This is a genomic window from Streptomyces sp. NPDC111744, from assembly GCF_055634995.1.
Map to the genome: position 1 here is coordinate 94,174 of NZ_JBVKCG010000021.1, position 55,550 is coordinate 149,723.

A 55,550-nucleotide genomic window follows, 5' to 3' on the forward strand; every position below is an offset into this window, starting at 1 on the left:
GTTGTATGGGGGGGGTGTCTTTCTGTGTTGGGGGGGGTTTGTGGTAGTCGGGGGAAAAGGGGGGGGGGGATGCACCACCTCCCCTCCCCACCCTCCCCGCCCCTCTCTGCTCTGCCGACCGGCTCAGCTGACGTCGGAGGCGTCCAGGCGGTACAGGCCGCTGTAGGCGCTCACCGCAGTGCCGTGCTTCTTCACCCAGGTCGCGATCTCCGAGTCGGTGCCCTGGCCGCCGCTGCTGCTGACCACGATGTAGTGGAGCTTTCCGGCCTTCACCAGGCTCTTGAGCTTGGCGAGGGTCATCGCGTCGTCGCTGCCGGACCAGCCGCCCATGGAGATGACGGGCTGACCGGACTCCAGGATGACCGAGGAGGCCGTCTGGTCGGTGGCCACCGCGACCAGCCAAGTGGCCCCGTCCTGGTGCTTCTTGAGGTACGTGATCATCGCGGAGCTGACCTGGGTTTCACCGCCCATGCCGCCGCCCGTCTGACCGGCGCCGGTCTTCGACGAGGACGAAGTGCCCTCGCTCGAAGAGGAGTTGCCGTCGGACGGGGGCTGCCCCATCGACTGCCCGCTGGAGCTGCCGGAACCGCTCGGGGCGCTCCTGCTGGGCGCGCCGCCGCTCGGGCGCTGGCCGCCGCCCATCCCCCCGCCGCCCATGCCGCCCCCGGTGCTGGGTCCGGCCGTCGGGTTGGTGCCGTTGTTGCTCGCGGTAGTGGCCGCCGACGCCGAGTACGCCGCCGGTCCGGCAAGCAGCGCGACGATCGCCGCGAGGGCCGCGAATCCCATCAGTCGCCGCCGCTTCATGAACCGCCCGGCCGGCAGTCCGAGCACCGCCGCCGCACCCGCGGCACCGACCACGACCTCGGCGACCGTGTACACCGTGCCGGAGCCGGACACCCGCTGGAGCAGGACGACCGCCCAGGCCGAGCTGACCCCGACCGCCGCCGGAAGCACCCAGCCCCACCTGACCGCCGAACCGTCACGGAAGGCCTGGTACAGCATGACCCCGCCCGCGCCGGACACGGCCGCGATCCCCGGGGCCATGGCGGTGACGTAGTACGGGTGGAAGGTGCCCTCGGCGAGGGAGAAGGTCAGGAAGTGCAGGACGAACCAGCCGCCCCACAGCATCAGTGCGGCCCGCCTGGCGTCGGTGCGCGGCGCCCGGCCGCGCAGTACCAGGCCGCCGACCAGGGCGATCGCGGCGAACGGGATCAGCCAGGAGATCTGGCCGCCCATGATGTCGTTGAACATCCGGTACAGACCCGAACTGCCGCCGAAGCTGGCGCCGTTGCCCTGCGAGCCCACCGGCGAACCGGCTCCGAAGATCCGCCCGAAGCCGTTGTAGCCGATGACCAGGTCCCACACGGTGTTGTCGGTGGAGCCGCCGATGTACGGCCGGTCGGACGCCGGAATGATATCGACGATCACCATCCACCAGGCACTGCTCACGATCAACGCGACCGTGGCGACGGCGAGGTTGCGGATGCGCCGGCCCAGCGCCACGTTCGCGGCCCACAGGTAGACCAGGAAGAACGCGGGCAGCACGACGTACGCCTGCATCATCTTGGTGTTGAACGCGAAGCCGATCGCGACCGCCGACCACACCAGCGGCAGCAGCTTGCCGGTGCGCACGGCCTTCAGCAGCGCGGCCGCGCCGAGCAGCATCAGGAAGACCAGGACCGGGTCGGGGTTGGTGTCGCGGTTGATGGCGACGGTGATGGGGGTGAGGGCCAGCACCAGCGCGGCGATCGTGCCCGCCACTGCCCCGAAGTCCCGCTTCACCAGCCGGTGGAGCAGGGCGACCGAGCCGACGCCGGTGGCGACCATCGGCAGCAGCAACTGCCAGGTGCCGTAACCGAGGACACGGGCGGACAGGCCCATCACCCAGAGGGCGAAGGGGGGTTTGTCGACGGTGATGAAGCTGCCGGAGTCCAGAGCGCCGAAGAAGAACGCCTTCCAGCTCCTGGTGCCGGAGTAGACGGCCGCGTTGTAGAAGGTGTTGCCGGTGACGGAGGAGAGGTTCCAGGCGTACAGGGCGGTGGCGAGGAGCAGGATCGCCCACAGGGCCGGGCGGGCCCAGCGGGGATCCTCGGGGGCGCCGGTGAACAGCCTTCTGAGGCGCGACACGGGCGGGGTCGCGGCGGCCCGGTGCCGGCCGTCCTGGACCGGGGCGGGAGGCGGGGCGAGGGTCGTCATGACGCGTACTCCATGGGCTCGGTGACGGTGGCCGCCCGGGTGGGCAGGACCGCGACGTTCTGCGGGACGGTGGTACGGCGGGGTACGGCGTGGATGCGGGTGCGGCCGGTGACGGTGGCCCGGAACATCCGGCCCATGCCCTTGAGGTCGTCGACGGCGGTGCGGACGATGTCGACCCGGCTGTCGGGGTCGTCGACCCAGTCGACCGGGACCTCGTGGACGCGGAGCCGGTTGCGCTGAGCGAGCACCAGCAGTTCGGTGTCGAAGAACCATGCGGTGTCCTCGATGTGCGGGGCGAGCGCCCGGAACACCTCGGTGCGGACGGCCTTGAAGCCGCACTGCGCGTCGGAGGTGGGGGTCCCCCCGCTCGAGCGAAGCCGAGAGTGGGGGAGGAGCCCCGCCTTGAGGAGCAGGTTGTAGGAGCGGGAGACGAACTCGCGCTTCGGACCGCGCACCACCGCCGACTGCCGGTGCAGCCGGCTGCCGATGGCGAGGTCGCTGTGCCCGGAGAGCAGCGGGGCGACCAGCGGCAGGAAGCCTTCGAGCCCGGTCGACAGGTCGACGTCCATGTAGGCGACGACATCGGCCGTGGACCTGCTCCACACGTGCTTCAGGGCGCGGCCCCGGCCCTTCTGCTCCAGCCGCCGTGCGTGGACGTGCGGCAGGCGCAGGGTCAGGTCGGTCGCCACCGCCCAGGTGGCGTCCGTGCTCGCGTTGTCCGCGATCGTGATGCGGAACGGGAACGGGAAGGAGTCTTCGAGGTTTGCGTGGAGACGGCCGATGCTGCCGGCGAGGACACGGGCCTCGTTGTGGACCGGCACCACGGTCTCGACCGACCGGCGCCGGACGCCTCCCGCGTTCGTTTCGTTCATGACCATGACGATCGGGGCGCTCTCTGGGGCGGCCGTGAGGCTTCACTGAGCGAAGAATGAGAATCAGGGAACTCACAGCGTCCGCACAGAGGACACCGGTGGAACACCCAGGGGCGGGCCCGGCGGCGGCCTGTAGGTCACAGACCGAGGACGACCGGTCAGCCGCCAAAGTGCTGAAACACTCGCGGTCTAGACTCTCCCCGCAACGGCCTGCGCCACGGCGACCGTGGTCGATAACCGGGCAGCCTCAGCCAAACCCGAAGGGCATTCGGCGTTTTGATACGGATAGATTCAGTCACCAAGCGATACCCGGACGGTACGGTCGCCGTCGACCGGCTCTCCCTGGAGATACCGGATCGCTCGATCACCGTCTTCGTCGGCCCCTCGGGCTGCGGCAAGACGACGACCCTGCGGATGATCAACCGGATGATCGAGCCCAGTGAGGGCCGTATCCTCCTGGACGGTGCGGACATCCAGGCGCAGCCGGTCAACACCCTGCGCCGGTCGATGGGTTACGTCATCCAGAACGCCGGTCTCTTCCAGCACCGCACGATCATCGACAACATCGCCACCGTGCCCCGGCTGCTCGGCTGGAGCAAGCAGAAGGCGCGCGCCCGGGCGGCCGAGCTGATGGAGCGGGTGGGCCTGGACTCGGCTTTCGCCAAGCGCTACCCGTACCAGCTCTCCGGCGGTCAGCAGCAGCGCGTCGGCGTGGCCCGGGCGCTCGCCGCCGACCCTCCCGTGCTGCTGATGGACGAGCCGTTCTCCGCCGTGGACCCCGTGGTCCGCAAGGGTCTCCAGGACGAACTCCTCCGCATCCAGGGCGAGTTGGGCAAGACCATCGTCTTCGTCACGCACGACATCGACGAGGCGATCAAGCTCGGCACGATGGTCGCCGTGATGCGCACCGGTGGCCACCTCGCCCAGTTCGCCCCGCCCGCCGAACTGCTCACCGACCCCGCCGACGCCTTCGTCGAGGACTTCCTCGGCGCCGACCGGGGCATCCGCCGGCTGTCCTTCTTTCCGTCCGCGGACCTCGCGCTGCAGACCGCCCCGATCGTCCCGGTCGACGCCGACGCCACCAAGCTCGGCGCCCGCACCTCGACGGACGCCCCCTATCTCCTCGTAACGGACCTCGACGGCAGGCCTCTTGGCTGGGGCGAGCCGCGCGATCTCACCGCCGGCTCGATCGACCCGGAGCGGCTGCTGGCGTACGGGCGGCCGTTCATGCCCGGCAGGGACTCGCTGCGCGCCGCCCTCGACGGGTCCGTGCTCTCGCCGACCGGCTGGGCGGTGGCCGTGGACGGCGAGGGACGCGCGGTCGGCGTCGTCTCCCAGCAGGTCATCGGCGCCGCGATCCGCACCGCCCACGCCGAGGGCCGCGACGACACGAAGGCCGGGGGATGAGCGGCTTCTTCGACATCCCCAGCGACCTCCAGAACACCTACTTCGGGCTGATCGGCCTCCATCTGCGCGAGGCCCTCATCCCGGTGCTGGCCGGACTGCTGGTGTCGCTCCCGATCGCCCAGTTCTGTGTGCGCTTCCGCTGGCTGTACCCGCCGGTCCTGGGCGTGACCACGATCCTCTACGCCATCCCGTCCCTGGCCTTCTTCGTCGTCCTTATTGACTACACCGGCCAGACCGAGACGACCGTGATGATCCCGCTCGCGGTGTACAGCCTGGTGGTCCTGGTCCCGGCCATCGTGGACGGCGTCCGCTCGGTCCCGGCCGAGACCCTCGCCGCCGCCACCGCCATGGGCCTCGGCCCCGTACGCCGTTACTTCCAGGTGCAGTTGCCGATCGCCGTCCCCGCCATCATCGCGGGCCTGCGCGTGGCCACCGTCTCCAGCATCTCCCTGGTCAGCGTTGGCATGCTGATCGGCAACCAGGGCGCCCTCGGCAACCTGCTCAACGACGCCAACCTCTACCACCGCCCCGAACTGGCGGTGAACTCCGTGGTCACGACAGCGGTGCTGGCGATCCTGGCCGACGCCCTGCTCGTCCTCGTACGCCGTGTGCTGACGCCCTGGATGCCGAAGGAGAGCACTCGGTGAACGTCCTCAACTTCATCCACGCCTTCTTCAGCGACAGCTCCCACTGGCACGGCTACGACGGCATCCCCACCCGGGTGTGGGAGCACATCCAGTACTCGCTGGAGGCGCTCGCCTACGCGGCCGTCATCGGTCTGCCCATCGGCCTGATCACCGGGCACTACGGCCGTGGCGGCAACACCCTCGCGCTGATCGCCACGGCCGGCCGGGCCCTGCCCAGCTTCGGCCTGCTGGTCCTGATGTTCATCTGGCTCGGCTTCGGCATGCTGCCGGTGATGATCCCGCTGGTGATCCTCGCCGTACCGCCGATCCTGGTCACTACGTACGAGGCGATGCGCTCGGTCGACCCCTCCCCGGTGGACGCGGCGCGGGGCATGGGCATGCCGGAGTCACGCGTCCTCTTCCAGGTCGAACTCCCGGTGGCCCTCCCGCTGATCCTCAGCGGCCTGCGTTCGGCGGCCATCCAGATCGTCTCGACGGCGACCATCGCGGCGTACGTCAGCCTGGGCGGCCTGGGCCGCTACATCATCGACGGCCTCTACCAGAAGAACTACGAGAAGGTGGTGGGCGGCGCGACCCTGGTGGCGGCGATGGCCCTGGCCACGCTGGGCATCTTCTGGGCGATAGCCCGACTGACGGTCTCCCCCGGAGTACGGCGGGGATAGCGCCCCGTCAGGGGCGCGGGGCTGTATCGAATATGCGGCTACCGCCGCGTGGGCGCGACCAGCCCCACGCGGCGGGCCGCAGTTCCCACACAGCCGAACTACCCCTCGGCGCGATTCAGCGCCAGTTCCAAGACAACGAGCAGCGCATCCCGAACAGAACCCCGTTCACGCGCATCGAAGACGACCAGTGGAGTCCCGTCGGCGACATCCAGCGCCCACCGCACCTCGTCCAGCGTGTGCTCGACATGTCCGTCGAACGCGTTGATGGCGATGGCGAACGGAATCCCCCGGTGCTCGAAGTAGTCGACCGCCGCGTAGCAGTCGTCGAGCCGCCGCGTGTCCACGATCACGAGCCCGCCGAGCGCACCCTCGACGATGTCGTCCCACATGAAGCCGAACCGTTCCTGCCCGGGTGTGCCGAACAGATACAGCTTCAGGGTCGGGTCGATGGTGATGCAGCCGAAGTCCATCGCCACCGTGGTGGTGGTCTTGCGCGGGGTGTGCGTGAGGTCGTCCACACCCGCCGCGACCTCGGTGATCGACGCCTCGGTGGTCAGTGGCTCGATCTCCGAGATCGAGCCGACGGCGGTGGTCTTGCCCACGCCGAAACCGCCCGCGATGACCATCTTCACCGGCAGCGGCGGCCGCACGGCCGTACGCCCGGTCCCCCGGGTCAGCGAGTCAGTCGGTGTCACGGAGTACCCCTCGGGAGTCTGGGATGGCCCGCAGGCCATCGATAACCCTGCGCAGGACGGACGAGTCGTGGGTGGCCTCGAAGTCGGGCACATGCACGGACAGCTGCCCGGCCTCGCGCAGGTCCTCGGCCAGCACCCGGACCACGTTCAGGTGCAGCCGCAGCCGGGCAGCCAGTTCCGCGAGCGACTGCGGAATCCGGCACGCGGCGACGATGTCGTGCCGCTCGAAGGAGAGCCGGGCGAGCGCGGCGAGCCCGGCCGTGGTGGCCACCACCTGGGTCTCGACGGGCATCGCCGGTCCGGAGGCGCTGTCCGCCACCCGGCCGGCGGTGACCAGGAACGGCCGTACGGCGGGCGCGGGGCCGACCGGGTCCGGGCCCGGGGGCGGAAAGCCGTCCGCCATGGCTGTGTCTTCCTCTCTCGACCGGCGCCGCCGGTCAGCGCGTCTGTGGGACGCCGACGCTGTTCTTCAGTTCCAGAACCAGCTGCGGGCTGAGCGCCGCACCGGCCCGGTTGGCGAACAGGGTCATCTCGTAGGCGATGTTGCCGAGCTTGGCCTCCTTGTCGGCGACCACGCCGAGCACGGCGCCGCTGCCGATCGCGGAGACGATGACATGGCCGCCCTCCAGGTCGATGATGACCTTGTTGAGGCCGCCCAGGCCGTAGTTGCCGGACGCGCCGGCGGCCAGGCTGGTGATGCCGGAGACGATCGCGGCGAGTCGCTCGGAGTGCGCGCGCTCACGCAGCTCCGACACCGCGATCAGCAGACCGTCGGAGGACACGGCGATCGCGTCCATCACACCGGCGGTCTCGGTCGCGAAGCGGTTCAGCAGCCAGGTGAAGTCGGCTGCGGCCGCCTGCAGGTCGGTCGGCGTGGCGGCGCCGCCCGTCGGGGTGTCACCTGTCGACGTGCTCACTGCTCGGCTCCTTCCGGAAGGTGGATCTCGTGGTGCGGCGGGTTGGTCTCGGGGGGCGGCGCGGGCCGCTCATGGCTTCCGGTGTCGCTCTCGCGCCGGGCGCGCTCCACCGCCGCCTCGAACTCCTCCAGCGCGTCCCGCTCGGCGTCGGCGTCACGGCTGCGCGGTGCCTGGGCGAGGGTCTGGGCGGCGCCGACGGTGGTACGGAGGGTCGCGCCGCGTACCCGGCGGCGCAGCGGGCGCGGCCCGTCGGCCGAGTCGGCGGGGGGTTCGCCGGAGCGGGCGGCCGGGATCAGCGGGGCCGGGGCGGTCTCCGCCTCGGCGGCCGACTCGCGGCGCGGCACCCGGCGGGGGAGCGGACTGTCGGGCTCGGCGGCGGCCGGGATCGAGGCGGCGGGGGTCGGCCCGGTCGGCTCGGCCGGTGCCGTCGGTTCAACGGCGTGTGGGGTGTCGGCCAGCGCGCTCATCGTCAGCAACAGCCGTGAGGGCAGCGTCACTTCGGCGGTGACACCGCCGCCCGGGGTCCGGGTCAGCTCGACGCCGATCTCCCAGCGCCGGGCCAGCGCACCCACCACGAAGAGGCCGAGCACCTTGGTCGGCATCAGGTCGAGGCGCTCACGGCGGATCAGCCGGGCGTTCTCCTCGGCCAGCCGCTCGGCGCTCATACCCAGGCCGTGGTCGGTGACAACGATGTGCGCCCCGTCGTCGCCGGAGCGGACGGTCACCTCGACGGGGCTGCCCTCCGGCGAGAACGACACCGCGTTCTCCAGGAGTTCGGCCACCATCAGGGTGAGGTCGCCGATGATGTCCGGCTCGATCATGGCGTCCGTGCCGGCGTACAGCCGTACCCGCTGATAGCCCTCGATCTGGCCGAGCGCGGCCCGGACCACGTTGGATATCGGGGTGGGCCCGGAGGCCAGCACGGTCTCACGTATGCCGGCCAGCAGCATCAGGCTGTCGGCGTTGCGGCGCAGGCGGACGGCGATGTGGTCGATCGAGTAGAGGCGTTCGAGGAGGGCCGGATCGGTCTCGGCGCGCTCCACCGCGTCGATGAAGGCCAACTGACGGGTGGTCAGGTTGCTGACGCGGCGGCCGACGTTGCCGAACATCTCGGCGGTGTTGCGGCGGCTGAGCACCTGGCGTTCGAGCAGGGCCGCGGCCGTGTTCTGCACCTGGTTGAACGCCTCGGCCAGGTCACCGATCTCGTCGCGGGCGGTGACCGGCATGTCCCGCAGCCGGGGCGGGCTGTCGTCCTCGGCGTCGTCGTCGGCGACCCGGGCGAGTTCGCGGCCCGCCACCTCGGCGACCTCGTGCGCGACCCCGGTCAGCGCCTGCACCGGGCGGATCACCGAGCGGCGGACCAGCGCGGCGAGAGCGATCCACAGGACGAAGCCGAGCAGGGCGCCGCTCAGCAGGTAGATGGCACGCCACTTGGCCGAGTCGGCGGTCGCGTCGGCCCGGTCGGCGATCTGGCCGATCAGCGAGGCGGTGATGTTCAGCCGGGCGGTGGCCTGGTTGAGATAGTCCGGGTAGTCGATCAGCGCGTCCTTGACCGCCCCGCGGATGTCGTCCTGTCTGCCGGCTTCCAGCCTGCTCGGGTCGATCTGCAGCTCGGCGTAGGACTTTGCGATCCTGCCCTGCACCTTGGTGTGTTCGACGGAGGCCAGCTGGGCGGCCTGCCCCTCGGTGGCGAACCGGGTGAAGCGGTCGGCCTGGTGCTGATAGAGGTCGTAGGCGCCGACCGCGTTGGTGAACTCGATCAGCGCGTTGGTGTCCCCGGTGGTGGCCGCGAGCACGTTGGTCTCGAAGGCGCCGTGGGCGGCGTCCGCGCGCAGCAGCGAGTCCAGCAGGTTACCGGTGAAGGTGGCGGCGAGGTCGGTGTCGCGGTCCAGACCGAGGCCGTCGATCAGGTCGTTGGCCGCGTTGCTGTACGCCGGGTCGATGTTGTCCGCCGGAAGGTACGACTGTTCGACGGACTCGCGCAGGCTGGACAGGCCCTCGACCTGCCGCAGGGCGGCCGTCTCGGTGTCCGGCAGCCGGTCGCCGAAGGTGTCACGGACCGTCCGGACCTGGGCGGTCACCGCTGCCTGGGCCGCGCGGTAGGCGGCCGGCGAGGGAGTGGAGTACCCGGACTCGTACCGCGCGGAGAGCAGGATCGCCTGCTGGTGCTCCGCCTCGACCTTGTCCACCAGCCGCGCGACCTGGGTGCTGTCCCGGACCAGCTGCGCCGCGTCGCCCGCGCTGTTGGACTGCTGCGCCAGGTCGGTGAAGACATAGGCCAGCAGTACGGCGATGACGGCGAGCGGCCCACCGACCAGCAGGTTGAGCTTGCGCCGGAAGGGCCAACGGTCGGCGAAACCCCGAATCCCGCCCCGCGCCGGGGCGGGCCGGACGGGCGCGTCCACCTGGTTCGTGGACACCGGGCCTCCTTCATGAGGGTGTCTCGTCTGTGGGGGGCGTCTTCACCCCGAGCTGTGCGGAACGACACCGAGTAGCGGGCCCCGTGCACCGCTGTGACCGATATCAACTGCCGTGAGACTACAGCGTTCTTGAAGCTCGATTCCGCTTGCTCTTTATCAAGAATCCGTTACAAAGAGACCGCTCTCCGTCCACAACTGACCACGGATCGAAGCCAATCGGTGACCCGGAGGTACTTGACTGACCGAGAACCGGCTGGATTGGATCGTGCGGAGTGGTTCGCACAACCCCACGTGGTTCGTAACACCCCACCCTTCCGCCCACAGCTCCCGGAACGGCAACCGTGACTTCCAACACCCTTCCCAGCAGGTCAATCCGGACATACCGAGGCGCGGCGGCGGTCGCGCTCGCCGCGACGACGGCCCTGCTGGCGGGCTGTTCCTCCTCCGGCGACAGCAAGTCCGACCCGCTGTCCGACAGCAAGGCGAGCGGCGACACCGTCGTCGTCGGCTCGAACAACTTCGCCGAGAGCACCCTGATCGCCGACATCTACGGCGAAGCGCTCAAGGCCAAGGGCGTCAAGGTCACTTACAAGCCGAACATCGGCAGCCGTGAGACGACCTATGGTCTGCTCAAGAACGGTTCGATCTCGGTCCTGCCCGAGTACAACGGCGCTCTGCTCGCCTACCTCGACCCCAAGGCGGCCCCGAAGACCGTCGAGGAGACCACGTCGGCCATCGAGGCCAAGCTGGACTCCAAGCTGACGCTGCTCGACCCGGCGGACGCGCAGGACAAGGACACGGTGACGCTCAACGCGGCCACGGCCGCCAAGTACAACCTCACCGAGAAGTCCTCCATAGCCGACCTCAAGAACGTCGCCAAGGACCTGGTCATGGGCGCCTCGCCGGAGTTCCAGACCCGCCAGCAGGGCCTGGTCGGCCTGAAGTCCGTGTACGGCCTGGAGTTCAAGTCCTTCAAGGCGCTCGACGCGGGCGGCGCGCTCACCGAGGCCGCCCTGAAGAAGAATTCGGTGCAGGCCGGCGACATCTTCAGCACGGACCCGACCATCACCAAGGAGAAGTTCGTCGTCCTCCAGGACCCCAAGAACCTCTTCGGCTTCGAGAACGTCCAGCCCCTGGTCTACAAGAGCGCCCTGAACCAGACGGCCACCGACGCCCTCAACGCGGTCTCCGCCAAGCTCGACACGGCGACCCTGCTGGACCTCGACACCCAGGTGCAGTCGGACAACAAGGACCCGCTGGACGTGGCCAAGGCCTGGCTGAAGAAGGCCGGCCTCAGCTGACCCGCCTCTGACGGGTCGTGCTCGACGGCGACGGCGTCGGCCTGCCCGGACTCGTCCGGCTCGCCGACGCCGACGTCGGCCCGGCTGATTCCGTCGTCATCACCTGGGCCGACGGAAGAAACCCATCACTTCCGGCCCGATACCGTCGAGCCCCTCCCCGCCCCCCGCACGCTGCCGCCATGAAGACGGCACCCACGCACGCTCCCACGCCCCCCTGCCGATGGCGCCGGCCCTGGAGCTGTTGCGCCCCAGGAGGTCGGCTGGGCGGCGGGCGCGCTGAACGCCGTACAGCAACTGGGGGCGACACCGGGAGTGGCGGCCTGGGCAGTACTACCTGGACGGCTCGGCGGAGGCGACTTGTGCCGTGGCCATGGCCCTCACCACACTCTGCTGGGCCACCAGCCGACGGATGTGAGCCGCTCCCGCCCCGACGAGGACGGTCAGAGGTCGAACTCGTGCGGCGGCAGGTCGAGCGTGAAGCACGCCTCGCGGACCACGGCCTGCTCGGTCTTGTCGAAGTCGCCGTCCGCGCCGCCGATCACGATGCCGATCTGGATGACGGCACGCGCCTCGGCCGGCTTCTTCTTCGCCTTGGCGATCTCCTGGAGCACGCTCACCTTGCCGAAGGCGAAGTCGGTGGTCAGCTTGTTCAGGTTCTCCTCGAAACGGCGGCGCAGGTCGTCCGCCGGGAAGTTCTGCAGTACCTCGTTGGTGGCGATGAGCTGGGCGACCCGCTGCCGCTCCGACGGATCGATGCTGCCGTCGGCGGCCGCCACGAGCGCGCACATCGCCATGCTCGCATCGCGGAACGCACCGCTCTTCAAGTCGTTCTTCTTCGCCACGAGTTGGGTCTGCATCTGCGTCGCGGAGTCCTTGATGCGGTCCCACAGAGCCATGCGCACTCACTCCTCGGTCGGTATGTGCTTGCCAAGAGCCTTGCTTGCCAAGAATTTACTTCTACAACAACGTAGAAACTGACGCGATGGCCGAGAAGTTCCCGCGACCTAGACTGGTCCCTTCGATCCGGAACTGGTCCTCTCGACCCGGAACGGGTCCCCTCGACGCGGTGGACAGGAGGAGCACGACGGTGGCGACAGCGCCCGGCAGCGGCTACGACGACCCCTCCGCGGACGTGCTCACGGAGGCGGCCGCAGCCTTCGGGCTGCTCGCCTCGCCCGCCCGGCTGCACATCGTCTGGGCGCTTGCGCAGGGCGAGAGCGATGTCACGGGCCTCGCCGAGCGGGTGGGCGGCGCGCTGCCCGCCGTCAGCCAGCACCTCACCAAGCTGAAGCTCGCCGGTCTCGTCCGCTCCCGCCGGGAGGGCCGCCGCCAGGTGTACCTGGTGGACGACCCCGACGTCGTCGACGTCGTACGCCTTCTCGTCGGCCGCCTCACCGCCCGCACCACCGGCGCCGAACTCCCGGCCCCGCGCCGCCTCCATGGTCTCTGACGGCGAGCCCGCCACCGCGCTGCAGGTGCTGCGCCGGCTGGAGACGGGACCGCGCGGGCTGACCGAGGCCGAGGCCGCGGCCCGGCTCGCCGACACCGGCGAGAACACCCCGCCCCTCCCGCACACCGCCTCCTGGCCGCTGCGCTGCGCCCGTGCCCTGCGCGACCCCTTCACCGCCGTCCTGCTCACCCTCGGCCTGGTCTCCGCCGTCGTCGCCTCCTGGGGGACGGCCGTCGTCATCCTCGCCCTGGTCGCGGTCAGCTGCGGGCTGCGCGCCGCCGGCGAACACCGCGCCGACCGCTCCCTGGCCGCCCTGCGCGAACTCGTCGCCGGCACGGCCACCGTGCTGCGCCGCAACGGGGAGGAGGCGGAACCGCGGGCCCGGGAGGTCCCGGTCGCCGAGCTGGTCCCGGGCGATGTCGTACGGCTCGGCCCCGGCGACCTGGTCCCGGCCGACGTACGACTGCTGCGCGCCCGTGGGCTGACCGTGCACCAGGCCGTGCTCACCGGCGAGTCGGCGCCCGTCGCCAAGGCCGCCGCCGAGGTCCCTGACGCGGCCGACGCGGGCCCCTTCCAGGAGCCGTACCTCTGTTTCCAGGGCAGCGGGGTCGCCTCGGGGAGTGCCACGGCGGTCGTCGTGGAGACGGGGGAGCGGACCCGGTTCGCCCTCGCGCAGAGCAGTGCGGGCGGGCGGCGGGAGGCGAGCGCCTTCGACCGGTCCGTGCACGGCATCTCCTGGGTGCTGATCCGGTTCATGCTGCTCACTCCGCCGCTGGTCCTCATGGCCAACGCCGCACTGCGCGGGCGGAGCCTGGAGACGCTGCCCTTCGCGGTCGCGGTCGCCGTCGGGCTCACCCCCGAAATGCTTCCGGTGATCGTCACCACCTGTCTGGCCCGCGCCGCCGCCCTCCTCGCCCGTACCCACCAGGTCGTCGTACGACGGCTGCCCGCGCTGCACGACCTCGGCGCGGTCGACGTCCTCTGCCTCGACAAGACCGGCACCCTCACCCGGGACCGGCCCGTCGTCGAACGCGCCGTCGGACCCGACGGACAGGACGACCCGGACGTGCTGCGCTGGGCGGCCGTCGGCGCCTGGTGGACCCTCCAGCTCGCCGAACTGCCCGCCGCCGACGCCCTGGACGAGGCTCTGCTCACGGCGGCCGGACCGGTGGGGGAGGAGTACGACGGCATCGCGGCCGTCCCCTTCGACCCCGGGCGGCGCACCGCCACCGCCGTCGTCGCCGGCCGCCTCGGCACCCATGCCCTCGTCACCAAGGGCGCCGCCGAGGACGTACTGGACCGCTGTGACCTCGACCCCGCCGAACGCGAACGCCTCCTCGCCCTCGTCGCCCGCGAGGCCGGCGCCGGGCTGCGCGTCCTCGCCGTCGCCACCGCCGAAGGCCCCGCCCGCACCCGCCCCTACACGGCCGCCGACGAACACGGCCTCACCTTCCGGGGGCTGGTCACCTTCCGGGACGCCCTCGCCCCCGGCGCCGCCGAGGCCCTGCGCAGCCTCACCGGCCTCGGTATCACCGTCCGCGTCCTCACCGGCGACCACCTCGCCACGGCCGCACGAGCCTGCCGGGACCTGGGCCTGGACGAGGAGCGGGCCGCGGTGGCGGGTGACTCCCACGACCTCGACGCCTTCGTGGTCGCCCGCTGCACCCCCGAGGACAAGGCCCGTATCGTCAGCGGGCTGCGCGCCGCCGGGCACACCGTCGGCTTCCTCGGCGACGGGGTCAACGACATACCCGCCCTGCGCGCGGCCGACGTCGGGATCGCGCCCCGTACCGCCGTGGACCTCGCCCGCGAGACCGCCGACGTCGTGCTCGCCGAGAAGGACCTCGGCGCGATCGGACACGCCGTCACCGCCGGCCGGCGCAGCAGCGCCAACATCGCCTCCTATCTACGGGTCACCCTCTCCTCCAACCTCGGCAACGTCATCGCGATGCTCGCCGCCGGACTGCTCCTCCCCTTCCTGCCGATGCTCCCGGTCCAGGTGCTCGCCCAGAACCTCTGTTTCGACGCCGCCCAGCTCGCCTTCGCCTACGACCGCCCCGGCCCCGCGGCACTGCGCCGCCCGACCGGGCTGCGGCCGCGTGCCTTCCTGCGGTTCATCACCGGCTTCGGCGTGCTCAACGCCATCGCCGACCTCGCCACCTTCGCCGTGCTCGCGCTGGCCCTGCGCGGCCCCGACGCCCTGGACGACCAGGCCGTCTTCCACTCCGCCTGGTTCACCGAGAACCTGCTCACCCAGGCCCTGGTCATGTTCCTGCTGCGCGGCGGCACCCGGCCCGGACCCATCGGCCGGGCCGCCGCCGCGCTCGCGGCCGTCGGACTGCTGCTCCCGCCCAGCCCCCTGGGCGGGGCCCTCGGCATGACCGGGCTGCCGCCCGCCTACCCGCTGCTGCTCGCCGCCGTCCTGGGGCTGTACGCGCCGGCGCTGAGGGCGGTGCGGGCACGCCACGACCGGCGTCGGCCGTAGCGATCGCGGGGCCGGGTCGGAGGATCTCCGGCCAGCCCGGGTTGTACAGTTGCGCAATGTAGCAATCGTCGCTGCCCGGCCGGGCGCATGAAGCACCCTCCGCCGGTAGGGAACAACGTGAGAAAGGGAGGGGGCGGTCATGCTCCGCAACGGACTCGAACCCTGGCATCTGCTGGTCGTCGCGATCGTGTTCATCGTGCTCTTCGGCTCCCGGAAGCTGCCCGACACCGCCCGGGCCCTGGGCAAGTCGATGCGCATCCTCAAGAGCGAGGCGAAGGCGATGAAGACGGACGACGCGACGGCGCCGGTGGAGCCGACGTCGGTACAGATGGCGGCGGAGCCGGCCGCGGCCCCTGCGCCGCAGCCGGGCCCCGGGGCGACCGCCGAGCCGACCGTCACCACGAGCTGACGGACACCCCCTGGTCCTCGTCTCCTCTAGTCCTCGTCCCCCTCGAAGAAGTCCCCGATCTCGTCGACCACCTCGGCCGCCACCATTCCGCCGACCACGCCCAGCGCGAGACCCGCCGCACCGGCGGCGACCGCCGTGCCCAGGCCCGGTCCGGAGTGGTGGTGGCCGTCGTGGTGCTCGCCGTGGCCGTACGCCGCGTGGGCGCCGTAGGCCTCGCGGTGGGTGATCAACTGGCGGATCCAGCCATCGACCTCGCTGTTCCAGTCCAGCGCGTGGGCGTCCTCGTGGCGCACCGTGAAGCGGGTCAGTGCGTCATGCCCGGAGGAGAACAGCCCGCCGCGCTTGTCCGCCTCCAGGACGACCTCCAGACCGGCGGGGGAGGCGAGAAACGTCAGCTCGATCTCGTTGACCGCGTGTGCGTACTGCGGCGCCGGCGTCAGCTCGACCTCCTGATAGAACGGCAGCCGCTGACCCGTGCCGCCGATCCGGCCGCGCTCCAGATCCGCCGAGCGGAAGCCGCACCCCAGCTGTCCGAGGCTCTCCAGGACCGCCTCCTGAACGGGCAGCGGCCGGACGGTGAGCGGGTCCAGGTCGCCCTTGTCCCGGGCGCCGGCCACCCCGACCTCCGTACACACCCCGAGCACGATGCCGAGCGGCTGCCCGTACAACTCGGTGACCGGCGTCTCCCACGGCAGCGGCACACTGAACGGCACCTCGCGCTCCTCTTCTTCACCGAGCCGGAACCCGCCGCCCACGGTGAACCGCTCGAAGACGACCGCGCCCTCGCTCTCCCCCTCCTCGTGCTCCACCTCGACACGCGCGAGCAGCTCAAGCCCGATGTGCTCGACCTCCACCGTCGCCGAGCCGCCCTTCAGCCACACCCGCCCCGACAACACCCCGCCGGGCACCACCGCGCCACCGTCCAGCACCGTGTCCACCGAGGGCCCACCGACCCCGATCGCTCCCAGCAGCCGTTTGAACACCATGAAGCCGCCGCTCCTTCGCCGCACTCATCACTCACACCCCGAACGGCCACACGCCGTCCGGCTGCCCGATGAACTCACAAGAACGGCAAAGAAGTTCCCAAGTCACCTGTTCAGGCGAACTCTTCGAGAGAGGGCAACGAAAACGCGCACATGGAAAAGAGGCGGACCGAAACCCACCGGCCCGCCTCTCCCGCGGCTTCACACCGCTTCCGCACCATCCCCGAAGCCCTGCGCGGCAGCCCGCGCAGCCTTACGCCGCTTGCGTCGGCCCACCCTCGGCTCCTGGTCCGGCAGCCACCCGAAGGTGATGCAGCTGCCGACGGCTCCGAGCAGCAGGCCGACCATGAAACCGCCGAGGTTCGAGGTGAGCCAGGTCCCCAGGGAGAGCAGGATGCCGAGGATGGAGTAGAAGAGGCGCTGGGCCGGGTTGAAGACGATGAGCAGGCCGCAGACGATCATCAGGGTCGGCAGCAGATATCCCGCCAGGCCCTGCATACCGATGTGCAGGATGACCGGAAGGGGTGCCTTCATGGTCACCAGGATCTCGGCACCGGCCAGTGCGAGCAGCACGCCGCCCAGGAAGGGCCGCTGCCCCCGCCACCGCCCGAACCGCGCTCTCCGGGTCCCCGAGTCGGTCATCAGTCGCAACCGTCGCCGCTGAAGGACATGTGCAGGTTGGGCAGCTTGAAGACGGCCGCGGTGGCGGCGTAGTTGCGCTGGTAGAGGTTGTCGATGACGACACCGTCGGCCTGCTGGCCGTAGACGCCCTTCGGGCCCTGGACGCCCGCCTTGTCGAAGGTGCTGGCGTCGCGGCCGATCTCGATGTTGTTGAACGTGGCGTCGCCCTTGATGTCGTCGGAGTCGATCGCCAGGTTCGACACGGACACCGGCTTGGAGCCGCCACCTGCCTTGAGGAGGAGCTGGATGCCGCCGAGGTCGACGCTCTGGCACATGTTGGTGAGCGTGCCGTTCTTCACCACCGACGTGACGACCAGCTCCTGGCCGCCGGTGTCACCGGCGTTGGGGCTGTTCGGGATCATGTTGTCGAGGCCACCGAACTGCTCGAAGCCGGTGCCGTCGAGCCGGTCGGCGGTGACCACGAACGGCATGCCGGAGATGGCGAACTGCACCCCCAGCACACCCTGCGCGGTGAAGACCGCGAGGCCGGCGGCGGCCAGGGTGGCCGGCACCGCCATCACCGCGGCCCGGCGCGCGCGGACCCGTCCCCGTCTCTGCCCCCCTCCGGTGGCCCCGGTGGTGTCTGGTGTGTCGGAAAGAGAACCGCTTCCCGGGTTCTCAGGCGTGTTGTCGGCGGACGGAACGTCCGGGGACGAGGCCATGTCTGCTCCCATGCAGTAGTCACGCGGGTTGGGCTTCAGTGGCACGTTGTCCTGGCGCGGACAGCGGCTGCCGCGCACGCCTCCTCACAACTCCCGGCGGACGCAAGGGCTTTCTCGTTACGCAGCAGTAGCCAAGTCGCAAGTTACCGGCGGTTACATTTCAGGGTCAAGGCAGTTGTGAAAAAAGGGTGTTGACTATGCGTCAATTGTGTTCTGGCCTCGAACTCCCTTGATCGGTTAATCAACTCCCTTGATCTGCCTTGACGTTGACGGCTGATCAGGTCTACAAATCTCCCTGGTTTCCTTCGGATCCGTGGCGCCGGATCCGCCGAGCGGCATCGGCCGCTTCCCGGCCTCTTCGATCACCGCTCCGCTCACGGCGTCGGCATGGTCGCTTCCCCCAGGGGCCGTGCCCGCACGCCCTCAACCGGCCCGGCCGGAGGCCTAACCCCCCCAGGCTTTCGGCCGGTGTCCGGCTCCGCTGCCGTTGCCGGTCCGTCACGTACGGAGAAGGCGTCACGGGCCGGCAACGGCCGGCGCCCTGTGCGCCCCCACCTGAACCCCCACCTCACCTCACGCAAGTCCCCCAAGGAAAGAGGCAACCCGCATGCGTACGCGATCCCTCCTCGCCCTCGCCGGCACCGTCGTCGCCCTCTCGGCCGCCGCCACCGTTCCGGCCTCGGCCGACGGCGCTGTGCTCACCACCGGCAGCGCCGGCGGCACCGCCGTCGCCGTCGGCGACGTCCTCAGCGCGCCGCTGGCCACCGGTACCAGCGCCACCCTCTACTCCAGCGCCACCGGCACCAGTGGTGTGTCGTGCAAGTCCTCGGTCTTCACCGCCGCGGTCACCGACAACCCGGCCGCCCCCGGCACCGCCACCGAGTCGGTCAGCGGGCACACCTTCGACGCCAGCAGTTGCACCAGCAACGTCCTCGGTGTCACCGGCGTCACCAGCATCACCGTCGACAACCTGCCGTACACCACCACGGTCGCCTCGGACGGCACGCTCACCGTCACCCCGGCGAGTGGCTCCACGATCCAGACCACCGTCAAGCTGAAGACCCTGCTGGGTAGCATCACCTGCGTCTACCAGGCACCCAGCCTGACCGGTACGTCGAGCAACACCGACAACAGCATCAACTTCACCAACCAGGCGTTCACGAAGACCTCCGGCTCCTCGCTCTGCTTCTCGGCCGGTTACTTCACCGCCAAGTACGCCCCGGTCACCGACAACGGCGCCACCGTCTACGTCAACTGACGTCTGCGCAAAGGCGATCAGCGTCGACGCAGACGCAACGCCAGGGCGGCGCCCCCGGTGAGTACCAGCACCGTGGCGGCGCCGCCCGCCAGCAGTGGCGCCGACGGGTCCGAGCCCGAGGTCGTGTCGGAGGCCACGGGAGTGCTGTCGGCGGCGGTTCCGGTCTTTGGGGAGACCGGGGCCGCCGTCGCCGTCTGCCGTGTTGAGGCGGTAACGCTATTGGATGCAGCGGGAGTTGCATTCGCAGGAGTGCTCGGAGACGGCGTGGGGGTTGTCCGCGGCCGCGTGCTCACCGTCGTTCCGCCGTCCTTCTCCGCCGTGAACGCCACGTCGGAACACGAGTAATAGGTGTCCGTCGTGCTGCTGTTCTGCCAGATCGTGTACAGCATCTGACGTCCCGTCCGGTCGGCCGGCAGCGTCGCGCTGAAGTGGTAGGCCCCGTTCGTCAACGGCGGGTCCTTGAACTCGGCGAAGGGCTGCGCGGGCAACTCGGCCCACTTCAGCGGCTTCGCCGGGTCGTACCCCTGCTTCGTCAGATACAGCTTGAACGTACCGGCGTGCGCGATCGTCGAGGCGTACGTCATCGTCATCCGGGCGCCCGGGGTCAACCGGGTCGCGGGCCAGTCCGTGCGCGCCAGGTCGAGTCCCTTGTACGCCGGCAGGTTGCCGCTGCACAGCCTGCCGTCCGGAATCACCTGCCGGTCACGGCCGTTGACCCCCGCCACCCGCAGGTTGTCCCACGCCACGAAGTTCTGCCCGCTCGCCGCGATCGCCGCCTTGCAGGCCGCCGTCGCCGCGCTGCCGCCGCTGGGGGAGCAGGCGTACACCCGGCTGACGGGGTCGGTGGGCGCGCCGTGCGCCTGGGCGGATGCCGCACACGACAGGAGCAGCAGCGGAGCCGCGACGGCGGCTCCCGTCAGACGGGCGGTCGTCCGGGTCATCGGGACGTCTCCTCGGCAGGCGCGGGTACGGGGTCTGCTGAGGTGAGTACGGGAATGGGACGCGCACTGTTCACTGCGGTTGATCACAGCGCCGGGTGATGTGTACGGCACCGACCGCGTCGTCCGTTTTGTGGACGCCGCAAGCGCCGTTGAGAACCAACCGTCCGGCTCGTATCGTGGCGCTCGCCGGTGGGTGCCCGGTCGCCCGCACCGCCTCCGGAAACCGGCACGAACACGAGGGAGGGGCGCGTTCTGATCTCGTGCGTTTGTGCAGTGTGGGCGCTGATCCCGCGGCCACGCCCGCGACTTGTACGTGTCCGTCACCAGGTCCGCACACTTTGCCTCCCGTTGCCGCACGGTGAGCTATCGTGTGCACGGGGTAAAAACAAACCGCATGCCCCGTCGGTTTGGAGCCGTGAGGAGTGTTGAGTCGATGGCGAGGCAGTTACGCGCGGAGCAGACCCGTGCCACGATCATCACGGCCGCCGCCGACCTCTTCGACCGGCGCGGCTACGAATCCACCAGTCTGAGTGAGATCGTCGAACACGCGAAAGTCACCAAGGGGGCGCTCTACTTCCACTTCGCCGCCAAGGAGGACTTGGCGCACGCCATCATGGAGCTCCAGTCCCGCACCTCCAGCCAGTTGGTGAAGGAGATGGACAGTCGCGGCTACTCCTCGCTCGAGACCCTGATGCGCACCACGTTCGCGATCGCCCGGCTCTCCGTCGACGGCCCGATCCCGCGCGCCGGACTGCGACTCGCCACCGCGGACGTCAGCGTGCCGCCGCCGCTCCGGCATCCGTTCACGGAGTGGCTGGAGTTCGCCACACGCAAACTCCTGGGCGCGGTCAAGGAGTCCGACGTCCACCCCGACATAGACGTCGGCGCGGTCGCCCACTCCCTGGTCTGCTTCTTCGTCGGCACCCGGGTCGCCGGCCGCAACCTGGAGCCGGTGGGACGACTGCCGCGCAGGGGCGCGGAGATGTGGTATCTGACGATCCGCGGCCTGGTCCCGGTACACCGGCGCGCCCGTTACATGACCCTCGCCACCCAGTTGGAGCGCGAGATCAGAACCGCGTGACAGGCGCCGTCGGTTCGGCGGAGCCGGGCGGCCCACGCGATAGCGTGGCGCCCATGCCCGACTCCGCCGCCGCACCCGTGATCCTCGGCACCACCGGCCCGTTCCCGCACAGCGTGCTGGCCGAACGGCACCCCGCGATCATCCGTCAGGTGCGCGACGCCTTCCCCTACGGCCCCGAACAGCGCCGCGCCCTCGACGCGCTGCTGCACAACTGCACCGAAGGCGTGATCGAACCCCTTCCCGACGACGACCGGTGGCGCGGCTGGGGCCTGGACACCTACACCGGACAGTCCTGGTTCGACGTGCCGTGGCTGTGGTCCGAGAGCTACTTCTACCGCCGACTCCTGGTCGCCGTAGGCTACTTCGGCCCCGGCCCCTGGCAGGGCATCGACCCCTTCCGCCCCTTCAAGCTCGCCGAACTCGAAGCCAAGGAGACCGACGAGGAACTGGCCGCGCTCGACGCCCTCGACGACGACCCGGACCGTGCCCTGCTGCACGGCTCCCTCTGGGGTAACCGCGCCGACCTGGGCTTTCGCCTCTCCGCCGAGTCGGGGGAGGCCGTCTCCGCCCTGCTGGCCGACGACAGCGCCGAGCTGTTGCGGTTGCTCCGGGGCGGCACCCTGTGCCTCGTCGCCGACAACGCGGGCCGCGAACTCGTCCCCGACCTGCTGCTGATCGCCCACCTCCTGGACACCGGCCGCGCCGACCGTGCCGTCCTGCACATCAAGCCGTATCCCTACTACGTCTCCGACGCCACGACTGCCGACGTCCTCGATGCCCTGCGCAGGCTCACCGCCGCACCGGGTACGGCCGCCGGGTACGGCCGCACCCTCTGGTCGGCGATGTCGGACGGCCGGCTCACCGTGCGCGCCCACCCCTTCTCCTGCGCCCCGCTGCCGTACGCCGAGATGCCCGGGGACCTGCGCGCAGAGTTCGCGTCGGCCGCCCTCACGATCTTCAAGGGCGACCTCAACTACCGCCGTCTGGTGGCCGACCGGCTCTGGCCGCCGACCACGCCCTTCGCCGAGGTCACCGCCTGGTTCCCGGGTCCGGTGGCCGCGTTGCGCACCCTCAAGTCCGATGTGATCACCGGCCTGTCCGCGGACACCGTGGCGGCCCTGGACGCGGCCGAGGGACAGCGCTGGCGCACGGCCGGTACCCACGCCCTGATCCAGGTCAACCCACGCCCGTCGGAAGCGACTTGAGCCCGTTGACGAAGTTGGAGACCAGCCGTTCGGCGGGCCCGGCCGGCTCCAGGAGTGGCGCCTCCGTGTAGAGCGTGCGCAGTTGGAGCCGAGCGAAGTGGGCGCCCAGGCAGATGTGCGGCCCGTCCCCGAAGGACAGCAGCGGGTTCGGCGTACGGCCGAGGTCGAGCCGGTCGGGGGCGGCGAAGGCCCGCTCGTCACGGTTGGCCGACGCGTGCAGGACGACCACCTTGTCACCCTCCCTGATGCGCCGCCCGCCCAGCTCGGTGTCCCGCGTGGCGGTCCGGCGGAAGGTCGGCACCGGCGGATGCCGGCGCAGCAACTCGTCCACGGCGGTGTCGGCGGGCACCTTCCCGGTCCGCAACACGGCGTATGCATCCGGATGTTCGGCCAGTGCGAGGAGCCCGCCGGGGGCGGCCGAGCGCACGGTGTCGTTGCCGGCGATCGTGAGCAGGAAGAAGAACATCTCCAGCTCGCACTCGGCCGGTTCGGGGTCCCGGGCGAGGGCGGGTCTGCTGCCCAAGTGGTCCGGCGGGGCGGCTGTTCGAGCACCCGGTCGGGGTGCGGCGGCGGGGCCTGGGGCGAGGACGGGGGGCGGTGAGCGCTGGGCGGTAGACGCCACGAACCGAGTGGTTCGGCACCTCCGCCGGTTGAGCACCCCGGCAGGGTGCGGAGGCGGGGCCGAGGTGCGAGGGGTGAGCGGCGGACGCCACAAAGGGCGGCCGAAGTTCCCGGATTCCGCTCCGGTTCACGCGATGGTGTGATCATGTGCCGCGCCGCGGATGGCCGTTGGAGCGCACGGGTAGGGCCCGGCCATGATGCAGCCGTTCGAACTCCCGCACTTCTACATGCCGTACCCCGCGCGGCTCAACCCGCATCTGGAGGGGGCACGGGCCCATTCCACCGAGTGGGCCCGTGGGATGGGCATGCTGGAGGGTTCCGGGATCTGGACCCAGGCCGACCTGGAGGCACACGACTACGGCCTGCTGTGCAGCTACACCCACCCCGACTGCGACGGTCCCGCCCTCTCGCTGATCACCGACTGGTACGTGTGGGTGTTCTTCTTCGACGACCACTTCCTCGACATGTACAAGCGCACCCAGGACCGCGCCGCCGGCAAGGCCCATCTCGACCGTCTTCCGCTGTTCATGCCGCTCGACCTCGCGACACCCGTGCCGGAACCGCAGAACCCGGTCGAAGCGGGCCTCGCCGACCTGTGGGCGCGCACGGTGCCGTCGATGTCAGTCGACTGGCGCCGGCGCTTCTCGGTCGCCACCGAGCATCTGCTGAACGAGTCGATGTGGGAACTGTCCAACATCAACGAGGGGCGGATCGCCAACCCCGTCGAGTACATCGAGATGCGCCGCAAGGTCGGCGGCGCCCCCTGGTCGGCAGGGCTCGTCGAGTACGCGACGGCCGAGGTGCCCGCGGTCGCCGCCGGGACGCGGCCGCTGCGGGTGCTGATGGAGACCTTCGCCGACGCCGTCCATCTGCGCAACGACCTGTTCTCCTACCAGCGCGAGGTGGAGGACGAGGGCGAGAACAGCAACGGCGTGCTGGTCCTGGAGACCTTCTTCGACTGCACCACCCAGGAGGCCGCCGACACGGTCAACGACATCCTCACCTCCCGCCTCCACCAGTTCGAGCACACCGCCCTCACCGAAGTGCCCGCCCTCGCCGTCGAGAAGGGCCTCACCCCCGACCAGGCCGCCGCGATCGCCGCGTACACCAAGGGCCTGCAGGACTGGCAGTCGGGCGGCCACGAATGGCACATGCGCTCCAGCCGCTACATGAACCAGGGCGCCAGCGCGTCCTCCCCCTGGCAGCACCTCACCGGCCCCGGCACCTCGGCCGCCGACGTCGGCGCCCTGCTCGCCGCGGCCGCCGCGGAGCGCCTTCGGGCCTACTCCCATGTGCCCTTCCAGCAGGTCGGGCCCTCCCTCCTGCCCGACTTCCACATGCCCTACGAGGTCGAGCTCAGCCCGCACCTCGACGCCGCCCGCTCCAGGCTGACCGCCTGGGCGCGCGGCACTGGCATGCTCGCCGAGGGTGTCTGGGACGAGGACAAGCTCGCCGCCTCCGACCTGGCGCTCTGCTCCGCCGGTCTCGACCCCGACGCCACCCCCGAGGAACTCGACCTCAGCGCCGACTGGCTGGCCTGGGGCACCTACGGGGACGACTACTACCCTCTGGTCTTCGGCACCCGGCGCGACCTGGCCGGCGCCCGGCTCGCGACGGCCCGCCTCTCCGCCTGCATGCCACTGGCCGACGAGCCCGTCCCCGTGCCGGCCACCGCCATGGAGCGAGGCCTGATCGACCTGTGGGCCCGCACCACCGTCGGGATGAGCCCCGAAGACCTGCTCGCTCTCAGACAGTCCGTCGACGCGATGACCGAGAGCTGGCTCTGGGAGATGTCCAACCAGCTCCAGCACCGTATCCCCGACCCCGTGGACTACCTGGAGATGCGCCGGGCCACCTTCGGCGCCGACCTCACCCTGAGCCTGGCCCGCCGCGGCAACGGCCCCGCGATCCCCGCGGAGGTCTACCGCAGCGGCCCGGTCCGCTCCCTGGAGAACGCCGCAATCGACTACGGCATGCTCGTCAACGACGTCTTCTCCTACCAGAAGGAGATCCAGTACGAGGGCGAGTTCCACAACGCGATCCTCGTCGTCCAGAACTTCTTCGGCGTCGACTACCCGACCGGGCTCCGCGTCGTGCACGACCTGATGACCCAGCGGATGCAGCAGTTCGAGCATGTCGTCGCGAGTGAACTCCCGGTCGTCTACGACGACTTCGAGCTGTCGACCGAGGCCCGCGAGGCCATGGACGCCTATGTCCGCGACCTGCAGAACTGGATGGCCGGAATCCTGAACTGGCATGGACAAGTGGACCGTTACAAGGCGGACCACCTCGCCCGCCGGGCCCACGGTTTCCTGCCGGACCGTCCCCCGCTCGCCCCGGCGCTTCCCATCAGCTGACGCGCGTATCGCCTCCGGTGGCGGCGCGGGCCTCTTCCGGGAGGTCCGCACCGGCCGTGCCGCCCGCCACGCACACCGGCTCGCTCGCGCAGGGGCCTACGCCGACGCTCGCACCCTCTCCTCGGCGTGGGCGACCGCGGCCCGGGCCAGGGCGACGACCACCGGATGCGGGTGCGAGCCGTCACCCGACAGCTCCGGCTGGAAGAGCGTGGCCAGAAAGAAGGGGTGACCGGGCAGTTCGGCGACCCGGACGTGACCGTCCTCGTCGTGGCCCGACAGCCGCAGCCCGTGGGCGCGCAGGGTGTCGAGGTGGCGTGAGGGGCCGTAGGAGCAGAAGTACCGCTCGACCGTGCGGCCCGAGCCGATCGCCGACTCGGCCAGCGTGCCAGGCTCGACGCTCACCGCCGCCTCATGACCCACCAGCGAGCAGGCCAGCGGCTCGACCAGGAGATCCTCGGCGTCCGGGTCGTTCTCGGCATGCGCGACCCCGGTCAGGCCGCAGACGTCGCGGGCGTATTCGAGGAGCGCGTGCTGGAAGCCCCCACAGGTGCCCAGGAAGGGGATGCCCTCCTCGCGGGCGGTGCGGATCGCCCTCAGGACCCCGGCCTCGCTGCGGTACGGGCTGCCCGGCAGCACCCACACGGCGTCGAAGCCGCGCACCGCGTCCTCGGCCTCGGCGTCCTCGGACGGGATCCAGTAGGCGTCCAGGACCAGCCGGTCGCGTTCGGCGAGCGCGTCGAGGAGGAGGGGGATCCGGGTGTGCGACACGACGTTGGGGGAGCGGTCGCCGACCAGGGCGACCCTGGCGGTCCGAGCTGCGGAGTTCGTCATGCGCTCATCCTGGGCGCCCGCTCCGGTTCACGTCCAACGATGATTGACGCACTCTTGATAAGTGCCGCTGATGCCATCCTGTACGGCATGGATCCGCACCTCCTGCGCACGTACGTCACCGTGGCCCGCCTCGCCTCCTTCTCGGAGGCCGCGCGCAAGCTGGGATACACCCAGTCCGCGGTCTCACAGCACATCGCCGCCCTCGAACAGGACCTCGGCGCACCCCTGCTCACCCGCCGCCCGGTGTTCCCCACGCCGGCCGGCGAACGGCTCCTGGACCACGCAGGCCCGCTGCTGCTGCGCCTGGAGGCGGCCCGCGCGGACGTCGTACGGATGGCCGCCGCCCCCGCGCCCGGCCTCACCCTCGCCGCCACCCCTACCGCGCTCGGTCCCGCCGTTCTCGCCGCACTCCCCGCCGCGGGTGTCACCCTGCGTGTCCTGGCCCGCGACGACATCCCGGCCGCCGTCGCCACCGGCGCCGCCGACCTGGGCCTGCTCGACGGTCTGGCCGCCCCCAGCGACCCCCTGCGCGTGCCCGACGTGGCCCCGCTGACCACGCACGGCGTCGGCGAGGAATCCGTCGCCGTCCTGCTCCCCGCCGGACACCCCCTCGCCGGCCGCCCGGGCCTGCGCCTCGCCGACCTGGCCGACGCGCGCTGGCTCGACGCGCCCGACGCGGCCCTGCCCCTCGCTCAACTGCGCGCCGCGACGGGCGGCGGCGCCTTCCGGCCGGCCCTGCGCTACGACGGCTCCGACGTCCGCACCCTCACCAGCCTCACCGCCACCGGCCACGGCCTCACCCTGCTGCCCCGGCGCACGGCCACCGACATCCCCGGCACGGTCGCCATCCCCGTCACCGCACCCCGGCTCGTCCACCGGGTGGAACTGGTGTACGGCGGTACGCCCGCAGGAGCGGCGGCGGACCTTGTGGCGGCCCTTCTCGACGGGGCCCAAGGTGCAGGCGGGGCCTGAGGCTTCCCGCCCTTGACCCACGGTCAGTCTCACTCGTTCGTGGCTCGTCGCGCCCGCGTGCGCCGGGTAGAGCTGCGGCTGGAGGCGAACCATGGAACAGACCGCTTTGCGTCCCAAGCCGATCCCCGGTCAGGAACGCCGGGACGGCCCCGAACCCGGGCCGGCCCGGCGCCCGCACGCCGCGCGCCGGCGCGGCCGCCGGGTCAGGTCCCTGCTGTTCGGCCTGGTCGTCAGCACGGTCCTGGTGCTGTCCGGGGTCGGACTCGGCACGGTCGGCGCCACGGTGATCGGCATGAGCAGACTCGCCGAACTGCAACGCCATGCTTCACCGAAGCCGCCCAGGCCCACCCCGTCCGCCACCGCCGGCCCCTCGCGGACGGCCGCCGCGACCCTGGGCGTGGAGGCGGTGGACGCCGAGAAGGTGGGCGCAATGGTGGTGGGCGTGCATGTGCCGGGGCCGGGCTACACGGCGGGTCTGGTCAGGGGCGACGTACTGCTCCAGCTCGGCGGCACCCGGATCGACAGCGCCGCGGACCTGGCCCGAGCGGTGGCCGAGGCCCACCCGGGGAAGGAGGCCAAGCTCACGGTGCGGCACGCGAGCGGGGGGTACCAGCAGTTGACGGTGGTGCCGGGCGTGGTGACCTGAAAGAACCCCAAACCGGCTCGCGCCGCCACGCCGCACCCGGCAGGATGCTCACCGAGGCCCCTACAGTCCCCTCACCCGCACCGGGAGGCCCGGATGACCGGCACCACACCCGCGCCCTTCACCGCCGACGACTACCGGGCCCGTATGACACGCGCGGCGCACACCGCGGCCGACGCCGGACTCGCCGGCCTGCTGATCGCCCCCGGACCCGACATGGTGTGGCTCACCGGTTACACGCCCACCGCGGTCACCGAACGGCTCACCCTCCTCGTCCTGGCCCCCGGCAAGGACCCCGTCCTCGTCGTCCCCACCCTGGAGGCCCCCGACGCCGAGAAGGCCGACGGCGCGGCCGCCCTGAACCTGCGGGACTGGACCGACGGCACCGACCCCTACGCCGTCACCGCCGGCCTGCTCGCCCACGCGGGCCGCTTCGGTGTCAGCGACAACGCCTGGGCCATGCACCTGCTGGGCCTGCAGAAGACGCTCCCGGACACCTCCTACGCCTCCCTCACCGACGCGCTGCCCATGCTCCGCGCCGTGAAGGACCCGGCCGAGCTCGAACTCCTCGCCGCCGCCGGAGCGGCTGCCGACGCAACGTTCGAGGAGATCCGCAAGGTTCCCTTCGCCGGCCGCCGCGAGTCCGACGTCGGCCGCGACCTGGCCGACCTGCTGCGCCGCTTCGGCCATGACCAGGTCGACTTCACCATCGTCGGCTCCGGCCCCAACGGCGCCAACCCGCACCACGAGGTCGGCGACCGTGTCATCCAGGACGGCGACATGGTCGTCCTCGACTTCGGCGGCCTCAAGGACGGCTACGGCTCCGACACCACCCGCACGGTGCACGTGGGCCCGCCGACCGCCGAGGAACGCGAGGTGCACGACATCGTGCGCGCCGCCCAGGAGGCCGGCTTCCGGGCCGTACACCCCGGCGCCGCCTGCCAGGAGGTCGACCGGGCCGCCCGCGCGGTCATCACCGACGCCGGATACGGCGAGTTCTTCATCCACCGCACCGGCCACGGCATCGGCGTCACCACGCACGAGCCGCCGTACATGATCGAGGGCGAGGAGCAGCCGCTCGTGCCGGGGATGTGCTTCTCCGTGGAGCCGGGCATCTATCTGCCCGGCCGCTTCGGGGTACGCATCGAGGACATCGTCACGGTGACCGAGGAGGGCGGCCGTCGTTTCAACAACACCACCCGCGAGATGGTCATAGTGGGCTGACCGACCGGCCCCGGGCGCACCCTCTCGCCCCTACCCCACCCCGAACGGCAACGGCGCGATCCATGACCCAGGCACCGACACCCACCGCGGACACCGTCCGCCGACTGGTCCGTTCGCTGCTCAAGGAGAGCGCGACCGGAACCTCGGGCCCCGACATCCGGCCCGTCGCGGAGGGCGGTGAGCACTTCACCTGGTGGGTCGGCACCCGCTACGTGCTGCGCCTCGCACCCGACCGCGAGGCGTCCGCGCGCCAGCGCCGCGAACTGCGCCTGCGCGACCTGGTACGCCCACACCTGTCCGTCGCCGTCCCGGCCGGCATCGCGCACGGCGAGTGGGCGCCGGGGCTGACCTACACGCTCGACACCGCGATCCCCGGCGGTACGGCCGAGGAGCACGAAGTGTCCGCGGTCGGCGAGGCCGATCTGGCCGGACTGCTCACCGGGCTGCGCGAGGTGCCCGTACGGCAGGCCGAGACGCTCGGTGTGCCGCGCACCCCGCCGCGTTCCCTGGAGGCGCTGCGCCGGATGGCCGTGCCCGCCGCCGAACGCCTCGCCATCGCCGACGAGTTCGACCCCGCGCCCCTGTTCCACTTCACCTCGCCGGGCGCCGCCCAGCTCACCGCCCAGCCCGGTACGGCCGTACTGGTCCACCACGACCTCAAGAGCGAGCACCTGGTGGTCAGCGCCGACGGCAGGGTGCGCGGTGTCCTCGGCTGGACCGACGCGGCCGTGGGCGACCCCGCCGAGGACATCGCCGGGCTCGCCCTCGCGGTCGGCTCCGGAGCGGCCGTCCGTGCGGCCACCCTCGCCGGCTACGGCGCCCGCCCCTGCCTGCGCGGCCTGTGGCTCGCCCGGTGCGACACCGTCATCCGCCTCACCGATCGCCTCGAAGGCCGCGACGACGGCCCTCTGCCCCTGCTGCGCGTCCAACTCCTGCGCGCCTGGGAGGCGATCCTCCTGGAGCGCGTGTCGGACTTCCGGGAGGACGCCACGGACGATGAGCCGTAGGGCACGCGCGCGTGCTCACGCCCGGGTCAGCACCACGCACGACTCGCCCGGCACCCGCAGCAGCCCGTTCGCGTCCGGTGCCGTCACTGCGTCCCACGCGGCCAGGACCTCCACCCGGCCGGTGCCCAGCGGGATGGCGGCCGGTTCCTTGCCCAGGTTCACCGCGACCCGCACGTCACCGCGCCGGAACGCCAGCCAGCGTGCCTCCTCGTCGTAGGCCACCTTGGTGTCGGCGAGGTCGGGGTCGGTGAGGTCCGGCTGCTCGTGGCGCAGGGCGATCAGCCGGCGGTACCAGGCCAGCACGCGCGCGTGCGGCTCGCGTTCCGGCTCCGACCAGTCCAGGCAGGACCGCTCCCGGGTCGCCGGGTCCTGCGGATCGGGTACGTCCTCCTCGGCCCACCCGTGCGCCGCGAACTCCCGTCGCCTGCCGCGCCGTACGGCCTCCGCCAGATCCGGGTCCGTGTGGTCGGTGAAGAACTGCCAGGGGGTGCCCGCCGCCCACTCCTCACCCATGAACAGCATCGGTGTGAAGGGCGCCGTGAGCGTCAGCGTGGCGGCACAGGCCAGCAGGCCGGGGGAGAGGGTGGCGGAAAGCCGGTCGCCCTGGGCGCGGTTGCCGACCTGGTCGTGGGTCTGGGTGTAGCCGAGCAGCCGGTGCCCGGCCACCCGCGCCCGGTCCAGCGGCCGGCCGTGGTGGCGGCCCCGGAAGCTGGAGTACGTGCCGTCGTGGAAGTAACCGCCGGTGAGGGTCTTGGCGACGGCGGCGAGGGGAGTGCGCGCGAAGTCGGCGTAGTACCCCTGGGACTCCCCGGTCAGCGCGGTGTGCAGGGCGTGGTGGAAGTCGTCGTTCCACTGTGTGTCCAGGCCGAAACCGTGCTCCGCGCGCGCGGTGATGACACGTGGGTCGTTCAGGTCGGACTCGCCGACGAGGAACAACGGCCGTCCCGACTCGGCCGCCAGGCCGGCCACGGCCGACGACAGCTCCTCCAGGAAGTGGCACGCGCGCGTGTCGCACAGCGCGTGCACCGCGTCCAGGCGCAGCCCGTCGATCCGGTAGTCGCGCAGCCAGGCCAGCGCGCTGCCCACCAGGTACGCGCGCACCTCGTCCGAACCGGGCGCGTCCAGGTTGACCGCCGCACCCCAGGGCGTGTGGTGCGTCTCCGTGAAGTACGGCCCGAACGCGGGCAGGTAGTTGCCCGACGGGCCGAGGTGGTTGTGGACCACGTCCAGGACGACCCCGAGCCCGAGTTCGTGCGCCCGGTCGACAAACCGTTTCAGCGCCTCGGGGCCGCCGTACGGCTCGTGCACCGCCCACAGCGAGACCCCCTCGTACCCCCAGCCGTGCCGACCCGGGAACGGGCAGAGGGGCATCAACTCCACGTGGGTCACACCCAGTTCCCGTAGATGGTCCAGGCGCCCGGCGGCCGCGTCCAGGGTGCCCTCGGGGGTGTACGTGCCCACGTGCAACTCGTAGAGCAGCGCGCCCGGCAGCGTGCGTCCCGGCCACGCGGCACGCCACGCGTACCGGTCGTGGTCGACGACCGCGCTGAGTCCGTCGGGCCCGTCCGGCTGGCGGCGCGAGCGCGGGTCGGGCAGCACGGGGCCGTCGTCCAGCGCGAACCCGTAGCGGGTGCCGTCCTCGGCGTCCGCCTCCCCGGCCCACCAGCCCGGCCGCCGCGGATCGCGCTCCAACGCGCTCGTGACGCCGTCGCAATGGAGCGTCACACGGTCTGCCTGCGGTGCCCACACCTCGAACTGCACGGACGGTTCCCCTTCGTCTGGCTCATCGTGAGGTAGTCCGTCCATCGTGCCGTGAAAAGAGATCAATCCGCTCTGAATCTGGGCTTTGTCGGCGGGTGTCGCCGTACGTACGCGCGCGTGACGGCCGTTTCCCCGTTTTCTGGACACCCGGGGTTCGCTGACCCAGAATCGGCAGCGTGACGTCGTCCTTCGAGTTCAACACCTATCCCGCGCGGCTGTCCGATGCGGAGCGCGAGAAGGCGCTGAGTGTGCTGCGCGACGGCGTCGTCATGGGACGGCTGTCGCACGACACGTTCGTGCGCCGTATGGAGTTGGCGCTCGCCGCCCGCCGCGCGGACGAACTCGCGGCGCTCACCGCCGACCTGCCCCAGGAGAACCGCTTCGCGCGCGTGCTCTTCGGCACCGTCGAGGCCGTCTCCGGGTTCACGGTGCGGCTGCGCCGGGCCTGGCAGGCCGAGCGGCTGCCCAAGCTGCTGCTGCCGCACCCCGGCACCGGGCACCCGCTGCGCATCGGCCGCGACCCCGCCAACGGGCTGCGGCTCAACCACGAGACGGTCTCCCGGGTGCACGCCGAACTCCACCGGCAGGGCGGCCTGTGGGTGCTCAGGGACCTCGGCTCCACCAACGGCACGACGGTGAACGGCCGCCGGGTGATCGGAGCCGCCGTCGTCCGCGAAGGCGACCAGGTCGGCTTCGGCCGGGTGTCCTTCCGGCTCGCGGCCCATTGAGTTCCCATCTACTCCCCAGTGGCTGAAAAACGTTTCTCCGCCACGGTGTTGACGTACCCCTCGAGTCGTGACTGACTGTGCGTACCCCATGCACATCATGTGATCCGACGGCACAGCATCGTGGAGGTGTGACCTGCCGCCCCTCCACCGCTTTCCGTCCGTGGACGAGCTGTCCTCGCGGGCGGCCGCGCTGGTCGCCGACCACCCCCGGGAAGCCCGGCTGCGCCGGATCGGCACCTCCCGCGCGGGCGACCCGATGTGGCTGCTTTCCATCGGTCACGGCAGTCGGCACGCCCTCGTCGTGGCCGGCCCGCACGCCAACGAACCCGTCGGCGGCGCCACCGTGCTCCGCCTGGCTGACCGGGTTCTCGCCGACCCCCGGCTCACCGAGGACGCCGACGTCACCTGGAACCTGCTGCTGTGCCTGGACCCGGACGGCTCGCGCCGCAACGAGGGCTGGCTGGCCGGGCCGTACACGCTGGGCCACTACTTCCGGAACTTCTTCCGGCCCGGCTTCCTGGAGCAGCCCGAATGGCTGCCCGACGGGGCCGACGCCGTCGCGCTGCCCGAGACCCGGGCACTGCTCGACCTCCAGGACGAGCTGCGGCCCTTCCTCCAGTGCTCGCTGCACGGCGTCGACGTCGGCGGTGGCTTCGTGGAGCTGACCCATGACCTGCCCGGCCTCGCCCAGCGCCTCGCGCACACCGCGAGCCGGCTCGGCATCCCCCGCGAACTCGGTGCCTACGACGCCCTGTACTGGCCCACCCTGGGCCCGGCCGTCTACCGGGTGCCGCCGCCCCGCCGGGGCGACCTGGCCGCCGCCATCACCGAGGCGGCCGTCGAGTCCACCTGGTTCCACCCGTACCGGCACGGCACCGTCACCGCCATCGTCGAGGCGCCCATGTGGGGCGTGGCCGCCGTCCAGGACGACGCAGCGCCCGCCGACCGGAACGCGGCGCTGCGCGCCGTCAGCCGGACCCTGCGGCACGACACCGGTCTCCTGGAGGACGTCCTGGCCCGGATCCGGCCCCGGTTGTCCGCCGCGCCGGACGCGGCCCGGCTGCTCGCGCCGGTGGACGACTACCTGCTCGTCTGCCCGGGCCTCGCCGACACCTGGGACCCAGGCACCGACGCCGGCAGCGCCCGCCCGCTGCCCCCGCTCAGCAACGCCCGTCTGGCCGCCCTGCGGATCGCCGGGCGGCGGCTGGTCCTGCGCACCGCCGGGCTGCTGCACCGGCTGCTGCGCGGCACCGGCCACGACCCGGCCGGTGCCCTGCCCGACCTGGACCGGCTGATCGACACCTGGTGCGCCGACTACCACCGGACCTTCCACGCACGCTGGATCCCGGTCGCACGCCAGGCGGAGTACCAGACACGTGTGGTCCTGAGCGCTTTCGAACTCGCACACCGCCACGCGCGCGTGCGTGCTCGTTCGGGTGAGTCGGGCTGGGGCGCCGAGGCTGCCGTGCCGATGTACAGGGAATGACTTGTCTGATCAAAGCGACAGTGACCGGCGGCGCCCTGCTGGCGGCCGCCGCCCTCCTCGCCGCCGGCCCGGCCCAGGCCGCGTCCGGCGCCACCGGCAGCGGCGACTACCTGTACCTGACCGTCACCAAGGGCGAGAGCCGGTCCGGCGACGCGCACGGCACGCTGCTGCTGTGCGACCCGCCCCAGGGGCACTCCCGCGCGGCCGAGGCCTGCGCCGAGCTCGACACGGTGGGCGGTGACATCGCGCGCATCTCCCCGGCCAAGGACGCGATGTGCCCGATGGTCTACGCCCCCGTGACCGCACAGGCGCGCGGGGTGTGGAACGGCCGGCCGATCCAGTACCGCGAGACGTTCGCCAACTCCTGCGCGATGGCGGTGCGGACCGGCGCTGTCTTCGCCCTCGACAGCTGACCCCCGGGGCGGCGTGCGGCCCGAGGGTGTGATCCGCCGGGACGGGTCCCGGACCTCACGGACCTCACGCCGCCCTTTCACGGGCGTGCTGCGCGGCCGCCAGCACCGTCCGGGACTGATGCTCCACCTGGCGCTCCAACGGCACCCAGCGGGCCTGGAAGCGCTCCCCGTAGGCGTCGCACCAGGAGGCCACCAACTCGTCCAGCCGCTGCGCCGCGCGGTCGTCCGCCTCCCGCAGCACCCGCAGCAGCATCGACGCCGCCCGCAACGGCAGCCGCCGCCCGAAGGCGTCCACACTGCCGACGTACGCCCTCGTGGTGTCGATCGGCGGCCGGAGGATCCAGTCCTCGGCCAGCCCGGGAATCAGCCCCAGCGCCCAGCGGGCCGCCCGCAGCAGCGGCCCGTCCAGGCCGTCCAGGCGGGGCAGCGCCTCGGCCAGCACCCGCTCCACCTCCCGCGAATCCCGCAGCAGCCGGAGCGCCAGCCGACGCATCGCCGCCGCCGGCGCCGGGTGCGGCGCCGGGTCGTCGACCAGGTCGCTCGCCCACATCGGCACCTCCACCACCGCCGTGAGACCGCCGTAGCGGTGCGCGTGGTACCAGGTGCTGTGCCGTGCGTCGTCCGGCATGCTCGGGTAGGCCACCCCCGACCCGGGACCGGGCATCACCCGGACCCCGGGACCGGACGCCGGCCAGCCCGCGGCGTCCGAGGCGCCCGTCTCCACCGGGATGTGCAGCTCCGCCGCGGACTTGGCGAACGGTTCGGCGAGACCGGGCACGTCCTTCGTCAGCTGCACCCAGCTGCCGCCCAGATCGGTGCCGTGCAGGGTCACCTGGAGGTAGGGGCGCAGTTCGTCGATCACCCCGAGCAGGGCCAGGGTCTCGGGCGGCAGCCGGTCCGGGGGCAGCACCGACGGCGACCACTCCGGCTGTTCGGGGCCCGCCGGGCGGTAGAAGCCGTGGTGGTAGTCGAGCAGGCTGCGCGGTGCCGGGGTGACATGCAGGCTCGCCCCGTCCGGGTCCGCGCACAGCAGGAAGTGCCAGGAGGTCTCCGCCCGTAGGTCCCGCTCGTTCAGCACCCGTTCGGCGAGCACTTGAAGGGTGCCGCCCCCGGTCGGTTCGTTGGCGTGGGCGCCCGCGACCACCAGCACCGCCCGCCGGGCGTGTCCCACGGACAGCAGGTGCAGCGGTCTGCCCGCGCGGGAGACGCCGATCTCCCGCAACGTGCACAGGCCGGGCCGATGAGCGGCCAACGCCCGGGCGGTCGCGACCAGTTCGGGAACACTGGGGTAATGCAGCTCCGGCAGGAGACTCACCCCCGACTTGTCCGCCCTGCTTCGCTCTCCCCAGTCCCGCACGGTATAGGTGAACTGTCAAGAACCTCCCGGGGAGGCTCCTGGGGGCGCCAAGGCGCATGAGCCGTCAGCCGGCAAGGCGGTTGACAGCGACGGGGTTGCGAAGTCATTACGGGGCGCGGAACGGCTCCGCGCGCCTTTACGGACGCGGTACGCGCCCGACGAGTTTCGGCAACCCCCCGACCCGGCCCCATATTCACTCGTACGAGTGAATATGACCCTCAGTGCCCTCAGTGCCCTCAGTGCCCGTCGTCCACCCGCTCCAGCAGCGCCACCGGCAGCCCCTCGAAAAGCTCGGCCACGCGCGCGTGGCCCGTGAACTCCCGCTGCGGTGCCAGTACGTCGGCCCACCGGCCCGGCGGCAGCGGCAGGACCGTGTCCCGCCAGCCGCCCGCCGCGGCCAGTCGCAGCGACAGCCGGGTCACCGCCGTGACCACCTCCCCGGAGCGCGCGAAGGCCAGACAGTGCGCCGCGGCCGGTCCCTCGGCCGTCAGCGGCGCGTACGTCGCCGTATCGCCGAAGACGTCCGGTCGCCGCGCCCGCAGCCGCAGCGCCGCCGTCGTCACCGCGTCCTTCTCGCCCGGGTGCTCGGGCGGGAAGGAGACCGGCCGCCGGTTGTCCGGGTCGACCAACGCCCGGAACTCGCCCTCCGTGCTCTGGTAGACGTCCGGCACACCCGGCATCGTCAGATGGACCAGAGCCGTGCCGAGGACGTTCGCCCGGACGTGCGCCGCCAGCGAGGCGCGGAAGGCCGCCACGCGCTCTCCTGACGCCCCGCACGGCCCCGCCGCGACGAACGAGGCCACCGCCTCCTCGTAGGGCGGCTCCTGCTCCGTCCAGCTCGTGTAGAGGCCCGCCTCCCGCACATGCTTCAGCAGCGCCTCCTGCACCCGCTCGGGATCCGCCGGGCCGAGCCCGAACACCGTCTGCCAGGCCGCCCACGCCAGCTGCGCGTCCGGGACGCCCTCCCCCTCCCGGGTCACCTCGGTCAGCACGTCCGCCCAGCGCTCCGGGCACTCCGTCAGCACGGCCAGCGCCGCCCGCACGTCGGCGCTGCGCTTGGTGTCGTGTGTCGTCACCACCGTCCCGGTGAGCGGCCAGTCGTGCTGCACGCGCGCGCAGTAGGCGTGGAAGCCGTCGGGGGAGACGCCCGGGCTGCCGGGATCACCGCCCACCTCGGTCGCGGACAGCAGCGGCACATAGCGGTAGAACGCCGTGTCCTCCACGGACTTGGCCCGCAGCGCGGAGGAGGTCTGCGCGAACCGCGTCCGGAACTCCACGGGCCCGGGTGCGTCGTCCCCTGCCAGCAGCAGCCCGCGCACCACGTCCACCGCCCCGCCCTCCTCGGGCACCACGAAGGCCGAGCGGGACTCCTCGGCCGCCCGCTCGGTGACCACGGCGGCCGCGTCGCCCGAGGTGTACGGCCGGTACACCCGCATCCGCACCAGCAGCTCCTCCAGCGCGATGCGCAGCGCCCAGGGCGCCCGGTCGCGCAGCGCGGGGTCCGGCGACGTCGCGCACACGCGCGCTGCCACCCGGGTCAGCCGGTCCGTCTCGGCCGCCAGCTCGTGCGTGAGCACCTTGTACGCCGCCCGCCGAACGGTCGCCTCCCAGTCGCCGCCCCGGTCCGTCTGCGGGGCCGCGAACCGCCGGTACTGGCCCAGCAGTTCACCGGCGCCCGCGGGATCCGTGAACAGGCCGTCCACCTGCCGCAGCGCGTCGTACCCGGTGGTCCCCGCGACCGGCCAGCCGGCCGGCAGCCGTTCACCGTCGGCGAGGATCTTTTCCACGACCGTCCAGCGCCCGCCGGTCGCCTTGTGCAGCCGCGCGAGATAGGCGCCGGGGTCGGCGAGCCCGTCGGGATGGTCGACGCGCAGCCCGTCCACCACCCCCTCGTGCAGCAGCTGGAGAATCTTGGCGTGGGTGGCTTCGAACACCTCGGGGTCCTCCACCCGCACCCCGATCAGCTCCGAGATGCTGAAGAACCGCCGGTAGTTCAGCTCGGTCCGGGCCAGCCGCCACCACACCGGGCGGTACCACTGGGCGTCCAGCAACTCCGGCAGCGGCAGGTCCGCGGTGCCCTCCCGGAGCGGGAAGGCATGCTCGTGATAGCGCAGCACGTCGCCGTCGACCACGAGCTGCCCGAGCACCTCGCCGACCGGCCCGCCGAGCACCGGCACCAGCAGCTGCCCGCCCTGCGCCTCCCAGTCGATGTCGAACCAGCGCGCGTACGGCGACTTGGGGCCCTCCCGCAGGACCTCCCACAGGGCGTGGTTGTGCCGGGGGGACATGGCCATGTGGTTCGGCACGATGTCCACGACCAGACCGAGACCGTGGTCCCGCGCGGTACGCGCGAGCGCGCGCAGTCCCTCCTCGCCGCCGAGTTCCTCGCGCACGCGCGCATGGTCGACGACGTCATAGCCGTGCGTGGAGCCCGGCACGGCCTCCAGGACGGGGGAGAGGTGCAGATGGGAGACGCCGAGGGAGGAGATGTACGGCACGGACGCCTCGGCGGCCGGGAATGGGAAGCTGGGCTGGATCTGAAGGCGGTAGGTGGCTGTCGGCGCGGCGGAGGCGGTTCGCTCGGCTGTCATGCGGACGTAGTACCCGTCTCGTCGAGTTTTGTGTCACGGCGCGGGCCGGTGGGCGCCTGGTCGCGCCCGCGCGGCGGAGCCGCATACCGGATCCGGCTCCGCCCCGCTGCCGGCTCTCTATGCGGGCCTCTTCAGAACAGTCAGGCTCCGCCCCACCAACGTCAGCCGCGCGCCCCCGTCCACCTTCGGCCCCGATGGCACCCCCTCGGCCCTGGCGGTGTCCACCACCACCTCCCACTGCCGGCCGTGATTCACCGGCACCAGAAACTCCAGCGGTTCCGGCGAGGCGTTGAACATCAGCAGGAAGGAGTCGTCGGCGATCCGCTCCCCGCGCGGCCCCGGTTCCGAGATCGCGTTGCCGTTGAGGAACACGGTCAGGGCCGACGCCTGAGTCGCCCCCCAGTCCTGCGGGGCCATCTCATGGCCCTCCGGAGTGAACCAGGCGATGTCGGAGAGGTCGTCGTGGGTGCCCTCCACCGGGCGGCCGTGGAAGAAGCGGCGGCGCCGGAAGACCGGGTGCTCCTTGCGCAGCCGTGCCATCGCCCGCGTGAAGGTCAGCAGGTCGCTGTCCTCCTCGGGGCCTGGCCAGTCCACCCAGGACAGCTCGTTGTCCTGGCAGTACGCGTTGTTGTTCCCCTGCTGTGTGCGCGCGAACTCGTCGCCGTGGCCGATCATCGGCACGCCCTGGGAGAGCATCAGCGTGGCGATGAAGTTCCGCATCTGCCGTTCGCGCAGTTCGAGGACCGCGGGATCGTCGGTGTGCCCCTCGACCCCGCAGTTCCAGGAGCGGTTGTGGCTCTCGCCGTCCCGGTTGTCCTCGCCGTTGGCCTCGTTGTGCTTCTCGTTGTACGACACCAGGTCGTGCAGCGTGAACCCGTCGTGGCAGGTCACGAAGTTGATGGAAGCCAGCGGGCGGCGGCCGTCGTCCTGGTAGAGGTCGGAGGATCCGGTCAGCCGGGAGGCGAACTCCGCGAGCGCGCGTGGCTCGCCGCGCCACAGGTCGCGCACGGTGTCGCGGTACTTGCCGTTCCACTCGGTCCACAGCGGCGGGAAGTTGCCCACCTGGTAACCGCCCTCGCCCACGTCCCAGGGCTCGGCGATCAGCTTCACCTGGGAGACCACCGGGTCCTGCTGCACCAGGTCGAAGAACGACGACAGCCGGTCCACCTCGTGGAACTGCCTCGCCAGCGTCGCCGCGAGGTCGAAACGGAAGCCGTCGACATGCATCTCGGTGACCCAGTACCGCAACGAGTCCATGATCATCTGGAGGACGTGCGGGGACCGCATCAGCAGGGAGTTCCCGGTGCCGGTCGTGTCCATGTAATAGCGGGGGTCGTCCGTCAGCCGGTAGTACGACGGATTGTCCAGACCCCGGAAGGAGAGCGTCGGGCCCAGGTGGTTGCCCTCGGCGGTGTGGTTGTAGACGACGTCCAGGATCACCTCGATCCCGGCCTCGTGGAGCGCCCGGACCGCCGACTTGAACTCCAGGACCTGCTGACCGCGGTCGCCCCAGGAGGCGTACGCGTTGTGCGGGGCGAAGAAACCGATCGTGTTGTAGCCCCAGTAGTTGTTCAGGCCCATGTCGACCAGCCGGTGGTCGTTGACGAACTGGTGGACCGGCATCAGCTCCAGTGCCGTGACACCCAGCTCCGTCAGGTGTTCGATGACCGCCGGGTGTGCGAGGCCCGCGTAGGTGCCGCGCAGCTCCTCGGGCAGCCCCGGGTGGCGCATGGTCAGGCCCTTCACATGGGCCTCGTAGATCACCGTGTGGTGGTACTCGGTGCGCGGCCGCCGGTCGTCGCCCCAGTCGAAGTACGGGTTGATGACGACCGACGTCATGGTGTGCGGGGCCGAGTCCAGATCGTTGCGCTTGTCGGGGTCGCCGAAGTGGTAGCCGTACACCTCCTCGCCCCAGCGCACCGACCCGCTGACCGCCTTCGCGTAGGGGTCGAGCAGCAGCTTCGCCGAGTTGCAGCGCAGACCGCGTCCGGGGTCGTACGGGCCGTGCGCTCTGAAGCCGTAGCGCTGCCCGGGCATCACCCCGGGCAGGTACGCGTGCCGGACGAAGGCGTCGCTCTCGCGCAGCTCCACCGCCGTCTCGGAGCCATCGTCGTGCAGTAGACACAGCTCCACTCGGTCCGCGGTCTCCGTGAACACCGCGAAGTTGGTCCCGGCGCCGTCGTACGTGGCACCGAGCGGATACGCCTCTCCAGGCCAGACCTGCATGAAGTCGACTCTTCCAGGTGTGTATTGCGCGCGGGGGCGCCTTGGTCATGAGTCTGCCCGAAAGTAATGGAACCCCAAATGACTTACGTCCCTCTTACCCGGCGACCAGTGCACACAGTGGCCCAAGTGGCGATGTGTGCCGAACCAGTGGGGCAAACACGTACTCCCTGTGACCAAGGGGGAGTAGGGGGAAGATGTGCGCAAGACAGTGCACCGCCATCTGGGCAAAGTGGTGGCCGGTGCCGGCCTGGCGGTTGCGGGGACCGCCGTAATGGTCGGGATCACCCTGCCGGGTACGGCGGGTGCGGACGACACGGGAGGGAGCGACGGGACCGGCTCGGTCGCCGCGCAGCAGGCGGGCCAGGGCACGGATGCCGTCAAGCCGGGCGTGGTGGAACAGGCGCCGCCCGAGGGAAAGAAGGGCACGGGCAGCGATCCGCTGACCGACGACGAGATCAAACGTGTCGAACATCTCGCCCTGACCCAGCAGATGTTCAACGCCGGGGAGAACGTCGAGGGCCGGCGCGGCCCGCAACGGATCAGCGTCGACCTGGCCGAGCCGGACGCGAACGAACTGGACGCCACGAACGCGCCGCGCCGCGCGGACGTGACGTTCTACGACTACCGGGACGACAGCCTCCTCACCCGGACCGTCAACCTCGACACCGGCAAGGTCGAGCACACCACCTCCCGGCAGGGTGTCCAGCCGCCGCTCAGCCACGACGAGAACGTCGAGGCGCTCCAGCTGCTCGTCGCCGACCCGCTCGGCGCCGGCCTGAAGGCGGACTTCAAGGACGCCACCGGCGAGGACCTCACCTCCCCGGAGCAGCAGCTGCTGCTCAACAGCGCGATCTACCGCGCGACTGAGGGCGCCCAGCCGGCCGCGCTCGACAAGTGCGGCGAACACCGCTGCGTGCGGCTCTTCCCGAAGATCAAGAACGGGCCCTGGATCGACGCCCGCTCCCTGATCGTCGACCTCAGCGCGCGCAAGGTCGTGAAGCTCGACCGCTGAGCCGGTCCCGTTCGCATTTCCCACTCCATTCCCGACTGCATCTCCCGCACGAGGAGTCACTTCGTCATGCACCCGAACGGAATCCGCCGCGCCCGCAGGACGGCCGCCGTGGGCCTGTCCGTGGCCGCGCTGGCCGCCGGCGCGACCACCGCGGCCGGACCCGCCGCCGCGCAGCCCAAGCGGGCCGCCGCGCCCGCCGCCGACTGCTCCGCCGCCTACCGGATCGAGCAGAAGCTCTCCACCGGCACCACCTGGCGGATGTGCTGGCGCTACGACAGCAAGGCCGGACTGGTCCTGGAGCACATCTCCTACCAGCCCAAGGGCGAGTCGGCCCCCATCAAGGTCCTCTCCAGCGCCCGCCTCGGCCAGATCGACGTCCCCTACGACGACGGCAGCGTCGAGTACGACGACCTGACCGGCTTCGGCTTCGCCCAGGGCCTCATGCCGCTCGCCGCGGCCGAATGCCCCGGCGGCACCATAAAGACGGTCAAGGTCCCCGAGGCCTGGGACCCGGCCCATCCGAACGTCAACGGCCTGTGCACCACCACCCGTTCGCGCGGCCACGCGTACCGGATGCAGGCCGACACCGGCAACCGGGTGTACCAGCAGCAGGGCAAGGACCTGCTGGTCTACACCGTCAACAAGGTCGGCTGGTACGAGTACATGACCGAGTGGCGGTTCCAGGACGACGGCACGATCAACATGAACGTCGGCGCCACCGGCAGCCTCTCCCCGGGCGACTACGACGCCGGGGACGGCCGTGGCTGGCCGATAGGCAAGGGCGCCACTTCCTACGCCACCAGCCACAGCCACAACGTCTTCTGGAAGCTGGACTTCGACCTCGACGGCTCCTCCAAGAGCCGTGTCGAACAGTACGACTCGGTGGTCAGCGCGCCCGCGCACGGTCAGGAGGCGCCCACCAACAAGACCACCCGCACCAACGTCACCAAGGAACTCGCCGGTGACTACAAGAACATGCGCTGGTGGCGGGTGGTCAGCACGGCCGGCAAGAACAAGGACGGGCACTCCCGTTCGTACGAGATCGTGCCGGGCGCCAGCAACAAGTACCCGGGTCACGGTTTCACCAAGCACGACATCTACTTCACCCAGTACGACAAGTGCGAGCTGTTCGCCAGCAACAACCCGGTCTGTGCCAACGGTCACCCCAAGAGCGTCGACCAGTGGGTGAACGGGCAGACCCTCACCAACCCCGTGGTCTGGGTGAACGTCGGCTTCCACCACGTGGTGCGTGACGAGGACCAGCAGCCCATGCCGGTCCACTGGCAGGGCTTCTCCATCGCCCCGCGTGATGTCACCGCTATGAATCCGCTCACTCCGGACGCCCTTGCTGATCAGAACGGGAAGCCCCGAGACGGTAGTTGAGAAACGACACTGTCCATCCGGCTGCACCGCCGACCACTCCCGGAGTACCCTTCCTTGATCGTTGGCAAGGGGAAAGTCCGGGGGAGCGGAAGGCGGTGCACGGGTGGGCTCGGGAGGCCTGGAGCTGCCCCCTGGTGACGAGGGTCACGAGGGGAACTCCACAGACGTCCCGCCCGGCGCGGTGTCCCTGGCCCGGCCGATGGACGCCTCGGGCTCCATCGGACCGGAGCTGGAGTGGGACGCCGACGCCTGGCTGGAGGTGCGTACGCGCGCCCAGCGGGCCGGCCGTGCCTACATCTGGCTGAACCTCGTCGAACAGCGGCTGCGCGCGGTCGTGGCCGCCGTCCTGCGCCCCATCTACGAACCGGTCCACGGCGACGAGTGGGTGGTCGCCGCGGCCGGGCCCGCCGGTCAGGAGTGGGTCCAGCGGGCGGTCGCGGTCCGCGAAGTCAGCCGTCGCAAGGGCTACTTGCTCGACCCGGCCGACGACAACGTGATCAGCTTCCTCACCCTCCCGCAGCTGCGCGAGCTGATGGTGCAGCACTGGCCGTGCTTCGAGCCGTACTTCGACGAACGCCGGGACGTCGAACTCGCCCTCGACGAGCTGGAGGTGACCCGCAACGTCGTCTCCCGCAACCGCGCGCTCTCCGAGGCCGTCCTCAACCAGGCCGAACGGGCCTCCGCCCGGCTCCTGGAGATGCTCGGCACGGGCGGTGACGTGCCCTCCGCGCGCCGGCTGCCGGTGGACGCGGTGGAGGACCTGGTGGGCGACCGCTACGCGGACGTCGTCGCCGTCCACCCCGACCGGGTCCGTCTCATGCGCCAGTTCCCGGCCGAGGACCTCTTCGGCGGCGCCCGCCGGCTGGACGCCATCGGCATCGGACTCAATCTGCTCGTACAGAACTTCTCCGGCCGCCGCCTGGTCCGGCTCGCCGAAACGGGCTGCCGGGTCCGGCTGCTCTTTCTCAACCCCGCGTCCAGCGCGATCAAGCGCCGCGAGCGCGAACTCGGAATGAAACGGGGCGAACTGTCCCGCTCGGTCGAGATGAACATCCTCCATATGCGCCGGGTCCGCTCCCGGCTGCGCGACCCGGGCGCCTTCGAGATCCAGGTGTACGACGACACCCCCCGCTTCTCCGCCTACCTGGTCGACGGCGACGGCGCCGACGGTGTCGCGATCGTCCAGTCCTATCTGCGCGGGGCGCGGGGCATGGAGTCGCCGGTGCTGGTACTTCGCAACGGCGACAAGGTGGTCAAGTCGGACGACATCATGGAAGCAGGACTCTTCCCGACATACCGCGAGGAGTTCGAAACGGCTTGGGCGGATTCGCGCCCTGTGTCCTGAGGTAGGCGCGACGGTAGGCGGAACGCGGTCCTCTGCTTGTCAGTGGCGCATGCGAGGGTGGAGACCACTGGGGGAAAGCACCACCAAGAAGGGGGACCGCCCATGGGCTGGCACCAAGAGCTCCTGATCGGCTTCGATCTGGAGACGACGGGTACGGATCCGCGCGAGGCGCGTATCGTCACGGGCGCCGTGATCGAGGTCAGGGCCGGGCAGGAGCTGGGCCGCCGCGAGTGGCTGGCGGATCCGGGCGTGGAGATCCCCGCCGACGCGGTGGCGGTGCACGGCATCAGCAACGAGCGGGCGGCGGCCGAGGGCCGCCCCGCGGACCAGGTCGCCGACGCCCTCGCCGACGTTCTCACCGGGTACTGGAAGACGGGTGTCCCGGTCGTCGCCTACAACGCGACCTTCGACCTCACCCTGCTCTCGGCGGAGTTGCGCCGACACGGCCTGGCGTCCCTCTCCGACCGCCTCGGCGGCCTCGACCCGGCGCCGGTCATCGACCCGTACACCATCGACCGCTGGGTCGACCGCTACCGCCGCGGCAAGCGCAACCTCGAAGCGGTCTGCGTCGAGTACGGCATCACCCTCGCCTCCGCCCACAACGCGTCGGCCGACGCCCTGGCCGCGGCCCGCCTGGCCCGGGCCATAGCCGACCGCCACCCGAAGATCGCGTCCCTGGGCCCCGCACAACTGCACGAACGCCAGGTGGAGTGGTACGCGGAGTGGGCGACGGACTTCCAGCAGTTCCTGCGGCGCAAGGGCGAAGCGGACGCGGTGGTCGACGGAGCCTGGCCGCTGCGTGAGTTGGCGGACGAGACGGTCTGAGGCCGGCAGCGGGCTTGGCGGCAGCGGGGCTCAGAAGGGGTACCAGCGCACCGACTCGTCCCCTTCCCGCAGCGACGCCACCCGCCGCTCGAACTCCGCCAGCGCCTTCGGATTGCCCGGCGCGTGCTGTGCGACCCACGCACAGCTGGCCGTCTCCCGGGCGCCGCGCAGCACCGAGCATCCCTCCCACTCCCGCACATCCCACCCATAGGCCTCGACGAACGAGTCATAGGCCTCGGCCGGCAACCCGTACCGGTCCTGGGAGAGCGCCATGACCACCAGGTCGTGCTCGCGCAGGTCGGACGAGAAGGTCTCCAGGTCGACCAGCACCGGTCCGTCCGGCCCGACATGCACATTGCGAGGCAGCGCGTCCCCGTGGATCGGCCCCGGAGCCAGCCGCGGGGTCAGCGCGGCCGCGGCCGCCGCGAAACCGTCCCGGCGCTCCCGTAGATAGGCCGCGTCGGCGGGGTCGACCGCGTCGCCGGCGAGCCGCAGCCAGCGTTCCACACCGCCCAGCAGCTCGCGGGGCGGCAACTCGAGGGGAGGAGAGGGCAGTGCGTGCACGATCCGTAGCAGTTCGGCCAGATCGCGCGGTTCGGCCGGCCGTACCGGATCCGCCAGCCGGTGCCACACGGTCACCGGGTGACCGTCCACGAGCCGCGCCTTCGGCTCGGCGGCCCGTACGGCCGGGACGCCCGCCTCCGCCAGCCACCCGGCGATCTCCAGCTCACGCCGGGCCCGGTCAAGGAGTTCGGCGTCCCGGCCGACCTTCACCACCAGGTCACCGGCGGCGAACACCGCGTTCTCGCCCAGGGCGAGGAGCGAGGCGTCAACCGCCGCACCGGGCAGCACATCCGCCGCGGCCAGTACGTCCCGCGCCCTTGCCTCGTCCATCGTCCGCCTCCGCGTCTTTTTCCGGTGTCCGGGCACCCGCGGCTGTGCGGGTGCACACGGCGTCGGCTTCTCGCCATCCGCCGGTCAGTCTCGCATCCACGGAGGTCGCGACGTGTGCGCGGTGCCTTGACGAGACAACCTGCCGTCACGACCATGACCAGGCACGACCGGGCCGCGCAAAGGGGGATGACGTGGCATTGGCGACGAACGTGGCCACTGTGAGGCGACCGGCCGCCGCACGCCTGACCGGCCACGGCGCCTGGTTCCTGGTCCTGCCCGCCCTGATCCCGATCCTCGTACTGAGCGTGGGCCCGCTCCTCTACGGGATCCTGCTGGCGTTCACCGACGCCCAGTCGGGCCGGACCGCGGCCACCCGGTGGATCGGCGGCCTCAACTTCCAGGACCTCCTGCACGACACGCTCTTCTGGGAGTCGTTCCGGATCGGCCTGGTCTGGGCCGTCGGTGTGACCGTGCCCCAGTTCCTGCTCGCCCTGGGCCTCGCCCTCCTCCTCAACCAGGAGTTACGGCTGCGCTGGCTGGCCCGCGCCCTGGCGATCGTGCCCTGGGCGATGCCCGAGGTCGTCGTCGGCATCATGTGGCGGCTGGTCTACAACCCGGACGCGGGGATCCTCAACGAGACCCTGCGCGACCTCGGCCTCGGTGACGGCCGGGACTGGCTGAGCGGCCTCGGCACCGCCCTGCCCGCCGTGATCGTCGTCGGTGTCTGGGCCGGGCTGCCGCAGACCACGGTCGCCCTGCTCGCCGGAGTGCAGAACACCCCGCGCGAACTGCACGAGGCCGCGGCGGTGGACGGCGCCGGCGCCTGGCGCCGCTTCCGCGCGGTCACCTGGACCGCCCTGAGACCCGTCGCCCTGGCGATCACCGCGCTCAACCTCATCTGGAACTTCAACTCCTTCGCCTTGGTCTACGTCCTGACCAACGGCGGCCCCGGCGGCAAGACCCGGCTGCCGATGCTGTTCGCCTACGAAGAGGCCTTCCGGTACGGCCAGTTCGGCTATGCGGCGGCGATGGGCTGTGTGATGGTCGCGGTGATCGCGGTGCTCCTTGCCGTCTTCCTGGCGGGCCGGCTGCGGGGAGGCGAGGACGCGTGAAGACTCGCACCGGCGCCCGTGCCGCCCAGTACGCGGCCCTGCTCGCCTACCTCGTATTCCTGGCCTTCCCGCTGCTGTGGCTGCTCTCCACGGCCTTCAAGTCGCCGACCGAACTGGGCAGTCTGCACCCCACCTGGATCCCCCGGCACCCGACCCTGGCCAACTTCCGCCAGGCCTTCGACGAACAGCCCCTGCTGCGTGCCGGCCTCAACTCCCTGCTCGCCGCGCTCGGCGCCGCGCTGATCGCCGTCCTGCTCGCGACCCCGATGGCGTACGCCATGGCCCGGCGCCGCGGGGCGCTGTCCCGGGCGGCCACCGGATGGGTGGTGGTCAGCCAGGCGTTTCCGTTCGTACTGGTGATCATCCCGCTGTTCCTGGTGCTGAAGCACCTGCGGCTGATCGACTCCCTGTTCGGGCTGGTGATGGTGTACCTGGTGTGGGCGCTGCCGTTCGCGCTGTGGATGCTCGTCGGATACGTACGCGCGGTGCCCGTCGAACTGGAGGAGGCGGCGGCCGTGGACGGGGCCGGGCGGCTGCGGACGCTGGTGTCGGTGACGGCACCGCTGCTTGCCCCCGGGATCGTGGCGACCGGGCTGTTCGCCTTCGTCACCGCGTGGAACGAGTTCTTCTTCGCGCTGGTGCTGCTGAAGACGCCGGAGAAACAGACCCTGCCGGTCGTCCTCACCCACTTCATCGGCGCGGCGGGCGTGGCCGACCTGGGACCGCTCGCCGCGGCAGCCTTCCTGGCCACGCTGCCCTCGCTGGCGGTCTTCGCGCTCGTCCAGCGGCGGATCACCGGCGGGATGCTCACCGGGGCGGTGAAGAGCTGATGCGTACCAGGGGCACCACCGCACTTGTTGTCCTTCTTCTCCTGCTCACGGGCTGCTCGGCCGGCGGGAGGGGCACCGGCGGTCCGATCACCCTCCGTTTCCAGTCCCTGGCCTGGCAGGAGGAGTCGGTCACCGCCAACAAGGAGCTGGTGAAGGAGTGGAACGCCACTCACCCGGACGTCAAGGTCGAATATGCGCAGGGAAGTTGGGACAGCGTCCACGACCAGCTGCTCACCTCCTTCGAGGGCGGTGAGGCCCCGGACATCATCCACGACGCCTCCGACGATCTCGCCGACTTCGCCTACGGCGGCTACCTCACCGACCTGACCGACCTGCTACCCAACCGCCTCAAGTCGGAGATACCACAGCGAAGTTGGGAGACGGCGACCTTCGGGGACGGCATCTACGGTGTGCCGTTCCTCCAGGAGCCACGGGTGCTGATCGCCAACAGCACCTGGCTCGCGAAGGCAGGAGTGCGCATACCCACACCCCGACGCCCCTGGAGCTGGGCGGAGTTCCGGCAGGTCACCGAACAGCTCAGCGGCGACGGCAAGTACGGCGTCGCCTGGCCGCTCAAGGAGCCCGTCTCCGCCACGCTCAACCTGTCGCTGTCGGCGGGCGGACAGCTCTTCCACCGGGCCGCGGACGGCAAGGTGACCGTGCGCTTCGAAGCCGCCGACCAGCTCGTGCCGCGCACCGTCCACGACCAGGTCGGCGTCGACCAGAGCGCACCCGGCTCGACGCTGGGCAGCGGCGGCTCGGACACCCTGCCGGGCTTCTTCGGCGGCAAGTACGCGATGGTCCCGCTCGGCTTCTCCTACCGTCAGCAGATCGTCCAGCAGGCGCCGAAGGGCTTCGACTGGGAGGTGCTGCCCGCCCCGGCCGGCGCCGACGGACTCGCCCAGGGCGTCAGCCCGCAGACGCTGTCCATCGCCGAGGACAGTCCGCACAAGAAGGAGGCGGCGGAGTTCATCGACTTCCTGCTCCGGCCGAGGAACATGGTCCGGCTCGCCCTCGGCGACTGGATGCTGCCCACCGGCACTCAGGCCCTGAAGGACCCGGCCCTGCACACCGCCAAGTACGGCTGGGCCACCGGCACCGCCCTGGCCGGCCACCTCAGCCCGGCCCCCGCCCAGACGGTCCGCGGCTACCCGGAGTGGAAGGACAAGGTGGCCACCCCCGCCTTCCAGTCGTACTACAGCGGAGCCATCGGCCTCGACGAGCTCCGCCACCGCCTCGAGAAGGACGGCAATCTGGTGCTGGCCCGCTACCAGCGGTGAGCCGGACAAAGGGACAGGGCCCGTTGGCTCCCCCGGAGACCAACGGGCCCTGCAGCTGAGGGTGTTGCTCGGAAACCAGATCAGACCGGCAGCCGGTCCTGCTCGGTACCGGTTGCGCTCGCCGAGCAGGGCCATCACCGCCGGGAGCAGCACACCCCGGATCACCGTCGCGTCGATCCAGAGTGATCGTGTGGGGCATCGGACCGTCCAGGCCGGACCGGGAGCCCGCAGGCGTGAGGGACCCCGCCCCCGCATCCCCGGACCACGGACGAGATCCGTGCCGCCCGGTGGCGGAGCGAAAGCGGGCGACCAGTGTGCCCAAGACCGTTCTGAGCACACGGCTGAGCAACAGCGGTCCTGGATGCAGGACTCACTCCCACTCAGTTGTCAGGAGCGGTGTCCCTTCCGACGACGCGGATCCCCTTTGTGATTACAGAACCTTGTTGAACAAGTCACAGGTGCGTGTAGGAGTTGATCCAAGGCGGTCCGATCGGCCAGAGTTTCGGGCAGTCCGGCATGCCGGCACGGCCGTCGTGCCCACCCCCACGGGGCACGACGGCCGTTCTAAGGTGTTCGAATGACGATGTATGCGGCACTGCTGCGCGGGATCAACGTGGGTGGCAGGAAGAAGCTCCCGATGGCAGAGCTGCGGGCGCTCATGACCGGCCTGGGGTACGAGTCCGTACAGACCTACCTCCAGAGCGGACAGGCCGTCTTCGCCGCCGCCCACGCGGACGCCGAGGCCCTGGCTGCGGAGCTGACCGCGGCGATCGAGGAGCGGTTCGGTTTCTCCGTCGACGTACTCGTCCGCGACCACGCCTATCTGCAGGCGATCGCCGAGGCTTGCCCCTTCCCGGCCGCCGAGCTGGAGGCCAAGCAGGTGCACGTCACCTATTTCTCCGAGCCGGTCACCCCGGAGCGGTTCGCGGGTATGGACCCAGCCGCCCACCTTCCCGAGGAGTTCCGCCTCGGCGACCGTGCGCTGTACCTGTACGCCCCGGACGGCCTCGGCCGATCCAAGCTGGCGGAGGCGCTGTCGCGGCGGCAGATCAACAAGGGGCTGATCGCCACCACCCGGAACTGGAACACGGTCGTCAAGCTGGTGGAACTCACCGCCCCCGGAGCGTGACCGTCCGCAGGCCGAGGAAGGGGGCCTGTGACACGATCCCGCGCGGTACGGCGAGCCGCGGGTCCCCGGCCCGGCGGCGCAGCCCGTCGGGATCGTCCGTGGCCGCCACGGCGTCGAGCAGCGCCAGGTCGTCCTCCGTTAGCGGATCGTCGGCCAGACCGGCCAGACGGCCGTACCCCGATCGACGTCACCGGACGGGACGTCCTGGTCACCCAGCCCTCGGCCAAGGGCATGTTCCGGGTGATCGCCGGGCTGCAGCCCGGCACGCGCTACACGGTGACCGTCGCCGCGGTGACCGTGGCGGGGGTCGGACCGGCGGCCACGGTCAGCGCGGCCACCCGGTCAACTGCCCGGCCGGGAAGAGTTGTTGGGAAACCGAACCGGTAAAGCAGCTGGTGTGACACGTTCGCCGACCGCGGCGCTGAAGTAAGAGCCGGCCGCGGCAGTGACGCTCGTGAGAGCCCCGCTGTGGGCCGGCCGTTCGCGGTCCGACGTCACAGGGGAGCGCCGGACCGCGAACCCCAAGAGCACTCCTCGGACGGCTCAGGCGCCCACGGCCGCCAGGGCGGGGGTGCGTGCCGCGTCGTACCGCTCCAGCAGCACCCGCGCCACCTCCGGCGCCGGGCCGAGTACCTCGGCCAGCACATCCGCCTCCGCCGCGCCCCGCGCGATCCGGTCGGGCAGGAAGCCGGGGGCGAGGACATAGGGAGCCACGGCCACCCGGGCGCAGCCGAGGTCCCGCAGCTCCCGTACCGCGTCCTCGGTGCGGGGGAGGGATGCGGAGGCGAACGCAGGCCGCACGGCGCACCAACCGGTGTGCCGCCAATCCCGCGCGATATCTGCGATCACTGCGATCGCCTCCGGGTCACTGGACCCCGCCGAGGCCAGTACGACCCCGGTCGAGGGTTTGTCGGCGGGTGTCAGCCCCGCCTCGTGCAGCCGCCGTTCGAGGGCCGCCAGGAGCAGCGGGGACGGGCCCAGCACCTCCGCCTGCCGGATCCGCAACCGAGTCGGCGCGTCCCGCAGCACGGCCGGGATGTCCGCCTTCGCATGGAAGGCGCGGGTCAGCAGCAACGGAAGGGCTACGACGTCACGGACACCCTCCGCCGCCAGGGACGCCAGCACCCCCTGCACGGAGGGGATGTTGAAGTCCAGGAAGCCGGTTTCCACGCGCAGCCCGGGCCGCAGCGACCGTACCCGCCGTACCAGGGCGTGCACGGTCGCCGCATGCCGCGGATCGCGGCTGCCGTGGGCGATGACGACGAGGACCGGATTGCGCATGGGCGACCTCAGCTCTTCACCAGCAGACCGCGGCTGCGCAGCACCCACCGCTCCAGCGGGCTGAAGATCAGCAGGTCGATCGCGATGCCGACGAACAGGATAAGGATGATGGCCTCGAACACCATGGCCATGTCGCTGGCGGTGCGGGCGTTCTCCAGGAGCTGGCCGAGGCCCACGCCGAGGTCGGGGAAGCTGGCGATGATCTCCGCCGCCATCAGCGAGCGCCAGGAGAACGCCCAGCCCTGCTTCAGGCCCGCCACATAGCCGGGCAGCGCCGCCGGCAGCACCACGTGCCAGATGCCCTTGACGCCCGTCGCGCCCATCGTGCGGCCGGCTCGCAGGAACAGCGGCGGTACCTGGTCGACGCCCGAGACGAGACCGTTGGCGATGGACGGGACCGCGCCGAGCAGGATCACCGCGTACATCATCGAGTTGTTCAGACCCAGCCAGATCACGGCCGGCGGCACCCAGGCCACCGACGGCAGCGACTGGAGGCCGGACAGGATCGGCCCGATGGCCGCGCGCACGAACTTCACCCGGGCCACCAGCAGACCCAGCGGGGTGCCGATGACCAGGGCGAAGAGGAAGCCGAGGAGCCCCCGGCTGACACTGGTCCAGATGTAGCCGAGCAGGTCGCCCTTGAGCCAGGCGTCCTTGAACGCGCTGCCCACCGCGGCCGGCGAGGGCAGCTTGGACGGGTCGTCCACGACCGGCACGAGGAGCGTCCAGACCACGAGGACCACGGCGAGCGCGACGATCGGCGGAAGGATCTTGTTGCCGAAGGTCTGCCGGAAGGTCGGGCGGCCGGCGGTCGACGTCTCCAGTGCGTCGAGGCCCGCCTCGACACTTCCGGCGTCCTTGGCCGGCGTCGTCTCAGTGCTGGCCATGACGGCGGATCTCCCCACGCAGTACATCGGTGATCTCAAGGGACAGTTCGGCCACGGGCGCGTCCTCGATCCGGCGCGGCTGCGGAATGCCGACCGTCCACTCGCGCGCTATCCGGCCCGGGCGGGACGACAGCAGGATCACCCGCTGGGCGAGCCGGACCGCCTCGCGCACATTGTGCGTGACGAACAGGACGGAGACCCCGGTCTCCTGCCAGATCCGGGTCAGCTCGTCGTGCAGCACGTCCCGGGTGATGGCGTCCAGGGCCGAGAACGGCTCGTCCATCAGCAGCAGGTTGCTCTCCTGGGCGAGTGCGCGGGCCAGCGCCGCACGCTGGCGCATACCGCCCGACAGCTCGTGGACACGCTTGCCGTACGCGCCCTTCAGCCGGACCAGTTCGAGCAGTTCCTCGGCCCTGGCACGGCGGTCGTTCTTGGGAACTCCCCTGAGCCTGAGGGCGAGTTCGATGTTCTTGCCCGCGGTCAGCCACGGGAAGAGGGCGTGCTCCTGGAACATCAGGGCGGGCCGCCCGTCCGTCGCGATGGAGCCCGCGGTGGGGCGGTCGAGCCCCGCCACCAGGTTCAGCAGCGTGGACTTGCCGCAGCCCGAGGCCCCCAGGAGGGTGACGAACTCGCCCGGCGCGACATCGAGCGTGATGTCGTCCAGGACGAGCTGCTGCCCGCCGGGAGTCGCGAAGGACTTCGAGACATGCTCGAGGCGTGCCGCGTGCTCCACCGACTCGCCGGCCTTGGCGAGTGTTGTGGTCGTGGCCATGGTCGTCACCTCCTGGGAACGTGTCGGGACCTGGGTCAGCTGCTGCCGAGACCGGCGGCGTCGACCGTGCTCTCGCCGTCGGCCTTGAGGACCTTGTTGAGGATCGTCAGGTCGTAGATGTTCTTCAGCAGCGGGTCGGTGAGCAGACCGGCCTTGACGGCGTGCTGCGCCTCGGTGTTGAGGGTGGAGGCCAGCGGGTCGTCGGTGAACTGGATCGACTTCCACGCCGGGTCCAGGACGTTGTCGGGCAGCGCCTTGCCGGAGTCGACCTCCAGCTGCTTGTTGGCGGCGGCCTTCGCCTGGTCAGGGTTGGCGTTGATCCACTTGTTGGTCTCGACCGAGCCCTTCAGCACGGCCTCGACGACCTTCGGGTGCGCCTTGAGGAACTTCTGCGACACGACGATGTTCGTGATCACGAACTTCTTGTCGGGCCACAGCGTGGACTCGTCGAGCAGTACCTTGCCGCCCTCGGCGACCAGCTTGGACGCGGTCGGCTCCGGCACCCACGCGCCGTCGACGGAACCGGCCTTGAAGGCGTCCGGGGTGATCTTGTTGTCGGTGCGGACGACCGTGACGTCACCCTTGCCGCTCTGCGCGTCGACCTTCCAGCCCTGGTCGGCGATCCAGTTGAGGAACGCCACGTCCTGCGTGTTGCCCAGCTGAGGCGTCGCGATCCTCTTGCCCTTGACGTCCTTCAGGGACTTGATCTTCTTCGGGTCGACGACCAGCTTCACGCCACCTGACGCCGAACCGCTGATGATCTTCAGGTCGGTACCGTTGGACTTGGTGTAGCCGTTGATCGCCGGGGAGGGGCCGATCCAGCCGATGTCGATCGAGCCGGAGTTGAGCGCCTCGATCTCGGAGGGCCCGGCGTTGAAGATCGCGTACTTGGCCTGGGTGGCGCCGAGCTCCTTCTGGAAGAAGCCCTTCTGGTTGCCCACCAGCGCGGTCGCGTGGGTCAGGTTGCCGAAGTAGCCGATCTTGACGGTGTCGAGGCCGTCGATCTTCTTGGCACCGGCGGCGACCTTGGCCGTGGCGCCCTTGTTGGCGTCGGACCCGTAACCGCAGGCGGCGAGGGTGAGCAGGGGGAGCGTGGCTATCACCGCGATACCGCGGCGGAAGGCTGTTGTTGCAGGCACGGGAGGTGTTCCTCTCGGAGGCCCGGCGGTCACGGTCTCTCAGGTCGTGGCCGGGAGGTCGGCAGGTCTGCGTTTACGGCGGTGGGGGGTGAGGGCGCGCAGGCAGTGCGCGTACGTCAGCGCACACATCGCGCCACTCCGCCCTGCCCGCTGCCGAGAGCACCGCTGCCGACGCGGCCGCCCTCCTTCGCGAACGTGGAGTAGAAGTCGGTGGAGTTCATGTCAGAAGTCCCACCCGTCGTCCTCGGCGTCGTCCTTGACGGGCTCGGGGGAGGCGAACGACTCGCCGACCATGCCCGCGGTGAGCGTGGTGCCGTCGGCGGGGTCGATCAGGATGAACGAGCCGGTGCGGCGCGAGTCGGCGTAGGAGTCGACCGGCAGCGGCTCGGCGGTACGGATCTTCACCCGGCCGATGTCGTTGGCGACGAGCTGCCCCGGGTGCGGGTGCAGGGACAGGTCGTCGAGGGTGAGCCGGGACGGGATGTCCTTGACGATCGCCTTGACCGTGCGGGTGCCGTGCTTGAGCAGCACCCGGTGCCCGACGGTCAGCGGCTGGTCGGCCACGTGGCAGACGGTCGCCTCGACCTCCTGGGTGGTCGGCGGGGCGTCCTTCGTCGGGACGATCAGGTCGCCGCGCGAGACGTCGATGTCGTCGGTGAGCAGGAGGGTCACCGACTGGGTCGTCCAGGCCGAGTCGACCGGCTTGCCCAGCAGGTCGATGCCCGAGATCGTCGTCGTACGACCGGACGGCAGGACGGTGACCGGCTCGCCGACGTGGAAGGTGCCGGCGGCGATCTGGCCGGCGTAGCCCCGGTAGTCCGGGTGCTCGGCGGTCTGCGGGCGGATCACGTACTGCACGGGCAGCCGGGCGTGGCAGTGCGCCAGGTCGTGGCTGACGGGGACGGTCTCCAGGTGCTCAAGGACGGTCGGGCCGCCGTACCAGTCCATGTTGGCGGACGGCTCCACGACGTTGTCGCCGACGAGCGCCGAGATCGGGATCGCGGTGACCTCCGGGACGCCCAGTTCGGTCGCGTACGCCGTGAACTCCTCGGCGATCCCGGCGAAGATCGGTTCCTGGTAGCCGACCAGGTCCATCTTGTTGACCGCGAGGACGACATGCGGGACCCGCAGCAGGGCGGCGATCGCGGCGTGCCGGCGGGTCTGCTCGACGA

Annotated in this window: 49 protein-coding genes and 2 pseudogenes; 27 read left to right on the plus strand and 24 right to left on the minus strand. The window is 71.1% G+C overall.

Annotated elements, in window-relative coordinates:
- Positions 1-123 precede the first annotated feature (123 nt).
- Entirely contained in the window at positions 124-2,196 is a 2,073-nt protein-coding gene (locus ACZ7OO_RS34360; protein WP_471510928.1) for an ArnT family glycosyltransferase, read from the minus strand.
- Positions 2,193-3,068, minus strand: coding sequence for a glycosyltransferase (locus tag ACZ7OO_RS34365; RefSeq protein ID WP_471510930.1), 876 nt, complete (start codon positions 3,066-3,068; stop codon positions 2,193-2,195). Before ACZ7OO_RS34365 ends, ACZ7OO_RS34360 begins: the two co-directional genes overlap by 4 nt.
- Before the next feature lie 276 nt (positions 3,069-3,344).
- Between ACZ7OO_RS34365 and ACZ7OO_RS34370 the strand changes: the two genes are divergently transcribed.
- Genes ACZ7OO_RS34370 through ACZ7OO_RS34380 form a run of 3 tightly spaced genes read left to right on the plus strand, consistent with a single transcriptional unit; the run spans position 3,345 to position 5,784 of the window.
- Positions 3,345-4,475 carry an ABC transporter ATP-binding protein gene (locus ACZ7OO_RS34370; RefSeq protein ID WP_471510932.1) on the plus strand — a complete coding sequence of 377 codons (1,131 nt, stop codon included), beginning with the start codon at positions 3,345-3,347 and terminating at the stop codon, positions 4,473-4,475.
- Complete coding sequence (locus ACZ7OO_RS34375; protein ID WP_471510934.1) at positions 4,472-5,122, plus strand: ABC transporter permease; 651 nt, start codon at positions 4,472-4,474, stop codon at positions 5,120-5,122. Before ACZ7OO_RS34370 ends, ACZ7OO_RS34375 begins: the two co-directional genes overlap by 4 nt.
- Positions 5,119-5,784, plus strand: a complete 666-nt coding sequence (locus ACZ7OO_RS34380; protein ID WP_471510936.1) for an ABC transporter permease — start codon at positions 5,119-5,121, stop codon at positions 5,782-5,784. Before ACZ7OO_RS34375 ends, ACZ7OO_RS34380 begins: the two co-directional genes overlap by 4 nt.
- Before the next feature lie 98 nt (positions 5,785-5,882).
- On the opposite strand, the gene ACZ7OO_RS34385 is transcribed toward ACZ7OO_RS34380, so the two are convergent.
- Genes ACZ7OO_RS34385 through ACZ7OO_RS34400 form a run of 4 tightly spaced genes read right to left on the minus strand, consistent with a single transcriptional unit; the run spans position 5,883 to position 9,816 of the window.
- The gene (locus ACZ7OO_RS34385; protein ID WP_352224762.1) at positions 5,883-6,479 is read right to left on the minus strand and encodes a GTP-binding protein; all 597 of its coding nucleotides are present in this window, start codon (positions 6,477-6,479) and stop codon (positions 5,883-5,885) included.
- Entirely contained in the window at positions 6,466-6,882 is a 417-nt protein-coding gene (locus ACZ7OO_RS34390) for a DUF742 domain-containing protein (protein ID WP_352224763.1), read from the minus strand. Before ACZ7OO_RS34390 ends, ACZ7OO_RS34385 begins: the two co-directional genes overlap by 14 nt.
- Positions 6,883-6,916: 34 nt before the next feature.
- Positions 6,917-7,396, minus strand: coding sequence for a roadblock/LC7 domain-containing protein (locus ACZ7OO_RS34395; RefSeq protein ID WP_471510938.1), 480 nt, complete (start codon positions 7,394-7,396; stop codon positions 6,917-6,919).
- The gene (locus ACZ7OO_RS34400) at positions 7,393-9,816 is read right to left on the minus strand and encodes a sensor histidine kinase (RefSeq protein WP_471510940.1); all 2,424 of its coding nucleotides are present in this window, start codon (positions 9,814-9,816) and stop codon (positions 7,393-7,395) included. Before ACZ7OO_RS34400 ends, ACZ7OO_RS34395 begins: the two co-directional genes overlap by 4 nt.
- A 341-nt stretch (positions 9,817-10,157) precedes the next feature.
- On the opposite strand from ACZ7OO_RS34400, the gene ACZ7OO_RS34405 reads away from it, so the two are divergent.
- On the plus strand, positions 10,158-11,117 hold the full coding sequence (locus ACZ7OO_RS34405; RefSeq protein WP_471510941.1) for an ABC transporter substrate-binding protein: 960 nt from the start codon (positions 10,158-10,160) through the stop codon (positions 11,115-11,117).
- A 440-nt stretch (positions 11,118-11,557) separates the two neighbouring features.
- Here ACZ7OO_RS34405 and ACZ7OO_RS34410 read toward each other — a convergent pair whose 3' ends face one another.
- The gene (locus ACZ7OO_RS34410) at positions 11,558-12,013 is read right to left on the minus strand and encodes a tellurite resistance TerB family protein (RefSeq protein ID WP_352224767.1); all 456 of its coding nucleotides are present in this window, start codon (positions 12,011-12,013) and stop codon (positions 11,558-11,560) included.
- A 191-nt stretch (positions 12,014-12,204) separates the two neighbouring features.
- Between ACZ7OO_RS34410 and ACZ7OO_RS34415 the strand changes: the two genes are divergently transcribed.
- From ACZ7OO_RS34415 to tatA, 3 genes are all read left to right on the plus strand, one after another.
- Complete coding sequence (locus ACZ7OO_RS34415) at positions 12,205-12,567, plus strand: ArsR/SmtB family transcription factor (RefSeq protein WP_471510943.1); 363 nt, start codon at positions 12,205-12,207, stop codon at positions 12,565-12,567.
- Positions 12,557-15,052 (plus strand): magnesium-translocating P-type ATPase, encoded by a 2,496-nt coding sequence (gene mgtA / locus ACZ7OO_RS34420; RefSeq protein WP_471510945.1) that lies wholly within the window; start codon positions 12,557-12,559, stop codon positions 15,050-15,052. Before ACZ7OO_RS34415 ends, mgtA begins: the two co-directional genes overlap by 11 nt.
- 139 nt (positions 15,053-15,191) lie before the next feature.
- A complete protein-coding gene (gene tatA / locus ACZ7OO_RS34425; RefSeq protein ID WP_471510947.1) occupies positions 15,192-15,461 on the plus strand; it encodes a Sec-independent protein translocase subunit TatA in 270 nt (89 codons plus the stop codon).
- Positions 15,462-15,487: 26 nt separating this feature from the next.
- On the opposite strand, the gene ACZ7OO_RS34430 is transcribed toward tatA, so the two are convergent.
- The 3 genes from ACZ7OO_RS34430 to ACZ7OO_RS34440 all read right to left on the minus strand — a co-directional run bounded on the left by ACZ7OO_RS34430 (position 15,488) and on the right by ACZ7OO_RS34440 (position 17,787).
- Complete coding sequence (locus ACZ7OO_RS34430) at positions 15,488-16,447, minus strand: sporulation protein (RefSeq protein WP_471510949.1); 960 nt, start codon at positions 16,445-16,447, stop codon at positions 15,488-15,490.
- Between the two features lie 198 nt (positions 16,448-16,645).
- A complete protein-coding gene (locus ACZ7OO_RS34435) occupies positions 16,646-17,086 on the minus strand; it encodes a DUF6114 domain-containing protein (protein ID WP_471510951.1) in 441 nt (146 codons plus the stop codon).
- Positions 17,086-17,787, minus strand: a complete 702-nt coding sequence (locus ACZ7OO_RS34440) for a DUF6230 family protein (protein WP_471510953.1) — start codon at positions 17,785-17,787, stop codon at positions 17,086-17,088. Before ACZ7OO_RS34440 ends, ACZ7OO_RS34435 begins: the two co-directional genes overlap by 1 nt.
- Before the next feature lie 607 nt (positions 17,788-18,394).
- Between ACZ7OO_RS34440 and ACZ7OO_RS34445 the strand changes: the two genes are divergently transcribed.
- Positions 18,395-19,045, plus strand: coding sequence for a Tat pathway signal sequence domain protein (locus ACZ7OO_RS34445; RefSeq protein ID WP_471510955.1), 651 nt, complete (start codon positions 18,395-18,397; stop codon positions 19,043-19,045).
- A 17-nt stretch (positions 19,046-19,062) separates the two neighbouring features.
- On the opposite strand, the gene ACZ7OO_RS34450 is transcribed toward ACZ7OO_RS34445, so the two are convergent.
- A complete protein-coding gene (locus ACZ7OO_RS34450) occupies positions 19,063-19,986 on the minus strand; it encodes a lytic polysaccharide monooxygenase auxiliary activity family 9 protein (protein ID WP_471510957.1) in 924 nt (307 codons plus the stop codon).
- A gap of 433 nt (positions 19,987-20,419) precedes the next feature.
- Here ACZ7OO_RS34450 and ACZ7OO_RS34455 point away from each other — a divergent pair, with 433 nt between their 5' ends.
- Positions 20,420-21,067, plus strand: coding sequence for a ScbR family autoregulator-binding transcription factor (locus tag ACZ7OO_RS34455; RefSeq protein ID WP_471510958.1), 648 nt, complete (start codon positions 20,420-20,422; stop codon positions 21,065-21,067).
- 53 nt (positions 21,068-21,120) lie between these two features.
- On the plus strand, positions 21,121-22,272 hold the full coding sequence (locus tag ACZ7OO_RS34460) for a damage-control phosphatase ARMT1 family protein (protein ID WP_471510960.1): 1,152 nt from the start codon (positions 21,121-21,123) through the stop codon (positions 22,270-22,272).
- On the opposite strand, the pseudogene ACZ7OO_RS34465 reads toward ACZ7OO_RS34460, so the two are convergent.
- A pseudogene (locus ACZ7OO_RS34465) lies at positions 22,244-22,777 on the minus strand (cytochrome P450); the annotation flags it as partial. The gene ACZ7OO_RS34460 and the pseudogene ACZ7OO_RS34465 overlap by 29 nt on opposite strands.
- 310 nt (positions 22,778-23,087) lie before the next feature.
- On the opposite strand from ACZ7OO_RS34465, the gene cyc2 reads away from it, so the two are divergent.
- A complete protein-coding gene (gene cyc2 / locus ACZ7OO_RS34470; protein ID WP_471510962.1) occupies positions 23,088-25,250 on the plus strand; it encodes a germacradienol/geosmin synthase Cyc2 in 2,163 nt (720 codons plus the stop codon).
- Between the two features lie 96 nt (positions 25,251-25,346).
- Here cyc2 and ACZ7OO_RS34475 read toward each other — a convergent pair whose 3' ends face one another.
- Positions 25,347-26,081, minus strand: coding sequence for a CTP synthase C-terminal region-related (seleno)protein (locus tag ACZ7OO_RS34475; protein WP_471510964.1), 735 nt, complete (start codon positions 26,079-26,081; stop codon positions 25,347-25,349).
- Between the two features lie 87 nt (positions 26,082-26,168).
- Between ACZ7OO_RS34475 and ACZ7OO_RS34480 the strand changes: the two genes are divergently transcribed.
- The 4 genes from ACZ7OO_RS34480 (at position 26,169) to ACZ7OO_RS34495 (ending at position 29,927) form a co-directional block, all read left to right on the plus strand.
- Positions 26,169-27,053 (plus strand): LysR family transcriptional regulator, encoded by an 885-nt coding sequence (locus ACZ7OO_RS34480; RefSeq protein ID WP_471510966.1) that lies wholly within the window; start codon positions 26,169-26,171, stop codon positions 27,051-27,053.
- A gap of 91 nt (positions 27,054-27,144) precedes the next feature.
- Entirely contained in the window at positions 27,145-27,699 is a 555-nt protein-coding gene (locus ACZ7OO_RS34485; RefSeq protein ID WP_471510968.1) for a PDZ domain-containing protein, read from the plus strand.
- 93 nt (positions 27,700-27,792) lie between these two features.
- A complete protein-coding gene (locus ACZ7OO_RS34490; protein WP_471510970.1) occupies positions 27,793-28,920 on the plus strand; it encodes an aminopeptidase P family protein in 1,128 nt (375 codons plus the stop codon).
- 62 nt (positions 28,921-28,982) lie between these two features.
- Positions 28,983-29,927, plus strand: coding sequence for an aminoglycoside phosphotransferase family protein (locus ACZ7OO_RS34495; protein WP_471510972.1), 945 nt, complete (start codon positions 28,983-28,985; stop codon positions 29,925-29,927).
- A 15-nt stretch (positions 29,928-29,942) separates the two neighbouring features.
- Here the strand turns inward: ACZ7OO_RS34495 and treZ are convergent, their stop codons facing one another.
- Positions 29,943-31,688 carry a malto-oligosyltrehalose trehalohydrolase gene (treZ, locus tag ACZ7OO_RS34500; RefSeq protein WP_471510974.1) on the minus strand — a complete coding sequence of 582 codons (1,746 nt, stop codon included), beginning with the start codon at positions 31,686-31,688 and terminating at the stop codon, positions 29,943-29,945.
- A gap of 176 nt (positions 31,689-31,864) precedes the next feature.
- On the opposite strand from treZ, the gene ACZ7OO_RS34505 reads away from it, so the two are divergent.
- The 3 genes from ACZ7OO_RS34505 to ACZ7OO_RS34515 all read left to right on the plus strand — a co-directional run bounded on the left by ACZ7OO_RS34505 (position 31,865) and on the right by ACZ7OO_RS34515 (position 34,315).
- Positions 31,865-32,416: a DUF1707 and FHA domain-containing protein gene (locus ACZ7OO_RS34505; RefSeq protein WP_352224786.1), complete on the plus strand. Its 552-nt coding sequence runs from the start codon at positions 31,865-31,867 to the stop codon at positions 32,414-32,416.
- A gap of 160 nt (positions 32,417-32,576) precedes the next feature.
- Complete coding sequence (locus tag ACZ7OO_RS34510) at positions 32,577-33,902, plus strand: M14 family zinc carboxypeptidase (RefSeq protein ID WP_471510976.1); 1,326 nt, start codon at positions 32,577-32,579, stop codon at positions 33,900-33,902.
- Positions 33,899-34,315, plus strand: a complete 417-nt coding sequence (locus tag ACZ7OO_RS34515) for an SSI family serine proteinase inhibitor (protein WP_471510978.1) — start codon at positions 33,899-33,901, stop codon at positions 34,313-34,315. The genes ACZ7OO_RS34510 and ACZ7OO_RS34515 overlap by 4 nt, the downstream gene beginning before the upstream one ends.
- A gap of 64 nt (positions 34,316-34,379) precedes the next feature.
- Here the strand turns inward: ACZ7OO_RS34515 and ACZ7OO_RS34520 are convergent, their stop codons facing one another.
- From ACZ7OO_RS34520 to glgX, 3 genes are all read right to left on the minus strand, one after another.
- A complete protein-coding gene (locus ACZ7OO_RS34520; protein WP_471510980.1) occupies positions 34,380-35,630 on the minus strand; it encodes a M14 family zinc carboxypeptidase in 1,251 nt (416 codons plus the stop codon).
- Between the two features lie 278 nt (positions 35,631-35,908).
- Positions 35,909-38,263, minus strand: coding sequence for a malto-oligosyltrehalose synthase (gene treY / locus ACZ7OO_RS34525; RefSeq protein WP_471510982.1), 2,355 nt, complete (start codon positions 38,261-38,263; stop codon positions 35,909-35,911).
- Positions 38,264-38,380: 117 nt separating this feature from the next.
- Entirely contained in the window at positions 38,381-40,489 is a 2,109-nt protein-coding gene (gene glgX / locus ACZ7OO_RS34530) for a glycogen debranching protein GlgX (protein WP_471510984.1), read from the minus strand.
- Positions 40,490-40,685: 196 nt separating this feature from the next.
- Between glgX and ACZ7OO_RS34535 the strand changes: the two genes are divergently transcribed.
- The 4 genes from ACZ7OO_RS34535 to ACZ7OO_RS34550 all read left to right on the plus strand — a co-directional run bounded on the left by ACZ7OO_RS34535 (position 40,686) and on the right by ACZ7OO_RS34550 (position 45,054).
- Complete coding sequence (locus ACZ7OO_RS34535) at positions 40,686-41,501, plus strand: Tat pathway signal sequence domain protein (protein WP_471510986.1); 816 nt, start codon at positions 40,686-40,688, stop codon at positions 41,499-41,501.
- 66 nt (positions 41,502-41,567) lie between these two features.
- Positions 41,568-42,884, plus strand: coding sequence for a copper amine oxidase (locus ACZ7OO_RS34540; protein ID WP_471510988.1), 1,317 nt, complete (start codon positions 41,568-41,570; stop codon positions 42,882-42,884).
- Positions 42,885-42,987: 103 nt separating this feature from the next.
- Positions 42,988-44,229: an SAV2148 family HEPN domain-containing protein gene (locus tag ACZ7OO_RS34545; RefSeq protein ID WP_471510990.1), complete on the plus strand. Its 1,242-nt coding sequence runs from the start codon at positions 42,988-42,990 to the stop codon at positions 44,227-44,229.
- Between the two features lie 102 nt (positions 44,230-44,331).
- Positions 44,332-45,054, plus strand: coding sequence for an exonuclease domain-containing protein (locus ACZ7OO_RS34550; RefSeq protein ID WP_471510992.1), 723 nt, complete (start codon positions 44,332-44,334; stop codon positions 45,052-45,054).
- Between the two features lie 30 nt (positions 45,055-45,084).
- Here the strand turns inward: ACZ7OO_RS34550 and ACZ7OO_RS34555 are convergent, their stop codons facing one another.
- Complete coding sequence (locus ACZ7OO_RS34555; RefSeq protein WP_471510994.1) at positions 45,085-45,948, minus strand: phosphotransferase enzyme family protein; 864 nt, start codon at positions 45,946-45,948, stop codon at positions 45,085-45,087.
- A 191-nt stretch (positions 45,949-46,139) separates the two neighbouring features.
- Between ACZ7OO_RS34555 and ACZ7OO_RS34560 the strand changes: the two genes are divergently transcribed.
- The 5 genes and pseudogenes from ACZ7OO_RS34560 (at position 46,140) to ACZ7OO_RS34580 (ending at position 50,299) form a co-directional block, all read left to right on the plus strand.
- Complete coding sequence (locus tag ACZ7OO_RS34560; RefSeq protein ID WP_471510996.1) at positions 46,140-47,060, plus strand: carbohydrate ABC transporter permease; 921 nt, start codon at positions 46,140-46,142, stop codon at positions 47,058-47,060.
- Positions 47,057-47,890, plus strand: a complete 834-nt coding sequence (locus ACZ7OO_RS34565; protein WP_471510998.1) for a carbohydrate ABC transporter permease — start codon at positions 47,057-47,059, stop codon at positions 47,888-47,890. The genes ACZ7OO_RS34560 and ACZ7OO_RS34565 overlap by 4 nt, the downstream gene beginning before the upstream one ends.
- Positions 47,890-49,170 carry an ABC transporter substrate-binding protein gene (locus ACZ7OO_RS34570; RefSeq protein ID WP_471511000.1) on the plus strand — a complete coding sequence of 427 codons (1,281 nt, stop codon included), beginning with the start codon at positions 47,890-47,892 and terminating at the stop codon, positions 49,168-49,170. The genes ACZ7OO_RS34565 and ACZ7OO_RS34570 overlap by 1 nt, the downstream gene beginning before the upstream one ends.
- Positions 49,171-49,348: 178 nt before the next feature.
- Positions 49,349-49,600 (plus strand): annotated as a pseudogene (locus ACZ7OO_RS34575) (hypothetical protein); the annotation flags it as partial.
- 147 nt (positions 49,601-49,747) lie between these two features.
- Positions 49,748-50,299, plus strand: a complete 552-nt coding sequence (locus tag ACZ7OO_RS34580; protein ID WP_471511002.1) for a DUF1697 domain-containing protein — start codon at positions 49,748-49,750, stop codon at positions 50,297-50,299.
- Here ACZ7OO_RS34580 and ACZ7OO_RS34585 read toward each other — a convergent pair.
- From ACZ7OO_RS34585 to ACZ7OO_RS34610, 6 genes are all read right to left on the minus strand, one after another.
- Positions 50,280-50,408, minus strand: a complete 129-nt coding sequence (locus ACZ7OO_RS34585) for a hypothetical protein (protein ID WP_471511004.1) — start codon at positions 50,406-50,408, stop codon at positions 50,280-50,282. The two genes, ACZ7OO_RS34580 and ACZ7OO_RS34585, sit on opposite strands and share 20 nt — an antisense overlap.
- 434 nt (positions 50,409-50,842) lie before the next feature.
- Positions 50,843-51,580 carry a sirohydrochlorin chelatase gene (locus tag ACZ7OO_RS34590; protein ID WP_471511006.1) on the minus strand — a complete coding sequence of 246 codons (738 nt, stop codon included), beginning with the start codon at positions 51,578-51,580 and terminating at the stop codon, positions 50,843-50,845.
- An 8-nt stretch (positions 51,581-51,588) separates the two neighbouring features.
- A complete protein-coding gene (locus ACZ7OO_RS34595; RefSeq protein ID WP_471511008.1) occupies positions 51,589-52,467 on the minus strand; it encodes an ABC transporter permease in 879 nt (292 codons plus the stop codon).
- The gene (locus ACZ7OO_RS34600; RefSeq protein ID WP_471511010.1) at positions 52,454-53,239 is read right to left on the minus strand and encodes an ABC transporter ATP-binding protein; all 786 of its coding nucleotides are present in this window, start codon (positions 53,237-53,239) and stop codon (positions 52,454-52,456) included. Before ACZ7OO_RS34600 ends, ACZ7OO_RS34595 begins: the two co-directional genes overlap by 14 nt.
- A 35-nt stretch (positions 53,240-53,274) precedes the next feature.
- Positions 53,275-54,378, minus strand: a complete 1,104-nt coding sequence (locus ACZ7OO_RS34605; RefSeq protein ID WP_471511012.1) for an aliphatic sulfonate ABC transporter substrate-binding protein — start codon at positions 54,376-54,378, stop codon at positions 53,275-53,277.
- A 222-nt stretch (positions 54,379-54,600) separates the two neighbouring features.
- Positions 54,601-55,550 (minus strand): elongation factor 1-alpha C-terminal domain-related protein (locus ACZ7OO_RS34610; RefSeq protein WP_471511014.1); only part of this gene is annotated, 950 nt, incomplete at its 5' end.

Excerpts from the sequence above, each read along its gene's own strand:
- ACZ7OO_RS34360 (WP_471510928.1), bottom strand. The coding sequence starts at position 2,196 with ATGACGACCCTCGCCCCGCCTCCCGCCCCGGTCCAGGACGGCCGGCAC.
- ACZ7OO_RS34365 (WP_471510930.1), bottom strand. The coding sequence starts at position 3,068 with ATGAACGAAACGAACGCGGGAGGCGTCCGGCGCCGGTCGGTCGAGACC.
- ACZ7OO_RS34375 (WP_471510934.1), top strand. The coding sequence starts at position 4,472 with ATGAGCGGCTTCTTCGACATCCCCAGCGACCTCCAGAACACCTACTTC.
- ACZ7OO_RS34390 (WP_352224763.1), bottom strand. The coding sequence starts at position 6,882 with ATGGCGGACGGCTTTCCGCCCCCGGGCCCGGACCCGGTCGGCCCCGCG.
- ACZ7OO_RS34410 (WP_352224767.1), bottom strand. The coding sequence starts at position 12,013 with ATGGCTCTGTGGGACCGCATCAAGGACTCCGCGACGCAGATGCAGACC.
- mgtA (WP_471510945.1), top strand. The coding sequence starts at position 12,557 with ATGGTCTCTGACGGCGAGCCCGCCACCGCGCTGCAGGTGCTGCGCCGG.
- tatA (WP_471510947.1), top strand. The coding sequence starts at position 15,192 with ATGCTCCGCAACGGACTCGAACCCTGGCATCTGCTGGTCGTCGCGATC.
- ACZ7OO_RS34430 (WP_471510949.1), bottom strand. The coding sequence starts at position 16,447 with ATGGTGTTCAAACGGCTGCTGGGAGCGATCGGGGTCGGTGGGCCCTCG.
- ACZ7OO_RS34435 (WP_471510951.1), bottom strand. The coding sequence starts at position 17,086 with ATGACCGACTCGGGGACCCGGAGAGCGCGGTTCGGGCGGTGGCGGGGG.
- ACZ7OO_RS34440 (WP_471510953.1), bottom strand. The coding sequence starts at position 17,787 with ATGGCCTCGTCCCCGGACGTTCCGTCCGCCGACAACACGCCTGAGAAC.
- ACZ7OO_RS34445 (WP_471510955.1), top strand. The coding sequence starts at position 18,395 with ATGCGTACGCGATCCCTCCTCGCCCTCGCCGGCACCGTCGTCGCCCTC.
- ACZ7OO_RS34450 (WP_471510957.1), bottom strand. The coding sequence starts at position 19,986 with ATGACCCGGACGACCGCCCGTCTGACGGGAGCCGCCGTCGCGGCTCCG.
- ACZ7OO_RS34455 (WP_471510958.1), top strand. The coding sequence starts at position 20,420 with ATGGCGAGGCAGTTACGCGCGGAGCAGACCCGTGCCACGATCATCACG.
- ACZ7OO_RS34460 (WP_471510960.1), top strand. The coding sequence starts at position 21,121 with ATGCCCGACTCCGCCGCCGCACCCGTGATCCTCGGCACCACCGGCCCG.
- cyc2 (WP_471510962.1), top strand. The coding sequence starts at position 23,088 with ATGATGCAGCCGTTCGAACTCCCGCACTTCTACATGCCGTACCCCGCG.
- ACZ7OO_RS34475 (WP_471510964.1), bottom strand. The coding sequence starts at position 26,081 with ATGACGAACTCCGCAGCTCGGACCGCCAGGGTCGCCCTGGTCGGCGAC.
- ACZ7OO_RS34480 (WP_471510966.1), top strand. The coding sequence starts at position 26,169 with ATGGATCCGCACCTCCTGCGCACGTACGTCACCGTGGCCCGCCTCGCC.
- ACZ7OO_RS34485 (WP_471510968.1), top strand. The coding sequence starts at position 27,145 with ATGGAACAGACCGCTTTGCGTCCCAAGCCGATCCCCGGTCAGGAACGC.
- ACZ7OO_RS34490 (WP_471510970.1), top strand. The coding sequence starts at position 27,793 with ATGACCGGCACCACACCCGCGCCCTTCACCGCCGACGACTACCGGGCC.
- ACZ7OO_RS34495 (WP_471510972.1), top strand. The coding sequence starts at position 28,983 with ATGACCCAGGCACCGACACCCACCGCGGACACCGTCCGCCGACTGGTC.
- ACZ7OO_RS34515 (WP_471510978.1), top strand. The coding sequence starts at position 33,899 with ATGACTTGTCTGATCAAAGCGACAGTGACCGGCGGCGCCCTGCTGGCG.
- treY (WP_471510982.1), bottom strand. The coding sequence starts at position 38,263 with ATGACAGCCGAGCGAACCGCCTCCGCCGCGCCGACAGCCACCTACCGC.
- glgX (WP_471510984.1), bottom strand. The coding sequence starts at position 40,489 with ATGCAGGTCTGGCCTGGAGAGGCGTATCCGCTCGGTGCCACGTACGAC.
- ACZ7OO_RS34540 (WP_471510988.1), top strand. The coding sequence starts at position 41,568 with ATGCACCCGAACGGAATCCGCCGCGCCCGCAGGACGGCCGCCGTGGGC.
- ACZ7OO_RS34550 (WP_471510992.1), top strand. The coding sequence starts at position 44,332 with ATGGGCTGGCACCAAGAGCTCCTGATCGGCTTCGATCTGGAGACGACG.
- ACZ7OO_RS34555 (WP_471510994.1), bottom strand. The coding sequence starts at position 45,948 with ATGGACGAGGCAAGGGCGCGGGACGTACTGGCCGCGGCGGATGTGCTG.
- ACZ7OO_RS34570 (WP_471511000.1), top strand. The coding sequence starts at position 47,890 with ATGCGTACCAGGGGCACCACCGCACTTGTTGTCCTTCTTCTCCTGCTC.
- ACZ7OO_RS34580 (WP_471511002.1), top strand. The coding sequence starts at position 49,748 with ATGACGATGTATGCGGCACTGCTGCGCGGGATCAACGTGGGTGGCAGG.
- ACZ7OO_RS34590 (WP_471511006.1), bottom strand. The coding sequence starts at position 51,580 with ATGCGCAATCCGGTCCTCGTCGTCATCGCCCACGGCAGCCGCGATCCG.
- ACZ7OO_RS34595 (WP_471511008.1), bottom strand. The coding sequence starts at position 52,467 with ATGGCCAGCACTGAGACGACGCCGGCCAAGGACGCCGGAAGTGTCGAG.
- ACZ7OO_RS34600 (WP_471511010.1), bottom strand. The coding sequence starts at position 53,239 with ATGGCCACGACCACAACACTCGCCAAGGCCGGCGAGTCGGTGGAGCAC.